This window comes from Membranihabitans marinus (genome assembly GCF_019802045.1).
GTDB classification, from domain to species: Bacteria; Bacteroidota; Bacteroidia; order Chitinophagales; family Saprospiraceae; genus Membranihabitans; species Membranihabitans marinus_A.
This window is the reverse complement of the sequence record NZ_JAHVHU010000012.1, coordinates 57,672-115,342: the sequence shown is the minus strand read 5'-3', so window position 1 is coordinate 115,342 and position 57,671 is coordinate 57,672. Positions and strand designations below refer to the sequence as shown.

The window sequence follows — 57,671 nt, the reverse complement described above, 5'->3', positions numbered from 1 at the left end:
TGAAGCACGCCCAAATCTTTTTGTCTTTGGGTGCAATTATCTCTGGTATCATTTCTTTTTCCATGTATACATTGTTTTTATATAATTATTTCATAACTCTTTTAACTAAGAATCAAATTCATCGCTTAAAATAATCAGTATGTAGGAACCAATAAGCTTTTTAATCCTTCAACCAGAAAGGATTACTGAGACCCGAAAGTACCATACTACATATAATGTATCTATGTTATCGTTAACCTAATGTCCTGATGAGAATATTCTAATTGGCAGTAGCGTCCATTAATAACCTGGATTCTGGTCAGAAGGACTAATTGCTTTATTGAAATTAATTTCATTATCTGGAATGGGCCATAATAGACTTTTATCTGATACTTCCTTGTTGAGAGTTTCCTTGATATATTCCTTCGCTTTTCCCAACCTTTTCAAATCTAACCATCTCTTACCTTCCCCTTGAGTTTCATATCCTCTTTCTTTAATGATTATATTTATTAGTTCTTCCAAATTAAAATCTTCGACTACAAAATCAACTGGGCTACCATTCTCAGAATTGTACCCATATGCACGTCTATGAACCTGATTCAAAGCATTCACTGCCTCTTCTGAAGGACTTTCTTTACTTCTAGATATAGCCTCTGAATAAAGCAATAGAATTTCTGAATATTTATATAATGGGTAATCATTCCTAGCCACAAGTTGACCAGGATCACTGAATTTTTTATTCATCAAAAGCTCTCCTAAAGGAGTATCCCAGGAATACCAGTTGTATTGTTTTCTTAGATCATTATCATCCCAGTTGACATAATTGGGTTGCTGTGCATCACTATAAAATACATAATATCCGCTTACGCCTAAATAAGGTACATTTACTCCGTGTGCATATCTGACATGACTCCATCCCGAGGTTTCATTAAAGTTAAAGGAAAATATCACTTCTGGCGAACCAACAACAGATGATCCATAAAGTAATTCAAAATCTTCTGGCTTCTCGACTGGAACTAAAGAGAAATTTCCTGACTTGATAATATCATTTGCTTTTTCTGCTGCAAGTGAATATTTTTCTAGATTAAGATATACATCCGCCAATAATGCTTTAGCAGCCCAGATATTAGCTCTGCCAGATATTGAGCTTGTTGGTAGACTTTTTTCAGCAGATACCAAATCTTCCTGAATCAAATCATAAACCTCATCTACACTATTCCTCGATAAGTCAGCTTCATCAGAATTTTCTTCAGTCCTTAGAGGCACTCCACCCCAATTTCTTACAAGATGAAAATATGCTAAGGCTCTTAAAAATTTTGCTTCAGCAATGTACTGTGCCTTCTCAGATTCCGTAAGTTCCTTACCATTTGAGACATTCCCTATAACTAAATTAGCATTCCGAATACTCCTATATAATTGCACCCATGTACCACTTATCCGTGAAATATTTGTATTGTTTAATCCTTCAAACTCACTTACGGGAACCCAGCTTCCTCTACATTCTCTTATTTGATCCGATTTGCATTCTTGTTGAGAAAGATATATTGCTCCAAATACACTCCCGCTTCTAAAGGGGTCATAAATTGCAGCTATAGCTGTCTCAACTTCTGCTTTTGTATTATAAAACGATTCAACGACAAGTGACTTTGGAGACTCAATTAGATCATCTGTACAACTCAAAGTAATGCATAATGCCGATATGTAAATTAAATATTTCATGATTGATTATTTATTTTAATTAAAATGTGATTCGCAACCCAACATTATAGGATTTTGAAGTTGGGTAAGTATTGTGGTCAATCCCTTGTGCAATAGAACTTGACCCACCATAAGAATTGACTTCTGGGTCCCACCAGGAATAATCTGTGATAGTTAGAAGGTTTTGTGCACTTATATACACTTTAGCCTTTTCCAAAGAAATAGCAGGAACAGAAAAGTTATATGCTAATTCAACGTTTTTTAATCGAAGATAAGATCCGTCTTCAACCAGCCTATCTGATATCCGCAAAGGCTGATTCCGTGTAATTGTTGGAAATTTAGGACTATCACTATTATTCCAGTTCTCATACAGAACTTCTTTTAATTGATTTACACCATAACCATAATTCAATGTATGGTCAATCTTACTTACATTGAAAATATCATTGCCATATGTTCCCTGAAGAAATATTGATAAATCAAAATTTTTTATAGATAAAAATGAATTTAGACCGTAAATAAAATCAGGATTAGGATCTCCAATTACAACCTTATCATCCTCGTTTATTTCCCCATCATTACTTATGTCTTTGTATTTAATTCCACCATTTTCATTATAACCATCTTCATCATATCCATAAAAAATAGACATTGGTAACCCTTCTCTGAGTAATGTAGCATTATCGGTTATAACCAACATGTCGAAATATCCTCCCGGGATATCTTGCCCTTCATACAGTTTTATTACTTCTGATTTGTTAAATGCGATATTACCATTTAAATCCCAAACAATATTTTCAGTATTTATCGCATTCGTATTTACCCCCAATTCTATCCCTCTATTGGATACTTCACCTACATTTTGAATTGTATTTGTATAACCTGTCGAAGATGGTAATTGAACAGAATTCAATAAATCACTAGTTTGCTTATTGTAGTAATCAATTGCCAATTCAACTCGGTTACTAACCAATCCTATATCTACTCCAATATCAATCTGCTTAGTTGTTTCCCATCTTAATGAACCTGGAAGTCGTGAACCTGGCGCCATCGTTGTGTAAAGAGAATTTTCAAAAACTGTCGTGCCGGGATTTAAAATACTTAAGGTGGAATAAGGTCCAATAGCCTGACTACCTGTTTCCCCCCAGCTTCCCCGTAGTTTAAAATCAGAAATAAACATATCTTTAGGGAAAAAACTTTCACTGCTTAATCTCCAGGCTAACGCGAAAGATGGGAAATAACCCCATTTTTGTCCTTTACTATATTTAGAAGATCCATCGGCTCTCATACTTAAAGTCGCATAATACAGATTGTTATAATTATAATTTATCCGGCCTAAGTACGATAATAATACGGATTTAGAATACCCGGTAGTTGGTATTCCTTTAACACCAGCTGATTGCAAACTACTTGTTTCTGTTACATCACTTAAAAATTCACTCCCAGAACCAGATAAAGAAGTACTATTAAAACTTTGATATGTAAATCCACCGACTGCATTCAGGTTATGGATATTTAGAAAAGAATTGGAATAACTCAATGTATTTTCATTAAGTAAGCTGTAGAACTGACTGGAAGACACACTTGCACTACCCCTGGAATTTACAAAATTTAAAGACCTGTAATTATCACTCCTACTATCAGTATTTTCTATTCCACCTGAAATCTTTAGAACTAATTTTGGTAATAGTTCGTAAGATAAAGACCCGTTCAAGAGAAGTCTATTCGCAAGATTCCTATTGATCGTCTCTTTAGTATAATTTATCGGATTAGTAAGTCCCTCAGAAACAAATGGATATGCTATAGATAGATTTTTATAAGTTCCATCCTCATTATATGGCTGTAGAGTAGGTGGGGATGATAATATAGAACTTATAAGAGACGCGCCAAATCGAGCACCACTTGAGTTTTGATTTAATTGATTTGTACGTGATAAAATACCTGAGAAATTAACTGTGAATTTTTCTGTTACGCTAAAGTCTAGTTTTGAAGCCACAGAATATCTCTTATATCCACTTCCTTCAATAATTCCATTTTGATCAAAGACACTACCAGATATCAAATATCGGGCATTTTCATTTCCTCCATCAATTGTTAAACTATTATCTACTATGGGAGCATTTTTAAATACGAAATTTTGCCAATCAAAACCTTTTCCGAATTCATTTATGTCATCTTGGCTAAAGTAATTCTTTTCTCCGTCATTTTCTTGTTGCAAAGTATAAAATGAGGCATACTCATTTGCATTCAACATATTTAACGTCTTCCTGATTTTTTGAGAACCATAACTTGATTCAAAGGAAATATTACTTTTTCCAGAACTTCCGCCTTTTGTTGTTATAAGTACTACTCCATTTGCCCCCCTCGATCCATATATTGCAACCGCAGATGCATCTTTTAAAACTTCAATACTCTCAATATCAGAATTACTAAGCAACACAGGGTTACTGCCAGAATATGGAAATCCGTCAATTACATATAAAGGTTCATTACTACCTTGAATAGAATTCGTTCCTCGAATCCTTACGCTTATAGGCGCACCTGGTGCACCTGAATTTTGTTTAACTTGTACTCCGGCAGCACGTCCAGATATCGCCTGCAAAACATTTGATGTCGGGAACGCATTAACTTTTTCTTGCCCAATAGAAGCTACACTTCCAGTGAGATCACTTTTCTTCACTTCCCCATACCCCACTACAACCACCTCATCCAAGGTCTGTGCATCCTCCTGCATCACGATAGTCAAACTCGTCTGTCCATCCACAGCTACCTCTTGGGTTTTATACCCAATATATGATACCACCAATACCGCTTTATCATCAATATCACTAAAAGAAAACCGGCCATCCAAATCCGTAGCCGTACCTTTATTGGTTCCCTTGACCTGAACATTCACACCGATCAAAGGCTCTCCACTGGCATCCATCACCCGACCCGTCACATTCAAGACCAGCCGCTTGCGGTTTACGTCAGTCCACTTGTCTGAATTGAGCCGGGCAATGGGCGGGACACGACGGTTGGCGAATGCCTCTTTCCGGTCTTTGACGATGGCCTCCATATGACTGATCATTTGCTCGAGCGATCTCAATCCGGCCTCGTCTTTACTATAGAGAATCACAAACCGTTCTTCAAAGATTTGAAAATCCATATTCACCTCGGCCAATACACGGGTCAGAATCGAGCGTACACTTTCGCCTTCGCGCTTCTCGTAGTTCACGGTCACCCCTTTGATCAGATCACTGTCATAGGTAAAATAAAGCTGGTGCTCCCGGCTGATCTCATCGAGAATTTCGATTAATAATTTTTCATCCTGATCCGGGTTTTTATCTGTTTCGTGAGCGTGGAGTATGCCGACTCCCGAACTCAGCGCCACCAGCAAAAGGATGCTGGATTTGAGGTGTAAAATAAATTTCATACTTTTGTGTTTTTAGTGTGATACCTATTAATGTATTATTTATGAGGTTGAAAGAAGGTCCAAGTTCTTTCAACCTTTTTTTGTTTGAGCTTCTATGTTCGGGCTATCTTACGCTCGAAGCTTATCCCAGCTTGCAAATCCCTTTATTTATTTTTGTTCTTTTATGCGTATCGTATCCTGATCTTCTTCCACCTCCAGTTTCATCGCCAGCTGTATCGCCGTCAGACTCACTTCCCAGTTGGTCAGTGGGATAGTCGTCGTTATATTCCGGTGCAGCAGTACCGAATCCTTCGTCACGAATTCCTTGCCATAGATGTCCGACACCGATTCCAACACCTGCATCAGCGGTTCATCGCGAAAAATCAACAGCCCTTCTTTCCAACCGGACACCTCTACTGCTTCCTCTACCCTTTTTTGCTCCACTTCTTGGGTGGTGGCTTGATAGACCAGCTCTTCTCCCGGAACCAGTTCATATCTTTTATCCGGCCGTTCTCTGACTTCCACATCCACCTTCCCTTCTTCCAGAAACACCATTGTTTTCTGACGTCGGTTGTTGACATTAAACTGCGTGCCCGTCACATTAACCGTTATATCCTCCGTACGTACCCGAAAAGGTATATCATTCTGATTCTTAACGTTGAAAAAGGCTTCGCCCTCAAGGATTACCACTCTTTCGTGATCCTTTTCCCATTGGCGGTTCCAGGTCAGCGTTGAATTGCTGTTCAACTGGATCACTGAGGAGTCCGGAAGTTCTATGGTTAATTGCTCGCCATACCCGGTCTGATAAATATCCAGAGGCCGGTTCATCCATTTCACCAGAAAAAAGAAGCCGGCTAAAAGAAATACCGCTGCCGCTGCCCGCCATACATAAACCGCTTTTCGGCTGCGATTGCTGGAATCTCTTTTCTTTGTCCTGTACTTTTCGATTTCCTGATCCAGCCGCTGTGCAATCTCTTCCTGCGACAACTGATTCTGCTCAAAATGAGCCTGGAGCGACTGCATGACGTACCGGGCTCGGCGGGCAGCCTCATTCGTCTCGACTTCATTCTCCCAAAATTGGCTTTTTTCAATGGCCTGACCATCCGGATCAAGGATCCAGCTCCGGAATTCAAAATCTTCCAGATAGTCGATCATCTGCCGATGGGTATCATTTGTGTGTTGGTTTTTGGTCATTGGTACGCTTCGCTCTTGGTATGATTTGTATTGGTGTTTTTTGATTGCTTTAATGAATAGAGTGAGAAGTTGGGGTTTTGTTAACGTGTTTTAGGAATTATTTTAAATAAAATTTCTCTTTCCAATCTCCTGATGATTGTAACACACTGAATGTGTGCACCTTACCAGACATCATAATTTCCTAAAAATATTTGGTAATTCTCTTTTCAACTTTGGCATGGCCCAAAGTTGAGCCTGCCCCCAATTTATTGGTGGGCAAAAATCTACCTGTCCCCAATTTATTGGCGGAGAAAAAATGAATGCTTACGCACTAGGCTGGCATCCGCCACGCCCACCAAGCTACCCGTCCAAAACGAGGACGTTTTGGTTCTTTCGTCAAATATCCACTGGACATTTGGCCTCGGCCTAGCCGAGACTTTACTCAGTCACCCACGCATTTTTTCGTTTGCTCGCCCGCCCAAAGCAATAAGACTCAGAGAAACCTATATTTTTTTTAGAAAACTTTATAAATCCTGACAGACCATGAAATCTCATCAATCTTATTCAGAACAATACACGAGTGGATGATATACTTTATATAATATTCTTTCAATCTTCGCCTTCACGAAAAGTAGAGCCTGCCCCCAACTTATTGGCAGTCAAAAATCAAGCTTGTCCCCAATTTATTGGTGGAGAAAAACGAACGTTTGCCCGCAATGCTTCACCCGCTCCAACGCGTTTTCCCATGCCAGCCCGCCACAAGCGACAGGGCTAGGGAAACCTATATTAATATTTCTAGAAAACAGTATAAATCCTGACAGATCATGAAATCTTATAAATCTTGTTCAGAAAAATACACGAGTGGATTATATACTTTAAATGATTTTCTTTTCCACTTTGTCATGAAACCCTTCTTCCACTTTGTCATTACACAAAGTGGAGTAAAAGTCTAGTCGAACATAACGCTTACCCGCTATGCTGCACCCGCACCCTCCATGTTCGACAATGCAGCCCGCTACAAAAGACACGTACCAAACACGCTTGAATAGCAATTGGATCATTATTGCATATCCATGCTTTTATTCTTTCCACAAAATAATAATCTTGACTTATCTTATGTCGTAGGCATCACAATGTGAAAATCTTATAATCCATATTCTAAAAATAAACCAGCTGTTAAAATGAAACAAAGATCGTTTATATACCTGAATTCGTGGCCCCTCTTGTAAGAGGGGTTTGGGGAGTTCATTCTTTCTCATACTTTGCCATAAAAGCCTTCTTCCACTTTGTCATGACACAAAGTGGAGTAAAAGTCTAGTCGAACATAACGCTTACCCGCTATGCTGCACCCGCACCCTCCATGTTCGACAATGCAGCCCGCTACAAAAGACACGTACCAAACACGCTTGAATAGCAATTGGATCATTATTGCATATCCATGCTTTTATTCTTTCCACAAAATAATAATCTTGACTTATCTTATGTCGTAGGCATCACAATGTGAAAATCTTATAATCCATATTCTAAAAATAAACCAGCTGTTAAAATGAAACAAAGATCGTTTATATACCTGAATTCGTGGCCCCTCTTGTAAGAGGGGTTTGGGGAGTTCATTCTTCTCATACTTTGCCTTGACGCAAAGCCCCCAATTTATTGGCGGGCAAAAGTTCCCCAACTTGTTGGTGAGAAATAATTTTCTTTGTGATCCTCTGTGAAAATCCTCCGTGACTCTCCGTGAAATAACCCTTTGCGTACGTCCGAGAAATCTTGCTATTATTTAGCGTAATAATCAGCTAGAAATCATCTGATGACGTAATATGTTTTATATCCATAAATGTTTTGTTAACTTTAACACCTCATCTGATTGATCGATCCGTCTTATGGCCTCAAAAAAGGAAAAATCCAATGAGCTCATTGTTGTGCTCAAACATATTGCAGAAGGGAAAGAAGAAGCTATCCGATCGTTCTACCTGGATCATTACAACCAGTTTATCAATTACGGACGAACCATCACCCAGGATCGCCATGCCGTAGAAGATGCCATTCAACAGCTGTTAATCTGGATCGTAGAAAATCCGCGCAAAGCTCGACGACTGGATCGACCCGATGTGTACTTTTTTCGCTCGCTCCGCAATAACCTCATCAAAGAACAAATGGCCTCCCGCAAAGATCTCCAGGATAAACTGCGCGAAACACTTTCCGAAATGATGATCACGAAAAGCGCGGAGAAAAAATGGATGGAAAATGAAGAGGAACAGGAAATCATCGATCGTTTGCAAAAAGAAATTCGCACCCTGCCCGATTACCTGCAGCAGACCCTGTACCTGCGTTTCTTTTCAAACCTCGAATACAAAGACATCAGCTCCATTATGGAAATCAAACCCAATGTGGCCCGGATTTATATCCATCGTGCGATTGAACGACTGCGGTCCACCTTGAAGTTGTAATACGTGTCGTCCCTAATGGGACTCCATATCCACTTCTACATTTTCCAGGGCCTCACGACCCTGGCTATGATCTTACGTCCGCAAACCGGACTATTGTGCAATCAACATAAACGCACTTCCTGGTTAGGAACAGAATCCGATTCGTGCCGAGTCCGATTGGAAGCACGGACTACAGCGAAAGTGAATTGGAACATAGCGATCTCCATGGGAGAAGGTTCATATTACATTAATGAAACACTGTAGCAAAAAATTTTATTCAATTTTGCCAAGAATAAATACACTCATTATATTTTAGACGATTGTGATATCCAATGGTTAAGTGGTATATTTAGACTGGCCTAGATCAATAAAACTATTTCGAGCTCAGCGGTGGTTTTAACCATAAAAAAGCACTTCTGAATTCGGACCAACAAACACTTCTAATCTATGAATATTGCTCCTTTTATTCTATTTCTGATTTGTCTGACCTTACCCTCTCTGCTCGGTCAACCGAAAAACGATCCGAAACACCCCGATCGTCCCAACATCGTCTGGATCACTTCCGAAGATAACTCCAAACACTATTTATCCCTGTTTGATAAAAATGGCGTGGCCACACCAAATATCACAGCCCTTGCCAAAGAAGGACTTCGGTATATCCACGCGTTCTCCAATGCCCCGGTGTGCAGTGTCGCCCGATCTACGATCATCACCGGTTGTTATGCACCTCGGATAGGTGCCCAGTTTCACCGTAAGATCCGGAAAGTACCGATGCATGAGGGCCTCAAAATGTTTCCCGAATACCTTCGAGAGGCCGGCTACTATACCTCTAACAACAGCAAAGAAGACTACAACCTCGAAAAATCATCGGACGTATGGGATGATTCCTCGAAAAGAGCCTCCTGGAAAAACCGCCGATCAGACCAACCCTTCTTCCATATGGTCAACATCGGAGTGACCCATGAAAGCAGTCTCCATTTCGACGCAGATGAAATGACTACCCAAGGAACTCACAAAGCACCCCGAGAGGTGTATGTCCAGCCCAACCACCCCAACACCGGGTTGTTTCGGTACACAAACGCAACCTACCGCGACCGCATACAGCAAATGGACCAGCGATTTGGGGACATCATAAAAGCGTTGGAGAAGGACGGACAGATGGACAATACCATTATCTTCTATTTTGGCGATCACGGTGGCGTGCTTCCCGGAAGCAAAGGCTATCTATATGAAACCGGACTGCACGTACCTCTGGTGATGTATGTACCGCCAAAGTACCGAGAAATACTAGGCGTGGAAGCAGGGACCGACGTCACTGGTTTTGTAAGTTTTATTGATCTGGCACCGACCGTGCTTGCATTGGCTGGAATCGAGGTACCCGAAGAGATGGACGGCAAACCTTTTCTGAGTTCCAAGGTGGATAGACTCGAAGTAAATCAACGGGATGAAACCTACAGTTATGCCGACCGGTTTGATGAAAAGTACGATATGGTGCGGGCAGTACGGAAAGGAAAGTACAAATACATTCGGAGCTTTCAGCCGTTCTATGTAGATGGGCTGATGAACAATTACCGGTATAAACAACTCGCCTACCAGGAATGGGACAGCCTTTACAGAGCAGGAACTCTAAATGATACCCAGTCCCGCTTTTTCGAAATGCGCCCGCCCGAAATGCTCTTCGATGTGGAGGCTGATCCGTATGAGACAAATAATCTGGCCGACAATCCAGAGTACCTTGATAAACTGGTTGAATTACGAAACATGCTCAATGACTGGCTGACCGGCATGCCCGACCTATCCTTTTACCCGGAATATGTCTTGATCAACGAGGCGTTTGACAATCCGGCCGCATATGGTCAGACCCAAAAAAAAGAAATTAATTCCTATTTACGCACGGGGAACCTCTGCTTACCGGGTCGTGCAAATGCTCAAAAAGAACTGACGCTTGCACTGCGCTCAGCAGATCCCTGGCAACGGTATTGGGGATTGGTCGCTGCGACCTCTATGGATAAAAAAGCCGACTTATCAGAATCGCTTATTGCCCAAATAATGCATTCAGATCCGGTTCCGATTATACAGGTTCAGGCAGCGTTGTATTTGGCACTGGAAAAAGGAGAAGATCCATCCTCCGTGATGACTCAGGCCTTATATGATGCTAAATATCCGGCCGAAGGGCTTCACATTTTAAATACTATTGTGCTGATGCGCGATTGGGCTGCCTACATCATGCCCGCAGGCGCTCCACCGGTGAAATTTGATATCCGGCTTGATAAAATCAACGCTGTAATCCGGGAGGAATCAGAAGTCCAACGGCGGTTGGATTATCTTGGCGTTTAGGCGTTTAGGCGTTTAGGCGAAATACCAATTGACATAGCTTCGAAACTATTTCATAGAATTATCTTCAACTTCAAATTCTGATCTCGGGCACAAGAATACCGGGAAAGAACAGTCTTTATCGCACATTTAAACCTAGGTACAACCAATAGGCACCAGAACGGAAATTAGCGATTAAAGAATGGGGCAGGTGAGAGGTTTCATTCGAACGAAACCTGTCTAAGTATCGTCCCCAGGGGACTCCATGTTGTAATAGATCCCTAACCAGGGTCTCGCGACCCTGGCTATGACCTCTCATCCGCAAACGGACTGTATTTTCCCCTTGCCAGGTCTCCTTCCATTACTCCATATTCAAACCAATAAAACAGTTCGTTGGATACTCCCCGAAACAATCCAAAGTGAGGACATTTTGGCCCCCTCACTTGTCGGACTTTATTCATTCATACCCCAACTCGTTGGCGAGGAAGAAGATTTCAGAGCAGAGTATGAGAAAATTTTACACCACAAAGTAAAAAATAATTCACGCCTCACAACTCTCACAACTCACCAGATTGGTCACCATTTCTTTGGATACACTCTGACTCCGCTGATAATAAAGACTTTTCACACCCAGTTTCCACGCTTCGATCATCAACTTATTGACCTCTTTGACCGGCAGATTGGAAGGGATATTCAGATTGAGGCTCTGGCCCTGATCGACATATTTTTGACGGATGGAAGCTTGCTGGATAATCTCCAGCTGGCTGATCTCCTTAAAAGTCTTAAAGACATTTTTTTCATGCTCGGACAGTCCAGGCAGATGCTGCACACTCCCATGATGAAGCATAATACTTCGCCAGGTTTCTTCGGTATCCAGTCCTTTTTCCGCCAACAGTTCTTTTAAGTATTTATTCTTTCGGATAAAGTTCCCTTTGGACAGACCTGCTTTGTAGTAATTACTACTAAATGGCTCAATACCGGGGGAAGTTTGACCGAGAATGGCCGAGGAAGATGTGGTTGGTGCAATCGCCATCAGCGTCGTGTTTCGACGACCATATCCTTTCAGGATAGAGGGTTCGCCATAGATCCAGGCCAGCTCTTTGGTCGCCTTTTCCGCTTTTTCGCTGATGTTTTTGAAAATCCGCGTCGTGTGCTGCTTCGCTTCCATGCTTTCAAACGGGATGTTATTTCGCTGCAAATACGAATGCCACCCCAACGCACCCAAACCGAGAGCCCGGTGGTTCTTGGCGAACTCGTTCGCACTTTTCAGATAATGATTGTCTTCTGTCTTTACGATAAATTCCTGCAGAACCGCATCGAGGAAAAAAGTCGCCAACTTCACGGCTTCGGTATCTTTCCATTCGTCGAACAACTCCACGTTCATGGAGGACAGGCAACAGATAAAAGATTCATCCTTGTTGGAGGGGAGCATAATTTCCGAACAGAGGTTGCTGCCGTAAATCCGACGTTGCTGATCTTTGTACACCTGCGGTTTGTTCCGATTGACATTGTCTGAAAAGAACACGTAAGGCAGTCCTTTTTGCTGCCGGCTTTGAAGCACTTTGGCCCATATTTCCCGCTTGGCCATGTCGCCATCGATCATATCCTGCATCCAGTAATCGGGTACGCAGACACCAAAGAACAGGTTTTGAATGGGATGGCCTATATCTTTGATGGATAAAAACTCTTCGATGTCCGCATGATCGATATCGAGATACGCCGCAAATGCCCCGCGACGAACGCCGCCTTGGGAAATGGTATCCATGGCTGTGTCAAACAACTTCATAAAACTAACGGCGCCACTGCTCTTTCCATTGTCCGTAACCGCACTTCCTCGTTCCCGCAAGGAGCCAAAATACGCCGAAGTCCCACCGCCGATCTTAGTCTGCATAATGACTTCGCCCAGTTTGTGCGTAATTCCTTCGATGTTATCCGGTACAAATACATTGAAACACGAAATCGGCAATCCTCTTTCTGTTCCCATATTCGCCCAGATGGGTGAACTCAAGCTCATCCATCCCCGTTCGATTAATTCCTGAAAAGCTGGTTTCAGCTCCGGCTTGTAGAGCCGTTGGGCTGCAGCCGTGGTGATCCGGTCTATGGCACCCTGAACCGTCTCCCCCTTTAAGAGATATCCTCTGTTCAGGATTTGTTCGCTTTCGGCATTGAGCCACCAAAGTTTTTCTTGGGTTTTAAATTCAGGTGTATCAAAAAGTTGTTCTTGAACAGGAGTATTGGTCATTGGTTGCTGATCGTTGGTCATTAAGTTAAGTTGTTGAGTCGTTAAGTTGTTGAGTTGCTGAGGTTGGACGCCATCAATCGCGTCCGTCCGGTGTTTTAAAAAAGGTCCAATGCGGAGATGCTTTTATCGTGCTTGGTGTATTCCACGGGTCGTTTGGCAAAAAAGTCATCCAGGCTGTTTGCAAAGACTTCTTCTTCAAACCAAACCATCGGTCGAATATCGTCCGGAGTCACATTAAACTGAGCGGGAATTCCAATTTTCTTCAGGCTGTCATCCGCCCGGAATTTCATAAAATTCACCAGATTGTCTTTATTGACCGTTTCTATTTCTCCCATTCCAAAAATCCAATCCAGGATACGTCCTTCCACCTCGATGGATTGGCGGACCATTTCTGTCACGCGCCATTCGGTCTCCTTGTCAAACATCTCCGGATACTCCTCCCGGATAATGTTGATCAGGTAAATCCCGGCATTGGCGTGAATCTGCTCATCCACGGAGGTCCATGCAATTATATTACTCACATTTTTCATTAAACCCTTGAATCGGGTAAAAGACAGGATAATGGCAAACTGACTGAACAAGCTCACATTTTCTATGAGGATGGAAAACATAATCAATGATAACGTATACGCCTTTTTATCCTGAGACTTCGCAGAGGATAACGCGGCCGATAAATAATCGATCCGTTCCCGGATGACGGGCACCTCGACCAATTTGATAAATTCATTGTTGTACCCCATTACTTCAACCAAGCGAGAATAAGCTTCCGAATGCCGAAATTCACATTCCGCAAAGGTAGCGCCCAGGCCATTCATTTCCGGCTTGGGAAAATGGTGGTAAATATCGCCCCAAAACGATTTTACCGCCACTTCGACTTGTGCAATGGCAAGCAAACTATTTTTGATGGCGTTTTGCTCGGCCACAGAAAGATGCGAGTGGAAGTCCTGTACATCGGCCGTAAAATCCACCTCCGAATGCACCCAAAACGATTTATTAATCGCCTCGGTAAACTGATAAATTTCGGGGTATTCAAAAGGTTTGTACTGGATACGTTTGTCAAAAATCCCCATATTTTATATTTTTATTTGATTAATCATTTAATTTTCAGACAAGTTTCGTCGAAGCGTGCACTATTCACTCAAAAATTTGCGCAATTGTCACGACGGACTGATAGTGAACCGACTACCGCTTTGTCAGCGCTGAGTCATCCGGTGTTGAGGAGGGAATATCTCCAGATAGCCGATTGCAAAGATCAAAAGATATAATAATTATTTATAATAAACTATTCCACACATTGTGGAAAAATAATTCTCGACCGTGACAAGAAATAACATATCTATAAATAAAAATATTTTTGAGTGTTCCGGCGCCACATCGGTCTGATTTATTTGGTCAGGAATCTCTTTTTAGCCATAAAATTCCCGGTCGACTTTTTGTGTATACTGACCATTATCCCGCCTTATTCACGGCCGTTGCGCCGACAAAAAGAAACGATGTGAAATTATGCGACATGGTTTGAATCTGATTTGAGATTCTGATGGCAAAATATATTTGGTCTGCGACCCGCAACCGGGTCGGTAAATCTGTGTATGCAAATGCTAATAAAATGGGACCGCTCTGAGGTCCTTCGCTCAACCTGACTACCGACATGTTGTGGTAAAAATATCATGATTTAACACCTTAGGCTGTTAGTTAAAACACCGAACGGGATTGACCCGTTTGCGGGTCACAGTTTATTAGTAAATGGGGTAAGAAAAGATTCGACCTCAGAGAGGTCGCAATGTTGGTTATTTTCGAGTGGTAAATAATATCGGTTTGGATTCAATCCAAAAAAAGTATCCATTCATCGCCGTTGCGCCGACAAAAAGAAACGATGTGAAATTATGCGACATGGTTTGAATCTGATTTGAGATTCTGATGGCAAAATATATTCGGTCTGCGACCCGTAACCGGGTCGGTAAATCTGTGTATGCAAATGCTAATAAAATGGGACCGCTCTGAGGTCCTTCGCTCAACCTGACTACCGACGTGTTATGATAAAATATCATGATTTAACACCTTAGCCCGCTTTATTCACCACGTCAATCTAGTATGATGCATAAAATGCAATGAATCAATTGCTTAATTCCCAAAATTGGGCATATTACATAGTCCAAATTTGGGCGACGTTTGACTTTTGCGGGTTATATCATTCAGTAATGAAATTCACATCGCTTCATCTCGACCCTTTCCACATGTAAAACTAAAAAGTGCAGATGCTATCTTCAGAAGTAAAAAATGCAATTCTTTATAAAAACCAATGGACACAAAGGGCTGAACCCACTGTTAATCATTCATCTTAGAACTACGGTTTGATTTCTTTCCAGTTGTGATAGGGGAACAAATGCTTCCCACCCAGTAATTTTTGCTCCACCCAACCCAATAGTTTGTACTTCATTTTTTCGTGCTTCATCAGTGGTCGCTGCGGCTGGTACCCTTTTTCGAAAGTAAGATCATCTCTCCAATGAAAGTCCTCCATCCATTCTTTCATCACGGCCGGGTGGGTTCCCTGGAAACGGGACATTTGGGTCATGTCTCCATAATCGTACTGCAGGGCTCGATCCGCATACATCTGATTCGCCGTAGCTTCCCCCCGGTGGATCGTTTCCAGCGATTTGGACTTTCGCTGCATCACCGCAGGGGGGCGTACCCAGCCATAGTGGTATACCATAGCATCGATGGATTCAACGGTTAGCTTTTCAGTACCTTCTTTCTTTTGATAGCTTTTTCCGTCAAAATCGGGGATTTTACGAAAAGACTGCGCCGTCCAGAAAGAATGAATTTCCGGAAGATTTCGGATAATGCGTATTTCCTTCTGATACCAGCCGTGTTGATGCGCATAGTGATTATAATCCCCGTAAAAATGCAGGTAATTCAATAAAAATCCTTCGATCCGATGGTCATCGAGCCGTTGTTCACATTTCTTCACGATGGTGTCCAGATCGTCTTCATGCAACACCTCATCGGCCTGCAGGTGAATTAACCAGTCTCCGGTGCAGGCTTCTTTCGCGATATCGGTCTGGTGGGGATTCTCGGTCCCGTTGGGAAATTCTTCCAAATCCCACACCGTGTCAATGATTTTAAGCTTATCCGAATTCAACGACAATAGTTCTTCACGCGTTCGGTCATCCGCATCGCCTTTTCCCAGAGCAAATACATATTCATCCACGATGGGTAAAATCGAAGCAATCGACTGCTTGACGGGATAGTACAATTTTGAGGCATTGCGCGCCATTCCAAAACCGGAGATCTTCATAAATTTCTGTTCAAATGATTTATGTGCAAAGATAAAGAAATCTATAGTCTCTGAATCTGGGCCCATATTCTTCGTCTGTTGGTTTGTCCACCTGGATATCAAAAATCGATCTTTGGATAGCTGCATTGAAAAACAGAGATGTTCAAAACTTCAAATCCAAACACCTGCCATTTTCCAGTCACCCTATAGCCATCTGGAATCTTAAATCGCAATAGAAGAGCTCCAGAGGCTAACGCTTATACGCCAACAACCGCAACGCATTGAACACCACCACTAAGGTAGATCCTTCATGCATCACGACTGCCGGTCCAATGGATGCCACTCCCGAAACAGTTAGTGGAATTAATAGTGCCACCATTCCCAGACTGATAAAAAGATTTTGTTTGATGATATTGTTCGCCTTCCTGCTCAGCCCTATTGCAAACGGCAGAACATCCAGCCGGTCAGCCATCAGGGCGATATCCGCCGTCTCAAGTGCCACATCACTACCTGCAGCCCCCATCGATATACCGACTGTACTGGTCGCCATAGCCGGGGCGTCATTCACGCCATCACCGATCATGGCAATCTTGTCTTCTTTCTCCCTCAGCTTTTTAATAGCGGCCACTTTTTCTTCCGGCAACAGACTTCCCCACGCTTCTGACATCCCTATTTCTTTGGCCACCGCATCGGCTACGTTTTGGTTGTCTCCGGTCAACATCACCATGCGTCGTATACCGATCTTTTTCAACGCCTCCAGTGTGCTTTTGGCGTCTTTCCTTGGGGTATCCATGAGCGCAATAATACCAATATACGCTTCATTTTTTCGGATCAACATCGTGGTATGACCACCCGATTCCAGATCTTTCACCTTTTCAGCTGCCTCAGCTGGGGGCGGAGGGCCTCCGACTTCATTATAAAGATCCAGGTTCCCCATGTACACCTGATCGTTGGCTAAGAAGGCTTTCACACCCCGTCCCTGGACTGCTTCCATATCCTGTGCCGCAGGGATGTCCATACCCCCCAGACGTTCTTCTCCATCCCGCACCACCGCTTTTGCCAGTGGATGTTCACTCAGACGCTCTACGGACACCGCCAATTTCAAAACTTCTTCTTCACTATGGCTGCCTAAGGCAATTAACTTAGTGAGTTTTGGCCTTCCCTCGGTCAGGGTTCCGGTTTTATCAAAAGCCATGGCCGTCAAATCACCCAAGTCTTCCAAAGGCCGACCGCCTTTAATCAAAACACCGCCCTGCGCGGCCCGGGCCACACCACTCAAAACGGCACTGGGTGTCGAAATCGCTAACGCACACGGACTGGCCGCCACCAATACTGCCATCGCCCGGTAAAAACTGTCACTGAATTCCTCATCGATGACCAGGAAAGCGCCGAGCAGGAGCACGACCAAGGCCAATACAGCGGGCACAAAATATTTTTCAAATTTATCTGTAAATCGCTGCGTCGGTGATTTTTGAGTTTGTGCTTCATGAACCAGTTTGACAAGCCGGGAAAGCGTAGAATCGCTCGCCTCATTAATCACTTTTACTTCCAGCAAATGATTGCCATTGATGGTACCCGAAAACACCCTGTGTTCTTCTTTGATGTCCTTTTCTGCCGACCAGTCTTTATCAGGATCTTTTACCGGCTCCTTATCCACCGGCACACTTTCTCCGGTGATCGGTGCCTGATTCACAGAACTGCTTCCTTTGATGATCACGCCATCGGCTGCAATTTTACTATTCGGCCGGACTACGATGACATCCCCCACCTTCAGGGCTTCAATATCGACTTCCGTCGTGCTTCCATTCTTTTTAAGCAGAGCCGTTTTTGGTGCTAAATCTGCCAGCGCGCTGATGGATTTCCGTGCTTTATTCATGGCATAATGCTCCAAGGCATGACCGAGACTAAATAGAAACAACAACAAGGCACCTTCTGCCCAGGCACCCAGAATTGCCGCACCTATTGCAGCGACCAACATGAGAAAATCAATATCAAATCCACCTTTTAAAATGGTGCCTAAACCCTCTTTAGCGGTGTAAAATCCACCAAAAAAGTAAGCTCCAATATACAGAGTCAAACTTACCCAGAAAGGTACCGCTTCGATAAAAGACAGGCCAAATCCAACACCAAGCAAAATCCCACTGAGAATAGAAAAGATCAGCTCTGTGTTTTTACCAAATATTCCGCCGTGGGAATGATCGTGACCTGCACCTTCATCATGATCCTGCTCTGAAACATCCTGATCTGTCTGACCGTCTCCGTTCGCCTGCTGTAGAAAACGCTCTGCGCTGACCTGAGAATCTGAAATATCCAATCCCTCCTCACGGATCGCCTGAAGTATTTCCGGCACAGTGATCTTCGTCTGATCAAATTCCAGACGAATCATTCCGGAGGCCGATACCGAAGCTTCCAACACCCCATGCTTATCTCGTAAGCTTTCCTCTATGTGACGGGCATGCCGGACATGACGGATCCCTTCCACCTCTATGAGTTTGTGACCAAATTTTTTGGTGATTTCAGCACCGGTTTGTTCAGCCAGCTTTTGAATCCGATCAATGGATATAACCTCGGGATCGTAATGAAAGCAAAGCTGGGGCACATTTTGATCGGTATTCGCATCCACATGGACCCGCTCCAGACCATTAATGCCTTCCAACTGTTGCATTAACTTGTCCACGCATTGATCCTTCTCATCAGGAACTTCAGGAAGAATAAGTGGTATCTGTATTTTCAACTTCTTCATTCGTTAACTTTTTCTATTTTTTGCGTTACAATGGCGTCGAATCTATTTACACGCTGATACGTATAGTGCTGAAGTTTATAACACAACTATTTCTGTGCCTTTGTTCAATCTCGACAATTTACAGACCGCAATCAGCTCCCCCTTGTTACCGCTCCGCCCGCCGAAAGTTCATCGGCCATTTTTGCAAATCACAAGATAACCATTTCTGATCTTCCCGAGCATCAACCTGCGCTTTTGAAGCGTACCTGACGGAACACTTCGCCTAATCCAATTGGTTTTTTCTACCTATGCTATGTCCCTAAAGGACAACTTACACAAAGATTCAGTGTCCAGCAAAGCAGCAATCAGCGTTTTTGCAGCATACGTGACGGCACGCATCACCTTAACCATATGTATTTTTTTACCTATGATATGTCTCTAAAGAACCATTTAGACGCAGAGTCGGTACCTAGCCAACCGAAATCCACGACCTTCTATCTACTACAAACTAAAGACTCCCCACTTCCTAATGACTGTGTGATGTCTCACTTTTCTTCATTTCTGAGATGAGGTAGTATGCATTGTTCCAGGCTACCTGCGCACCCTGTGGTATGGGCTCAAGTGGTTTGATTTCCACCCAACCTCCATCCGCAATTCCAGTTCGTACTTCGGTCATTTTAAAATACCATTCTGTTTCATCGTTCTTATTTCGTTCCTCTGCAATAAATATATACGAAGCCCCTTCCTCTTCGATGATGGCTTCTTCAGGCAAAGCGGTGACCCGCTCTGAGGTGGTTTGAATTTTCCCATTGATATACATTCCCGGAATCAGATTATCTTTTTTCTGTTTGATATCCGCATGAATATGGATCGCTTTGGGATTCTCCTCAAACTGACGCCCTACTGAATAGATTTCAGCCGTCAATTCCGATCCTGGTGCGGATTCCACGGTGAATGTAACGGTCTGCCCCGTATGAACTTTGGATACATCTTTTTCGAACACCATGAGATCGGCATGAATATGATCGGTATTCATGACCAAAAACATGGTCGTCTGTGGTTGGACATACTGTCCCATTTGTATCCGAACCTTTTCTACAAACCCGTTGATCGGACTCCGAACCGGAATCCGGTCATAGATCTCACCTTCTGCGATCTTCTCCGGATTCAAATGTAGCTGTCTGAGTTTTGTTTCGTACCCTTTGAGGTCGACCCGAAGCGTTTTCAGTTCGGATGCTGTTTGCTGGAAAGCTTGTCCAGCTCCCACATTGGCTTCATGGAGTCTCTTTTGTCGCTCATATTCCTGCTCCATAAATTCGAGTCGGCTGTGTGCGCGTTGGTAGTCCGTTTGAAGCGTTGTAAAATCCGGATGAGCGATGTAAGCCAGCGGCTGATTTTTTCGTACCCGATCGCCCTCGATCACCAGAATGTCCTTCACATTCCCACCCAGGATGGGCGTGATGGTAGCTTCATGTTGCGGCGGCACCTCAAGCTGACCATTGGCATAGACGATATCCGTCAGATTGCGCATGGGAAAGGTATCCACTTTGAATCCCAGAGTTTCAAATTTGTACTGCGAGAAGTGGACCTCCTGAAAACCGGAATGGTCTTCCGCCATAACCTCAGACGGATCAGCCGGTTTCACCTCTTTTTCGTCCATCAAATGGCAGGACATCGGCGAGCCGATAAAAAGCGCATAGATCAATATATAAATTGAGTTTTTCATATTTTATATTTTTTAATTGGTCGTTTGTAAATAATATTCCAGAAGATATTTACTCTCCAGCAGCTGTCCGAATGCATCCCAGGCATCGATTTCAATGCGAATGGCATCCCTGGTATTTTGTAAAAAAGTCACATAGTCGATAGCCCCTTCCTGGAATGCGATGGCTGCTCCTTCGCGTTGTTCCCGGGCCAACGGCAATGCTTCCGAAGTGTAGTAGTTCCAGGAATCCAGCCATTTCAAATACCTTTCCCGGGCGGATCGATACCGGGCATGGAGCTTCATCTGAACTTCCCGATAGTTTTCAACCGCCATTTGTTGTTCTACTTCCGCTTCCTTTATCCGTCCACGTTCCGGCTTGCTGAACAACGGGATGTCCACCCCGATTTCATAAGAATTATACCCCGATTTTCCATCGATGGATTGGCGGCTGTATTCCAGTTGAAATCTTGGAAGCAAAGCAGCTTTACGCGTTTCAACCCGAGCACTCACTACCTCGATGTCCTGCCGGGCTAGCGTGAGTGAGGGATGAGAAGCGAGGGTATCCCGGACTGGTAAACCAGTCTCTGTCAAATGGTTCCATAGCGGTGTTTTCACCGAAAAAAGAGTATCGGAATCAAACCATCCATTCAGTTGGTGCAGGCCGCTCAAATAATCCTGGTAGGCCTGTTCTTTCCGGATACGAATCTCATTGGCCTGGTTCGTCGTGGCCAGGTATGAAAGCCTGGACGACTCTTCCACTTCCAGCCGAATCCTGGCCGCCCTTTTAACGTCTTTAAAAAGCGAATCCATCCGGTGATAGACTTCGTATTTCTTCAGAGCAGTATAGACGGCTGCCCAATCCATCTTCACATTTCTTCGCAACTGCGATTTTGACAGATCAAGTTGGTCGCGTGCCTGTGTAATCCGTGCTTCGGCCAATTGTTTTTTCGGTTTAATTCCGAATAGGTCAATTTGCTTTTGTTTGATCCCAATCTGATTAAACGTACCCGGTGAACCTCGACCAGCACCATCCTGCCCGGTAAATATTTCGGTTCGTCCCAGATCCCACGCGGTGGATTTCAGTGCTTCTTCCTGATTGATACGAAGATGCCTGATCTTTATTTGTGGGTAGCTGACTACGGCTCGTTCTTGTGCCTCTTCCAGCGATAAGACCGGAAGAGTATCGGACATACTGGTTTGGGTGTGCGCCGTCCGGGGAAAGCTCCACAGTGTCGTAAGTATCCCCAAAATCACCAGGGTATTTAAGGATGGTTTCATACTTGACTTGCTTTTGTTTTTTTCACGTTGTCGCTCAATAAGAGCATACAATACCGGTAGAACCACCAGTGTTAAAAAGGTTGCGGTCAACATTCCACCGATGACTACGGTAGCCAGAGGGCGTTGCACTTCTGCGCCTGAGGTAGTGGAAAAAGCCATGGGCAAAAAGCCAAATATATCGGTCATAGCGGTTAGCATGATGGGCCGGATCCGTTCTTTTGTTCCAGTCAAAATTCGTACCCGGATGCTCGTCATACCTTCTGCTTTCAAACTGTTGAATCGATTCACCAGCACCAATCCGTTGAGGACGGCCACCCCAAAAAGAACGATAAACCCAACCCCCGCAGAAATACTAAATGGCATACCGCGAACCCAAAGCGCAAAGACCCCGCCTATAGCGGCCAGCGGAATTGCCATATAGATCATGACGCTTTGTGAAAAGGAGTGCAAGGCAAAATAGAGTAAGATAAATATAAGAGCCAATGCAATTGGCACGACGACAGAAAGTCGACTTTTTGCCCGCTGCAGATTTTCAAATTCTCCACCGTAAGTCATGTAATATCCGGGTGGAAGCTCCAGTTCTTCGTTCAGTCTCGACTGTATATCTTTGACGACAGATTCCACATCCCGGCCCCGGGTATTCACCCCGACATTGGTTCTCCGAAAGGTGTTGTCTCTGGAAATCTGCATGGGACCAGGCACATAACTGATCTCCGCTACTTCCTTAATGGGTATTTGTGTTCCGTTCTCCAGATCGATATACATATTTCGCAAATCATCAATATTCTTGCGATGGTTGGTATCAAAGCGAACGACCAGATCGAATCGTTTTTCTCCCTCAAAGATCACACCAGCCTGCCCTCCGGCGAATGCCGTGTTGATGTAGTCGTTGACTTTTGCAATATCCAGTCCGTATTGCGCCATTTTTTTGCGGTCATACTGTACCGTCATCTGCGGCAATCCGGACGTACGCTCGGCGCTGACATCCCCAACACCGGGAACAGTTCGAATGATTCCCGCCATTTCTTCTGCTTTTCGAGCAAGTATTTCCAAGTCATCACCGTACAACTTCACGGCAACATCTTCCCGGACCCCGGTCAATAATTCATTGAATCGAAGCTCGACGGGTTGACTAAATACCAGGTTCACACCCACCAATTCTTCATTTAGTTTGGACTTAATTTTTTCGATCAATTCGGCCTTGCTCGCCGCAGATGTCCATTTTGACTGGTCTTTCTCCAGGATAATAAACATATCGGAAATGTCCATAGGCATGGGGTCTGTGGGTATATCGGCCACCCCAATACGAGCTACAGCCGTTTTTACTTCCGGAAAATGCTGCAGTAACAACGACTCTATTTTTTTTGAAACTTCAATCGATTCTGTCAAACCGGAGCCGGGCCGAATCAAAGCCTGCATGGCTATATCACCTTCATCGAGCTGGGGAATAAACTCACCACCCAATCTGGAGAAAGTAAACAAAGCCGTACCCAGCAGAAGAATGGCTGCCAAGATGACCACTGCTTTAAACCGAAGCGCCCCCTTGATAAGAGGCTGATAAAACCATTGAACTCCATGAATAATTCGGTGACTGATCTTTTCCAATCCACGCTCCAGACTGCTGTACCACCGCTTTCCGGTTCGTAGAAAACGTGAGCTTGGAAGCGTAGGGCCAACGGGCTTCATAAACAATGCCGCCATCATAGGGACGTAAGTAAGACACAGCAATATGGCACCGATCATTGCAAACCCAAAAGTATAAGCCATGGGTTGAAACATCTTACCCTCGATCCCTGTGAGGAACAAAATCGGTGCAAAAACAATCAGGATAATAATTTGACCAAAAAAAGCAGACCCCATCATTGTACTTCCCGCCTCATAGGCCACCTGATCCATTTTGCCTTGATTAAAATTCTTCTGACCGTCCTTGATCCGTTTTTGGATTTCAAATACGGTGCCTTCGATGACAATCACCGCACCATCAATAATAATCCCAAAGTCAATAGCACCCAGGCTCATCAGATTAGCCCATACATTGAACTGCTTCATCATAATAAAGGCAAAGAGAAGCGAAAGCGGTATCGTGGTTGCTGTAATAATTCCGCCACGCAGACTACCCAATAAAAATACCAGCGCAAAAATGACGATCAGGGCTCCTTCCATCAGATTTTTCTTCACCGTACCGGTCGTCCGATCAATGAGGTCACTCCGATCCAGAAAAGGCTTGATCTCCAATCCTTCCGGCAAAGAAGTCTGGATAACCTTCATCCGTTGCTGCACATTTTGAATGACCTTGTTCGGGTTTGCATCTTTGAGCATAAGAACCATACCTCCGACAGCTTCCCGACCATCCTGTGTAAACGCCCCATATCGAACCTGGTTACCGTAGTGTACTTTTTCGGCAACATCACCGATCATGATGGGGAGTCCATTCGTCGTTTTTATCACAATCTGCCGGATGTCCTCCAGGGACCGAATCAGTCCTTCTCCACGGATGAAGTTGGCCATTTTATTGCGCTCTATGTAGGCACCGCCAGTATTCACATTATTGCGCTCCAATGCGGTGAATACCTCGGAAATGGTCACATTACTGGCATTCAACTTCTCGGGATTAACTGCAATTTCATATTGTTTTATGGCCCCGCCAAATGCATTCACCCCGACCACTCCGTCCACCAAGGTCAATTGACGGCGAACCACCCAATCCTGAATAGTTCGAAGTTCTGTGGTGGTGTAAGCGGTATCATATCCCGGCATGGGGGTTATCGTGTATTGATAGATTTCACCCAACCCTGTCGTGATCGGACCCATGGATGGATTTCCAAATTGCTCGGGAATTTTGTCCTGGACTTCACTGAGTTTTTCCTGGACCAGCTGTCGCGGCTTATAAATCCCCATGTCATCATCAAAGACGACGGTTACCACAGAGAGTCCAAATCGGGAAATGGAGCGGATCTCATTCACTCCGGGCAGATTGCCCATCGCCATTTCGACCGGGTAAGTGACGAATTGCTCGATGTCCTCCGTCGCCAGATTGGGTGAAACGGTCATAACTTGTACCTGGTTGTTCGTAATATCAGGAACGGACCCCAGGTTGATGGTCCGCATCGAGTAAATACCCACGCCAATTAGTGCGAGGGTGAATAGACCTATGATAAACTTGTTTCGTATAGAAAACGAAATAATGGTATTGATCATCGTAATTCTTATTGTTTTAAATGAGCGAAAAAGCTTCCGAAATCAATTTTGTGGTTTACCGGATGCTATAGACTTATTCTGGAAGTCAGCATGGGTAGTAATCCGGAAGATTATTGTAAGAATTGGCTTATACGATGTTGAATCAAAAGGGGTAGTTACATTGGTTCGACAAGAACGGAGTACCTGTATCTAAAATCCAAACTATAGTCTATAAGCCTGATGATCAGACTTGGGGAGGAACAAAGAAATCGAAGTATTCGAAGTCTTTAAATTGGTTTAAATGTGAAAGGTCAAGGGAAAGGTCATCCAACAATGCATTGTTCTGAATGATGTCGGTCAGGGTTACATGAATGTGGCAACAATGACAGGTACACAGCGGGCTACACTCATCCATTGTACCGGAAGTGGTGGTGTGATCGTGGTCCGCGTCATGATCCATAGCCATGATCACTTCAATGTTTTCAACAGAACAGGACACAGGTTGTGCGTCTGTGCATGTAATCAATGCAAGGCTCATGATGTAAACGGCCAGAATGAATGGAAACCATTTCATAGGTGACAAAGGTAGGCAATAGGATGGAAACAGAAAAATACGAGCTTATCCTTCTGCAAGGAATCAAACCATTTCCACCGATTAATCCCGTCTACAGCCTGTAAATTTTCGTCTTACCAGGGACTCCCGGTCCCTTGAAGCAGCCACATCCTGGAGTAATTGTGATCCTTACTTTGTCCGACAGGTACGTATTCCGTCGATTCCAGTTTATCAACGGCCGTTTTGTAATTGACCAGGTAGTTTGGATCCAAATTAGGCGACGGATAGATGTAACGAATGGGCAAAGCCTCCCCAAATTGCGTAATCTCTCCAGGCACCAATGCCGGCAATCCAGTTCGTCTCCAATCAAACCAGGACTCCGGACGCAACCAGGAACCGGTCCATTTCTGAGTCAAAATCTTTTCAAGCTGATTATCCCCTGCGTTAAAATCTACAGCAGCGTTACTGTAATACTGATCGAAGTCAAAACCCACGGCATCTCTAAATACAGCCCATTCTTCCATAGAAGATTTTATACCTTCTATATAATAGGACTCAGCATCGCCGGTCACGCCCATATCACCTCTCAGAATCGCTTCAGCCAGAAGGAAATTCACCTCACTGAACGTCATAAGTTTCATCTTAACCAGCTCTTCCGAATTTTGCCGATAGCGGCTGTGCAAAAAGGAGATGTGCGGATTGTGCTCCGGATTGTACGGATCAGCATCATCACCAATATTGTAACTAATGGCATCAATCGTAGCCAATCCGATGGGCAACCCAACGTACAACTCTGTATTAAGCTCTTCGGAGGATGCGGGCATATAAGTTACTTCATAGTTTTCTCCATACATATTGGTAACGGTTTTCACTGTCGGTGCATCTACGGAGGCATCCCATTTTCGTTCTACAGGCAACACCCACCGGTCCAGCCGGGGATCGTTCGTTTCCAGCAGCCACTGCACAAATGGGGCTCCGGGCTTGATCGCAAAATTGGGATTGGAAGAGTTAATGGGACCACCCGGGGCCGCATTACTGGCCGTCGCTCCGACATAGTCCAGCACTGCATTGTCTCCGTTATCCACCATGGTATACGCACTGGCCGCTTTAAATTCATTGGCGATATCCATTTCACTCATTGATTCTTTCTTATTGTACACCCGCATGGCATAGCGCATACGAAGCGCATTGGCAAATTTTCGCCACCGGTCCGGATTTCCGTTAAAATACAAGTCGGATTGAGGGCTGATGGCATGTTTGGTGACATCAATGTCCGCCAATAACGCATCGGCCGCTTTAAGATCTTTTAGAACACCCAAATACACCGATTTTTGATCATCGTATTGTGGGAAAAACACTTCGTCACTGGCACTCAGGCTTTGTGAATAAGGGATATCTCCATACAGGTCGGTCAGGGTACCATATATAAAAGACTTCATCACCAAAGACACGCCCTGAAAGAAGGGATGATCCACCTTCAGCGCATTATCATATATGATTTTATTGTTCCTCAAAATATTATAATACCCTCCCCACGAATTGGCACTCCAACCATAAAAATTGGGACCGGTATTATTAAACTGTGTTCCGCGTTGTGTATACTGCATAGCTCCAGAAATCTCGTTGCCATACTGCCCCAGCCCTTCATACAGTTTGGCAGATTCAGAAAGGACATAGGTCAATACGAAATTCGAGGAAACTTTTTCAGGATTGTTTGGACTGGTGTTCACCTCTTCGAAGTCTTCGCAGGCCCAAAAAATCAATGGTAGCAATAAAAGATATAAATATTTCATGTTCTGTTTCTTTAAAATTCAATATTTAGTTTAAATCCGAGTGACCGTGTCCAGGGTGCGATATTATAATATTCATAGCCCTGTACCCATTGGCTTCCACTCAATTTAAAAGCACGCTCGGGATCAATATCAATACCTGCAGCTACCCACTGAAAGACATTATTCCCCACCACGGACAGCGACAACCCCTGCAGCTTAAGCCGACTTATCATGTTTTTTTCGAAAGAATAGGTCAATGACAACTCTCGCAGTTTGACATAGGTCGCGTCATAGATGTTTCTTGAAGGAAATTCTCTAACGTCGTACCGATGGGCAGTATAAGGATTCACCCATTTTGTGTCCGGACCACCAAGATTTTCGATGTAGACTACATTCCCTTCTGCATCGGTTCCCTGTCTTACTCCAGCATTGAAACTGGCATCATGACCACTTGGTTTGTTGCCCGGCCATTCGAATCCACCATATTCCGCATTCCTCCCACCAATCCATTGTCCGAAGTAGAAATCAGGATTTTCTAATATTTGCTCTTCGATACCACGATTTTTATCATACGGTGCACCAGAAAGAGAAGCCTCTGTTTGTCCGTTGTTCGCCATAAACATCAAAGACTCCGAGTAAAATTCTCCGCCCTGACGCCATTCGATATTGGCATACAGCGAGAAGTTCTTAAATGACAGAGTCGGCTGAATCCCCAGTACAAAATCATGGTTGTAATTACCAATTTTCACAAGATTATTCGGATCGCTATCACTTTGGTATCGCCCCGATCCGGTCAGTAATGGAAAGCCATAATATTCAGAACTCTGATCCTTGACAGTAAGCAGAGGCTCCTCAAAAATATCTCCTAAAGTTCCGCCTATATAGGTACGGAATTTAGCTCCCTGCACTTCTCCAAAATTAAAATATTCAATACCCTCGGCTAATTCGACGATTTTGGTCCGGTTTCGTGTGAGCGAGAAACCCATATCCCAGGTAAAAGACTCTGTCTGGATCGGAGTCAGATTTAACCCCACTTCAAATCCAGTACTTTCGATCAAACCAGCATTGATTAATTTGCTGGTCGCTCCGGATTCAACTGGCAGGCCAATATGCAAAATCTGGTTTTCATTTTGTACCCGGTAGGCGGTGGCTTCCAGTCCGACCCGACTGTTGAACAGCCGCAAATCAAACCCGACTTCTGTGGAGGTTGCTATTTCCGGCTTGAGGTTGGCATTTCGCAAGGTCCCTCCCATGTACAATCTTTTGTTCTCTCCCCAATCCGCGGCCACAGAGAAATATTGTGCCAACTGGTAAGGACCTACATCATTTCCAACTTGGGCGTACCCACCTCGGAGTTTTAGTAAAGTCACCCAATTGGGCATGGGAAGCATTTCTGATACCAGGGCACTCAATGAGGCCGACGGGTAGAAAAATGAATTATTATCCGATGGGAGCGTGCTGGACCAATCGTTTCGCGCAGTTAATTCCAGATAGATCATGTCCCGGTACCCCAGCGAAGCCATACCGTAGGCTCCATAGAGGTACTTTTCATAAATCTGGCTCTGATATGTCACCGTGCCCGGCACTCCGTTGGAGATGGTGTAAAGCTGAGGAATAACCATTTCTTCAGCATTGTTCTGAATTCGACGTGTGAATTGATCCAACCGATTAAAACCGGCCAATGCATTGAAATTGAAATCATCGTTGAGTTGCTTCTCAAAGGAAAGGATGACGTCCATGTTGTTTTCCTTTCGATTCGTTGACAACAGATTGTACCCCCCATTGAACAATCCATAGGTGCTGAACGCTTTTTTAGATTCGTTCTCCTGCGTATAACCGTCCCGGGTATACCGGGCCATAATACTTAAATCAGGCGTCAAATCGTAATCCAGCTGAAACTTGGATACCACGCGATCACGGGTAAATCCAATGGTATTTTCATACGCCAGGAACCAGGCGTTATTTTGTTTGTACTTGTATTTTCGTTGTTGAATTCCTTCGAGTCCAGGCTCCCAGTAATCTCTCAAATCCATGATGTTAATGTTGGCCCCCATCTCATACAAACTTCGTACGGGGGAATCCCGCCCGCCATCGATATTGGGTCGGCTACCAGAACCAGAACCTGTTATTCCCATATTGGCTGTCACCCGAAATCGATCATTGACCCGATATTGTGAGTTCAGATTGAAGCTCGTCCGATTGTAGTCCGTGTTTGGTACTATGCCTCCACTATTGACGTTACCAAAGGACAATCTAAAGTTTCCTTTGTCATAGTTTCCATCGATCGCCACGTTGTTTGTGAAATTGGTCCCCGTTTGAAAGAAATCTTTAAAACGGTTCGGATAGGACACAAGGGGTACAGCAACGCCATCGCTGTTCCACTGTACATATTTATCCCCCACATCCATCATAGGGCCCCAATTCTCGTTTTGACCTTCTTCCAGAACATGGGTTCCAGTCTTTCCGGAAGCAAATTTGGTCTGTACATCTACATAGTTATAGGGTTGATCCCATACGTAAGAAGTATTGTAAGATACGCCGAGCCCCTTGTCTCTTCCGGCCCCGGACTTGGTCGTGATCAACACGACTCCGTTGCCGGCGCGTGAACCGTAAAGTGCAGCAGCACTTGCTCCTTTTAGTATGGAAATATTAGCAATGTCACTTTGATTAATGTCTGAAATCGGGTTTCCCATGTCCGCCCCCTTGTAGATATTATTCAGGTAATTGTTGACCGGAACTCCATCAATGACAAAAAGGGGTTGATTATCATTGTTTAGCGAAGTGGTACCTCGGATCACAATGTTCATCGAAGCCCCGGGCAAGCCATCCATTTGTGAAATCTGGACACCCGATACTTTTCCCGACAGGACACTCAGGAAGTTCCCCTGAGTTGTTTCATTCATATCTTTTCCATCCACCTTCCCGACCGAATACCCCAAAGATCGCTCAGCCCGTTTAATTCCCAATGCAGTCACCACGACTTCGTCCAGGGTCTGCGCATCCGCAAACAAAACGACGGTCCCCAGATTACCTGCACCCGCCGCGACTTCCTGGGTCTGATACCCAATGTATGAAAAGACCAAGATGGCATCTTCCGCCAGACCAGTCAGTTCAAACTTTCCATCAAAATCGGTGGACGTCCCTTTCGCAGCACCTTTCACTTGCACATTAACTCCAATCAATGGCTCTCCTTCCTCATCGGTCACCATACCTGTGGCAGTAACAAGAACTTCGGGTTTCTCCGATAATAATACCTCCGTTACTAAAGCAGGAATCTTTACTTCACGGATTTCTCCTTGTTCCAATACATAGTTCGTCCCTCCGATCTTACGAAATTGCAATCCAGTCTTATCCAACAAGGCACCAAGGGCCTCATCAGCAGTCTGATCATGGTCAATGCGATGCGATATAATTTTATCAGACACCAGTGAAGATTGGGTCAAAATATGAATATCGTACCGATCCTCCAGTTCACGAAGAACTACAGTCAAAGGTTTGGCATCACTGATGGTACTCACTCTGTTGGCAGTATTACTGACATAAGCCAATTCCTCCTGCGAATGCAAGCCCGAACCAAACAACAAGCCGATCATCAAGGTAAAAAGGTAATTAATTCTCATCATTCATTCGTTTTTGTCTTTTTAAAATCCCATTTCTTTTCACTGATTTTGACCGATTCCAATCCAAGGGCTAACGCCACAACCTGGATCGCCACTTGCGGGTCCTCCAGACTCACCGAGCCAGTCAAAGATGAATCCAGATACTGCTCTGGAAGTTGAATTTGATAATTGTAGTTTCGCTTCATCCACCGGACCACTTCTCCTGCTGATCGATTTTCCAGAGAAAGTTCATTTTGAGTCCATGAATTGTATTCGATCGCGTCGATTTCTTCGACGGTATGGGTTTTATGTATATTATGAAATTTCGTCTTTTCACCCGGTCTCATCAGCAGCCCGTCCTTATGTGCACTGGCGTTACTGCCTGCCAGCCATTTAATCTTTCCCTCTTCCAATACAATTGTAGTCCATATACTGTCGGACCCCACGCTAAAAACGGTTCCCAACACGGCAACCGTGAGATCCGGTGTATTCACCACAAAGGGCAACCGTCCTTTGTCCCCTTCTCTGGTTTTGACATTAAAATGCGCCTCCCCATCCAACGTTACCACTCTTTCACCAGATAAATCCTTCTGAAAGTAATGCAACAGGGAATTTCCGTTTAGTACAACGACCGATGAATCCGGCAAGACAACTTCTTTCTTTTTTCCAGGCGCTGTTGATACAGTCATTTCAATCTCAGGTCCACCTGAGCCCATTGGGTTCCATATATATACCGACACCAGCACAGCAACCAGCGCTGCCGCATAAGGCAGCCAGCGCTGTACTTGCCATCCTGACTTTTGGGGTATATCGGTCTGTTTTTGTGCTTTGTTCTCAAGATTTAGAAATGATCGCTCGATCTCATCGCTGGTCACTTCGATTTTTTGGACCGGCAAACCCCGGACAATGGCCACAGCATCTTGAAAAACCTCCTGATCCAGGGGATGTTCTTCCTGCCATTTTGTCCAATAATTCTGATGTTGACCGTCATGGATCCATTCCCGAAAACGAGGATCCATTAAAAGCTGATCAAGTATTTTTTCTTGCTGATTCATTGGTATACTACTAAAACTGATTACATAAGGAATACACAAGCCTGTTTATACTCACTTATGAAAAAAAATTTTGAAATTATTGGCGAGATTACCATCGGGGCAACCCCTCCGGGAAGGCTTTTCTAATTTTTTGAAAACTCCGTTGCAGGTTGTTCAGAACAGACTGATAGTTTACATCCAGCAAATCTGCAATCTCCTGATAACTTTTTGACTCAAAATAATGGAGGAGTATGATCTCCTTTTGACGCGAGGTAAGCGTGTTTAATAGTTCTACGATTTGTGCTTTTTGAATCCCGGATTCTTCATCTTGAATCATAAAGTCTTCGGGGGAGAATTCGATCTCTCCCATCGATGTACCGATTTTCTTTAACCGGTTTTGATTTGAACGGAGTAATTCCCGACGAAAGCTCTTTAATACATAAGCATCCGGAGCAGGGTGCTCCTGAATGTCGAGCCCTTTTTCAATAAACTGAAGAAACAAGGATTGAATGGTATCTTCTACGTGTGCTCTATCACCCACCAATTTTAATCCATACCGCAACATGATCGGATACGTTTTTCCATAGAGCTTCCTGAGATAGCGGGTGTTCTCGTCTCTTTTCATTTTGCGGCAACTCGCATGTCTTAAACAGTCAAAAACACGCAATTAATAAAGTATAAATTTACCTGTATAAAAAGGTACAGAGTAATATATTTAATCTAAATACCTGTATTATACTTACTTTATTAAGTGAACCATTCACCTATTATTTTTAGGTTATAATTGGTTTACTTCCTAAGCAGCAGTTTTATCCATGTGATCGGATAAAGTTCTTTCTGGTCAAAAGTTATAGATTCTTTTCAATGATAATTCGAGGGCACTTGGGGCCTAGAACCATTTTGCGCCACCGAAAAACGGCAACCCGCATTACTCATCACAACACTATCAGTATGGTCGCAAACAATACAATATCAATTATTTATAAAATCGCAGTACAGATTGCATTTATTTCCAAGAAGCAGAGCTTGTGCCCCTGAAAAGCGGTAAGCTCCTTCCTCCCGGGACTAGCTAGCTCCCAAAGAGATTATACTGTGACAAGTGCCGAGAACCTGCTTTCAAACCCAGGTGACGGGCACTAGCTTCCCGCTATTCCTCCCCCAAGTGCCAACCACCTTCAAGCTACTGCACCACCGTCGAATCCGCAAAAACAACGTACGCATTGAAATTCCCCAACGCCTGTTCTCCAAAGTTGGATATGGGATTGGCGGGTGCCAGACCACCCAGGCCTGCAGCCTCCAATAGCGTCCGGTAATAATCGTAGGTGCCTTGATTGATGTGGTATAATTCCACTTTTACCTTGTCGCCGATCTTTAGGGGTGGAGACAAATCAAAATCGACATAACGTCCATCGGTGAATTGATCCGTCGCCAAATACATGTTGTTATCTTCATATTCGTCAGCGTCGGCGTCATCTTGATTGAAAATGAATACTTTGTCATTCACAAAAATTTTCAGCCGGTAATAGTTGTCCACGCCTTCCGGATCCTGCGTGGTTACCTTGGCATAATAACCGGCATCTCTAAATATTGATTCTTCTTCATAAGCCACGATCAGTGAATCGATGGGATTAAATTGATCCGGCATTTTACTGGAGGCTGTGTACGTTTTTCCTTCATGATGGATCTCGAGGGTGTAATTCAATCCCACCATGCCCCGGATCGAAGTGGTCTGATAGTGGCCCGGGGTGACTTCCCACAAGGTATCGCGATTCCCCAATTCATCGTAGAGGATGACCTCCGCCCCCACTCTGGGATTGAAGTTGTTCTCGTCATAAAAGTCGGTGGTTTCAGATAGCCGGACCGTGTAAGGACCCGGTTGATTGGAAATATTGGCTTCCACCACCATCCGGGGATCCACCCGGTCCAGATCCAGTTCGATCACTTCCTCGCAAGAAAAAAGCAACCCCGTTGCTACGAGTAACAAGATTATTTTTTGAAATATTTTTGGCTTCCTTATTTCCATGGATGTAAAAGCTATTTGAATTTAAAATTGTAGGTGAGCGAAGGGATCACACTAAACAAGGCTATTTTGACCGCCTCCGTTCGACTGGGGTCGCCTTCCGCCTCCCGAAATGTGATGGAAAATGGATTTTTCCGGCCATATACATTATACACAGATAGGTTTAGACTGGACTCAAACTTGTCGGTGCTTCTGAACTTCTTGGTGATGCCCAGATCCAATCGATGATAATCCGGGTACCTGTCATTGTTCCTGCCACTGTATAAATTGACAATCTGTCCTTCTGCCTCGTATTTTCCGACCGGATAAGTCACGGCATTCCCCGTCCGGAAAACAAAGGTTCCCGAGAAGGTCCATTTTTTATTGAGCTCGTAGATGCCCACCAAGGTCATATCATGGGTCCGGTCCCAGTTCGCGGGATAGGGATCCCCGTGGTCGATGTCATCAAATTCCCGTTCTGTTTTGGACCAGGTGTAGCTTATCCAGCCATTTAACTGTCCCACATTCTTCTTGAGGTAAAATTCCGCCCCATAAGAGTAGCCTCTTCCAAAAAGCAACTGTGATTCCACATTCTCATTGAACACCAAATTTGCGCCCGTCTTGTAGTCAATCTGGTTTAGCATATTTTTATAATAGATCTCCAGGGAGCTTTCATACCCGTCATCTTTGAAGTTGCGATAGTAGCCGGTCGCATACTGGTCCGCTATCTGAGGCCGGACATTGTTACTGCTCGGAATCCACAAATCGATCGGAGTTCCTGTACTTGAATTTGAGATCAAATGCAAATACTGTCGATTTCGCCCATACGATGCTTTCACCGAGCTCTGTTCGTCCAGGGTGTAAGTCAATCCGATTCTGGGTTCCAACCCGCCATAGCTCTTGACCAGCTCAAAATCACTGTACGTCTGGACATCCACAATTTCACCGGAGGTATCATATGAAAAAATATCTCCCGGCCCCACTTGTGCAAAATACGAATAGCGCAACCCCAGGTTCATATTAAACGATTCGGAAAGTTTCATATCATTGGCGAGGTAAACGGCACCATCCAGGGCATATTTATCCTGCAGTTCGGCCCTGTTAATACCGGAATTCGCCTCCGGTGCGATTTCACCAGGCAAAAAGGTATGGTAAGCGGCAGAAAGTCCAAACTTTATGGTATTGCTCGTATTCAAAAAGTAGGTAAAGTCCTCTTTCAAACTGATGTCCTGAATCGATGAGGTGATCTTAAAACCATCGTTTTTTTCATCGCTGCCTCCGATCTCTACCACGTAATTGTAATCGCTGAAAAGGGCTGTCGTGTTCAAAAATAATTTATCGTTGAACAAATGATTCCACCGCAATGTCGTCGTGGTGTTGCCCCAGTCAAAACCAAATACATCGCTAAACCCGAACTTGTCCCGCCCAAAGTACCCGGATACATACAATCTGTCTTTGTCGCTCAGCTTGTAATTCGCCTTCAGGTTCAGATCATAAAAATACAAGATGGAGTTTTTCAAGTCCTCGTTTTTGGAAAGATTGAGAAACAAATCCAGATAGGTTCGCCGGCCACTGACGATAAACGATCCCTTATCCTTTACGATCGGTGCCTCCAGAGTGAGTCGCGATGAAATCAGGCCCACACCCCCACTCGCGTTGAATTTTTTACTGTTCCCGTCCTTCATTTTAATATCGAGAACCGAGGAAGCCCGTCCGCCGTATTGAGCCGGTATGTGTCCTTTGTAAACGCTCAGATCTTTGATCGCATCCGAATTGAATACAGAGAAAAAGCCCAGTAAATGCGAGGCATTGTAGACAGGAGCTTCATCCAGTAAAATCAAGTTCTGATCTGCACTGCCACCCCGGATAAAAAAGCCGCCCCCGCCTTCTGATGATTTGATTCCGGGTAAAAGGGTGATGGTCTTGATCACATCCTGTTCCCCGAAAATTACAGGAATAGCCTGGGCTTCTTTCACATCAATTTTATTCACGCTCATTTGGGTAGAGCGGACGTTTTGATCGGTTTGTTCAGCTGAAATAACCACTTCGCTCAGCTGGGTGGAGGTGACGTTGAGTTCTAAATCAAATTTCAGATCCTGATCCAGAACCACCTCCTTTTTTATGGTCTCATAACCGATGTAGCTAAAACTCAAGGTATAACTTCCTTCCGGAATGGTCAGCGAGTAAAACCCATACACGTTGGTCGTGGTTCCCGTCTTCAATTCTTCTACGGAGATGGAGGCACCGATGAGGTCTTCACCGTTTCCTGCATCCTTCAAAGTACCACTGATCGTAAACTTTTCCTGACCGAACGAAAAAACTGTTGTCAGGCAAAAGAACAACAACCCTATATTTTTAGATTTTCGTCGTATCATTTGCTGCATACTTGCTTCCAAAATTTATTTGACTTCATGGTTTTTACAAAGAACCTGAGTGTCACTACTATTTATTCTTGTAAGAGACTTCAACTGAATTTACGGATCGAATATTTTAAAAAACGCTGATTGATTCATCAAAGCGACCGCTACTCGTGGGAATTCTCTTTTATCGCTTCAATGACTTTCATGTTTTGTACCGCATCATTCAAAGGAACGGGAACTGGTCCATCTTCTATAATCGCTCTTGAAAATGCATCGGTCTGCAAGCTGTATTGATCACCTGGACCAAATGAAAGTTCCTTGACTCCATCTTTCGTGGTCATCTTCACCGTTACCGCACGATCACGAGGCGGGTTAAACGGGATCTCAAATTCAATCTTTCCTCGTGTACCGAAAAGTTTGACCTCCTGATGCTCCATCAGCCCGATGGAGGAAAAGAATATAGACCGCCCTGCCTCAAATTCTAAGATTCCCGATGTCGTCACATCCACTTCAAAATCAGAATGAAAACCCTGCGTAGAAAGCACCCGGATGGGCTCCGCATCAAACAGGTATCGGGAGATCGAAACCGGGTAACAGCCGACATCCATCAAGCTCCCTCCACCATACTCTTTCACATTCACGATGCTTGCCGGATCATCATCAAAAAATGAAAAAGAAGATTGAATCATTTCCAGGTTTCCTATAGCTCCTTCCCGGATCTTTTGCTTGACATCGATCCACTGGGGATGAAACTTGTACATAAAAGCTTCCATTATTTTCAGTTCCGGGTGTTGCGGTGCTTCTTCCAGCAGTGCTTGCGCTTCTTTGACATTCATGGCCACCGGCTTTTCCACCAGAACATGCTTTCCTGCCCTCAAAGCCTTTGTGGCCCACTTGACATGAAGGTGATTGGGTAGCGGAATGTAAACTGCCTCCACCTCCGGATCGTTCAGTAACTCTTCATAATTCTTATGATAATAGGGAATATCAAATTGATGAGCCGTGATTTTGGCCTTCTCCTCACGCCGTGAAGCAATGGCCCATACCTGTCCCAGTTGACTTTGTTGAATCGCTGGTATCACTTGCTCCACGGCTATGGTGGCCGTGCTCAGTATACCCCATTTTATTTTTCTCATCATTAATTTTTTAGTCTATCTGGCTGTCTTCATTATAAAAATCCATCCTGGTCCAGGTAAAAACGTGGGATTAGCATATCGCTTAGCTTCGTCAATTGCTGCCCTTCCAAAAGAAGTGTTCAAGGCTATTTACATCATTCGATTTCACGTGTAAATATAAAAGATATATGCGTAATTTTTTTTACTACCAAAGTGAGCTTCGTGCAATGACCAAGGACGGTTTCATCCCCATTAATTTCATTAACACCCGTTAATCTTTCCTGAATTCACCCGCCGGACTGACGAAATCGTTTTGCGTCGTGTCTTATGGGTCTAATGGGTTTTATTCCATTAGCGAAAAGATTAATTATTTAACCAAAACAATTTTTTTATGAAATTCAGTTTTTTGAAATCGATGTTGATTGCTGCGGCCCTGATGATGGGTTTTGCTTCGTGTGAAAAAGATGATCCGGAACCGGCATTACCTTACGAAGATGTATTTGGAAACTGGGAATGGATTTCCACTACCCCGGGTGAATCCGATGAAGCGATCCTGGCAGATTCCGTGGACTACAGCCAAAGTCTGAAGATCACTTCTGATGGCCTGTACACTTGGAAGAAATCAGATTCGACGTCAGATACTACGCTGATCGAAAGTGATTTTCAGATCATCGAGGATTCCACGGCAACCGAACAGGATGTGTTTATCTTCCAGTTTGACGACAGCAGCCTGGATGACCAATCATTTTACGTGAAGAGCGACACCTTGTACCTCGACGAAAATTGCGAGCAGTGTGATTCGCATGTATTTACGCGGAAGTAAGTATATCCCATATGTGTCTATAGGACACTAAAATGATGCCTGGCAACAGATATAGAGGACATGGAGTTTCTCATTTGGAATTGATGTAAATTTAACTGCCCTAATCAATCCGATAGTGAGCTTCTCTATGTCCTTTGCCGGCATTAATATTTACCAGCAAGAATAGTACGTATCTCTTTTTTCACATCAATGTCGTCCGGAAGATCTATGATACCTGTTATTTGATCCAACTCATCATCAACTTCAGGATCGTCCTCCCTGGTGATTTTATCCAGATCCGTTTCCACAATATTCGACAAACTTCTATTTGATTTTTTGGCAAAATCTTTTGCCCGCTTAATTACCCGGTTATCAATGGATAAGGTTAATTTTGACATGGTACGTATGTTTTATGTAAATAGACGTAAACGCTGAATAAACAAGAAGCCAGAAGTAGCCACATTCAATTCTCCGGCACGATCGAAAATCGGAAAGAATAATTCTTTGCCGGAATGGCGTATTGGGGATACGGGCGGGCACCCCATGAATTATCACCGGCAACGCCCATCATCTTGAGATCAGCCGTCACAAACACACCGTCTATATTTACAGGGTCATGGGTATGACGGTACTACAGTAGGTCTGTCTTATGATCAAAAACCCAAATGGGATGGGATATAGCGGAGAACACACCGTCCAAAATAAATTCTGGCCTAAATGTAATTAATTGATAATCTACATATTGCAATTTTGAAATCCCCAAATTTGAAATCAAGGTTCAATTTTTGCTTGTCACGATTTTTGGTCAAAAATCGCGCCAAGCCTACCTCAAAACCACCTATACTATATCCCGGGTTGAAACCCGGGGCTATGATATTTTGCCCCCGCTGGGGTCTTTTGAATTAATTATTTTGGACGCTTCTGAGCGGAGAGCACTACTTGCGATTCTTCTTTCTGCGAATTAATGATATTTTTACATGTAGAAATATTTCATCCATCTTAATCACTTCACCTACAATGATGAACTCATCGCTCGAACCAGGAACACCTATTCGCCTCTACCTGATCGTTGGAATTTTACTACTTAATATAAGTACCGTATGTGGCCAGCAGGTCAGAGGAATCGTATATGAGGACGCCAATCAGAATCAAGTACTGGACCCAAATGAAAAAGGGATTCCGAATGTGGCTGTCTCCAATGGCGTGGAAGTCACACAAACGGACCGCGATGGAAAGTACGTACTTCCGGGGTCAGATGATCAGATCATATTCGTGATAAAGCCTGCCGGATACCAATTTGCAATAAATGAATATCAGCAGCCCCAGTTTTATTATAATCACAAACCCAATGGCTCCCCCAGGTTAAAATACAGCGGTGTGGCGCCGACCGGTCCACTCCCAGAGTCCATTAATTTCGGCCTGACACCCACTGATGAGGCCGATGAATATTCGCTGGTCGTGTTTGGTGACCCCCAACCTTATACGCTGGAACAGGTCCACTACTTCAATCAGGGCATTGTTTCTGAATTAGTAGGAAATAAAAAGCATTCTTTTGGCATCAGTTTGGGTGATTTGGTCGGCGATGACCTCACCTTATTTTATCCGTATCTTCATGCGACTTCGAGGATTGGTTTGCCGTGGTATCACGTCTATGGGAATCACGACATGAATTTTGATGCCAAAGAAGATCGCTATGCAGACGAAACCTTTGAAGCGGTTTTCGGACCTGCCAATTATTCTTTCAATTATGGAAAAGTGCATTACATCATACTTGATGATGTTCTTTATCCCGATCCCCGGGATGGACGCGGTTATTGGGGTGGATTCCGCAAGGATCAGCTTGAGTTTGTAAAAAACGACTTAAAGTACGTTCCCAAAGATCACCTCGTCATCGTGAGTTTCCACATTCCCATCACCGAATACAACGGGGGTGATCAATTTAGAGACAGCGATCGTGAAAAGCTGTTTGATTTATTAAAAGATCATCTGAATACGCTATCCCTGTCCGCACATACACATTTCCAAATGCATGACTTTTTTGGTAAAGACCGGGGATGGAAGGGAAATAAAGTTCACCACCACTACAACGTCGGCACTACATCAGGAGATTGGTATTCCGGGTCCATGGACCGTTACAACACACCCAATGCCCGAATGCGGGACGGGACACCAAAAGGGTATGCCATATTGAATATTGATGGGAATAAATATGAGTTTGACTATAAAGTCGCCGGCGAAGATGAAGCTCACAAAATGCACATCCATACGCCCAAAGTCGTACCCGGTGGCGGTCGATCCCGAGGCGAGGTGGTTGTTAACTTCTACCAGGGAAGCCGACGTGATAGTTTATTCTTTCGGGTCAACGAAGAGGAATGGCAACCGATGCGCTATGCCCCTTCATTTGATCCCGTGATTACGAAGGTTCAGCATGACTGGGATTATTATTATTCATTACCGGAAGGCAGACGCCCTTCCCACCCCATAATTTCGACACACATCTGGCGGTCCCGCATCCCAAATCATTTGGAACCCGGGGAACACATCCTGGAAGTGAAAGCGGTCGACTTTATGGGTAGGACGTATACCAATAAAACAACCTATGTGATCCGGTAAATCGACCGACTCATTATTTTGATCATTCTCAACTGGGTCCCTATTCAAGTAGTTTGACTCAATTTTTATAAATACTTTATACGGTGTAAGCTTGTGGTGGAGATTTGGTCACACTACCGATCATCCGTTTTCCTAATAGATTATGTTTTTTTAGACAGGGCATAAAACTTTATGGCTTAAATTTCCACTTCGTTCAAGTCGCTCACCAGGCCGGGCTATTCAAATTCCAGATCATCCCAACTTCTGAAAAGATGCAAAGACCTCATTGTAACTTACCCGTTCTCAAGTCCAGTTCAAAACAAGAAAGGCCATTGCTGCATCACAATGGCCTTCGCTTTACTATTTTATACTACTAATATTATTCGATGACTTCGATTGGTGGTTTATTATTCTCCGCTCCGTCATACCCTTTATTTTGATTGATGGTCCCTAGCGTATTTGCTGTAATCAATTTATCATCGATGGGCCACAGAATATTATGAGGCTCAAACTTGGCACTTTGACCAATGGCTACAAACTTATCTCCCACCGGGACTTCCAGCCCCAGGTATGTTGTTGTTTTTGAACCGGTGTACTGAGGATAAAAATAATTATACTTCATGAGGCGATCATAATACCAACTACTCTGTGATATATTTTCTTCAGAATACCCATTTAAGCCCAAACGTGCCATAGTAAATGACACACGCACCATTTCATTTTGACGCGGAGTTTCTGCAAACAATTCCCGGGCTCGTTCATCAAAAATATAGTCAATGGTCACATCATCTGCAGAAATCGGCGTGGCATTGGCTCGAACACGAACCTCGTTTATATCTTCAGCTGCTGCCGCCAATTCTCCCTTCCAATAATATGCTTCTGCTCGTATGAGATATGTTTCTGCTAATCGAAAAACATACCAGTCACCGTTTCCTCCGTTGGGACGGGCCGCTTTGTCTTGTTGAAAGACCATCGTTTTGTAGATAGGCAGCGCATACATGCCCGTTAAAGCTGTATAGCGATCTCCAGTCATCCATTCCATTCGCCATGGTTCCCCGTAATTGACCGACTCTGGATTGTTGTACCTAAACTCATGGATATCATACCAGTTGATGTCAGATCTTCGAAGGTCTGTCGTCATACTCCAGTTCGCATCTCCGTCACTCCAGATATCATAGGTGTACCATTCAGTGAGGTTTGCATCAGGATTCCCGCGTCCCAGACTATCATACAAGGGCCCTTCGTCAATCATTCCCCGGTTGCCCTCGCTATCGCGGTGCCGCGAATGCCACCACGAACTATGATAGGTCCGCATGGTATACAATCCCGGGCTTTTCGCATCATCGGGCGCTTCAAATCGATCCACAATGGAAAGGATGTTTTCCGAATTCGTAGATAAATTTTTATTTTCTGGACGATGTAAATCCCAGATTACGTTTTTACTAGCATCCGAGGCATCAACACCAAATCGTTCTGTCATTAAAGCATATGGACCATTTATTACACGAGATGCCGCATCAATAGCCTTGTCAAATTCCAGATTTGCAAGATAAATTTTGGCCAGCAAATGATTGCCAGCTCCTTTGGTGACAGCACCAGGTATGGCTGATTCCGGCAAATTATCAACAGAAGATTCCAGGTCTGCTTGAATTTTCTTCAAAATAGCCCAACGGCTGTATGTATTAAAGTCCAGTTTTGGCTTTGTTATTTCTTCGCCTACCCAGGGGACATCACCATAGTTGTGTACCAACCGATAATACCAGTAGGCTCGGTGCCACAATGCTTCGGCCAATATACTGTTGCGCTCTTCTAGATTCTCCCATTCAATATCATCAATTCTCGAAATAACAATATTGGCATTTTTAATAAATTCATACATTGAGTTGATCTGGCTAACATACTTCGAATACCGGTCCGAATTGGGTGTTAACTGCGTAAAGTCCATTTGGACATAAGCAACTGCAGCCTCAGTCGTATTCCATTGGTGGTGCATAAAATCCCGGTTTCCCGTGTTTTCATAGATGAGAGATTTTCGCATATTCACCAGTAAGGATTCAAATCCTGCTTTGTCCACGTAAATATTTTCAGGTGCAAAAAAGGACAATGGCTCTGGTTTTAAAAAATCTTCAGAGCATGAAGTAAACATGGATATAAGAATCCAGATAAAGCTATATTTTATGATGCTTTTCATATCATGTACTTTTATATATTCGCAAATTATAGTGATAGGTTCAGCCCCATCGTATAGGTTCGTGGCATTGGACTGAACCCAGTCTCAGGATCCCATCCCGGCCAATCTGAAAATGTCCACAGATTTCGTACGGATGCAAAAATTTGAAGGGATTGAAAATTAATGCTCGTAAGCCGATCCATTGGGAATCTATAGTTCAAGGTGAAGTCCTGAATACGGACGAAGCTCTTGGGCTTAAATAGATCTATACCACCTCCATACGGTGCATCATTTTGTCCCAACCTTGGCCAGTCATTGGAGCGATTCTCTTTGGTCCAGTAGGGAACCGGCGGCGTATTGTACCGATCATATGTGGAATGTCGATGCCGTGCCGGACGAAATCGTCCCATATGGCCCAAGTCGGCTCGCACAAAAACGGAAGCAGTCAGATTTTTTAAGATGGTAAAATCATTTCGCAAACCCACCCGAAACCTAGGCTGATCATACCCTATAAATGTTTTATCCTTTACAGCTTCGTATGTTCCGTTATCATCCAAATCACGAGCTTTAAAATCACCCGGCTCTAAATTATATTTGGCCGCTTCATCTCGTTCTTCTTCCTGCCAAATCCCCACTATATCGTAATTCCAAATGGCATCGATGCCATGGCCGGGGAACCATTCGTTTGAAAAATCTGGTATCTCACCATGATACTCTTTTCCTTCAAAAACAAAATCTCCTTCTATTCCAAAAAGACGATTAATTTTGTTGCGGTTGAGCGAGAAGTTCAAGGTACTGTTCCAATCAAATTTGGAGGTGGAAACATTAGCACTACGAAAAGTAAGTTCGACCCCTTTGTTAGCCAGTTCTCCAATATTAGTTGTTACACTGGAAAAACCGGTCGTCCGTGGCAAAATTCGATTGACCAGCAGGTTGTTCGTCACCATATCATAATAATCGAGGGTCATTTGGAACCTGCTTTCCATAAAACCTACGTCGACCCCAAAATTCAAAGACTTCGTCTCTTCCCATACCAATTGACGGTTCTCCAAAGTAGAAGTACCAATCCCGATATGTACATTCTTGCCATCGTAATATTGAACAGACTTCAATTGAGCCAGTGCCGCATACGGCCCGATATCCCGGTTCCCATTAACACCCCAGGAGGCACGAACTTTGAGTTGGTCTATAGAATTTATATTAAAGAATTGTTCTTCTGAAAGTTTCCAGGCAAACGCCAGAGCGGGAAAAGTGGCTCGGGGATGTTCTTGACCAAAAGCAGAAAAACCATCTCTTCGTATCGAAGCAGTCAGAAGGTACTTATTAAGCAGAGCATAATTCAAACGAGCCATGAGCGCATCTCCGGTCACCTTAACATCATTCGAACTCAAAGCGGGATTAATACCATATTGGGTTCCTGAATACCCCAGTGCCGGGCTGGGTAAAAAAGTATTATTCTCTTGTTCACTCTGCCACGATCTGGTGTGCTCTACATTTTGAAGCAAAGTCACATCAAAGTCATGTATTCCAAAGCTTTTTTTCCAAGTAAGTAAATTATCCACCATATATTCTACCTGAGTATAGTCCAGTCTTCTGGCTCTTCCACCAGATATATCCTGACCTCCCGTGATCGTTTGAGGAGACCAATAATTATAATCCCGCAGAGACTGAACCCGTGGTTGGAAGGAGACTTTATATTCAATGCCATAGGGCAATTTGAATTTGGCAAACAAGGAAGAGAATAAACTATTGATTTTTCGGTCCCGGTCTTGCCCCAGGGTATTGATTAGAGGGTTGCGTGCACCCACATAATCACCAGGATACCACTTTAAACTACCATCATCATTTCGCATTTTTGCAAAAGGACTCACGCTTTGCATCCAACTAAGATTTGCTGCCACAGAACTTTCATCACGGACTGTAAATTGCGTATTGGTTCCGACATTTAACCATGGTGTAATATCAAAATCAACGTTGAGCCTGGATCTGATCGCATTGAAATTATCTCCGCGAATAATACCTTCGTTATCAACGTACCCCAAAGACCAATAATACCTGGAATTCTCTGTTCCACCGGAAACACTAAGATCATAATCCTGACGTACCCCGTTTTGAAAAGTTTCATCCAACCAGTCTATTGTCTCACCCTGAAGATATGTTTCTATTTCAGTGGGGAAAAAGTTTAACCGAGAGAGATACTCTCTTTGGTCATCGGGAAGAGGATTCGGGTTGAGCGAGCGCCACTCTTCCAATGTAATCCCACTACTCAAATTGGATGGATCATCCCAGTAGGTATCCGGGAAGGGCTGAGCCAGACCTCTGTAGTATTCTTTTCTAAAATCGATGTATTCTTCAGGCCCACGTACACCATATTGATCAGAACTTAATTGGGACATTCCGATCCGGGTCGTTAAGTTAACCACAGGCTTGCCGGTACTCCCTTTTGAGGTAGTAATGAGGATAACACCCGAAGCTGCTTTAGCACCAAAAATAGCCGTTGAGCTGGCATCCTTAAGTATATCAATACTTGCAATATCGTTCGGGTTTATGTCCCGTAAGCTTCCGTTGAATATCACCCCATCCAGTACAATCAGTGGATTTGTTGAAGCCGTCAAAGAAGTGGGGCCCCGTACTTCCAATGAACTACCCCCGGCGGCAGAGGTACTTTGATTGGCATTAAAACCAGCCACTGTTCCTGTCAGCATATCTGTCAGCTGAGTCATAGCTTGGCTTTTAAATTTTTCAGCGTCTATCCGTTCGACGGAACCGGTTAAATCACTTTTTTTCACGGTGCCATAACCAACCACAACCAGTTCATCCAATACTTCAGCATCTGAAATCATGGTCACATCGATTGTCGATCGACCATTTACATCGACCTCCTGACTTTGATAACCAACATAAGAAAACAATAACGTGGCATCTTCTTCCACATTCTCTAATTCATACCTCCCATTGAAATCAGTGGATGTCCCGATGGATGTACCCACCACGAGCACATTCACACCAATGAGCGGTTCTCCTTCCTGATCGGTTACGTTACCGACTATAGAAATAGGAAAATTTTCAGCTGCTTTACCTTGCGTAGAACCAAGGATTATTCCCACAAGCAGGACATAGCAACACATTAGAATTGTTCTTTTCATCATAACATACTTTAATCAATAATTATTTATTTGGCCAGATCAGGCCAAGCTCCGGTTCAATGTATACTGTATAGTAAAACATGGTTTTAATCAAAAAATCCCCATCCTGTAAAATCCTTCACGAGTTTCCGTTAACGTTCCCTAAGATATAATAAAACCCTGACTTTAAAAACAATTTATGAGATTTTATTTGATTTGCTTATGTTTCAGCTTTTCTTCGCTCTCAACCACGCCTTATTCAATGGTTTCCAATGGTGGCACATTCTTTTCTGCGCCATCATAGCCTTTATTTTGGTTAATGGTCGCCAAGGTATTCGCTGTAATGATACGATCCGGAATGGGCCACAATACATGGAATGGGGCCATGGCCGCTGTATTCCCTAATAATTCAATTTTTTGTTCGTAGGTTTTATTATACCGCATTACCCGATCAAAATAGTAATTGTTTTCTGAGAACGATGACAAGCTATAACCAGCTTTACCTTCTGCTGCCATAAGATACGAAACGCGTACCAGCTCTGAATGTCGGGGTTCTTCAGCGAATAATTCTCTGGCGCGTTCATCCATAATAAAATCAATATCCACCTCATCAGCGCTTACGGGTAGTGCATTGGCCCGGGACCGGACTACATTTAGGTCGGTTGCTGCCTCTGCTAACTGGCCCTTCCAGAAATAAGCTTCAGCTCTCAGCAAATGCGTACCAGCCAATCGGAATAAATACCAGTCTCCATTACCGCCTACCGGACGAGCATTTGCATCATCCATCGGTACATACATAATATAGTGAGGTATGGCATAAAGGTGCTTGAATGTATCCAGCTGCTGCGCAAAGTAGTCGCTGTTCACAACCTTCCCATAATCCACTGACTCCGGATTGTTATAACGCAGTTCATCGATATCGACCCAGTTGATGTCTGCTCGCCTTAGATCCGAAGTATTTCTCCAATTTTGATCTTTGTAGTTCCAGATGTGGTATTGATAGCTGGCTGTCAGGCGTACGTTCGCATTGCCCCGACCCAGCGAATCATATTGTGGTCCGTCCGCCACCATCCCAGGTTTTCCTTCGCTGTCCTTCACCTGCGCCTGCATCCATTGAGGGTTGTACAATCGCATAGTAAATAACCCACCAGAACGGGCGCCAGGTGGTGCCTCATACCGATCGATAAAGGTCAGAATGGTTTCTGTATTGTTGGGTAAATTAAAGTTTTTTGGACGGTGGAGATCCCAGATCACATTGCGATTGGGATCATCGACATCCTGTCCGAACCTTTCTTTCATCAGTTCAAAAGGGCCATCGATCACTTCGGTGGAAGCAGATATCGCTTTATCGTACTCCTGGTCAGCCAGGTATACCTTCGTCAACAAATGCAACGCAGCATATTTCGATATCTCTCCGGGTCCTATGCTTTCAGGTAAATTTTGCGCAGCATATTCCAAATCCTTTTGCAACTTATTTAAAATTGCTGTTCGACTGTGGGTTTGAAAATCCAATTTTACCTCCTCAATTTCGGTATCGATAAATGGTACATCGCCATAGGAATGCACGAGTCGATAATACCAGTACGCCCTGTGGAACAAAGCTTCACCCAGAATTCGGTTGCGTTTGGACTGATCTTCCCACTCAATGTTGTCTATTCTTGAAATTATCACATTGGCGTTCTTGATAAACTCATACATCTCCGTAAACATGCTAAGAAAAGGGTAATACCTGGAAGAGCTGGGGGTCAGATTGTAGAAATCCAACTGTGACCAGGGGGAGCCCAGATCAGAAGCTGCAAACTCCTGGGCGATCCAATGCAACCCACCGCTGTGTTCTTCTTTCAGATTTTTCCGCAATGTAATGATTATCGACTCAAATCCTTCCGGTTCAATATAAACGTTCTCCGGGGTAAAGAATGATTTGGGTTTTGGTTTCAACCAATCCTCGCTGCACGAATAAAGGAATAGAAACGCTCCGAATGCGATCAAAAATGGATATGATTTAATATTTTTCATGGTATTGTATTTTGACTTAACGCTTAGTTTAAGGTAACATCCAGGCCTATAGAAAATATACGTGGCATGGGACTATTCAATGATTCCGGATCCCATCCGGGCCATTGATTGAAGCTATACAGGTTTCGGATGGATCCATATACCCGAATGCTTCGGGTCATCAAACGCTGGGCCCATTCATCAGACACATTATAACCCAATGAAATATCCTGAATCCGAAGAAATGAAGCGGATTTGTAAAAGGATATTCCTCCTCCATAAACGGCCACATTATTGGTCAAACTTGGAAAATCATTAATAGGATTGGATGGTGTCCAATACGGTGTCTTGTATGAATTTCTCCGATCGTAAGTATCTACACCGCCCAATCTCAGTCCCTGATTGAAGGACTTCATATGTCCCAAATCTCCACGAAGGAATACGGATGCATCAAAATTTTTGAAAAACGTAAATTGTTGACGCATTCCCACCCGAAATCTTGGCCGGGTGTACCCGATGAATTGTTTGTCTTCCAGCTCTTCGAACTTTCCGTCATTATTCACATCAACGGCTTTAATATCACCGGGATTCAATCGATATTCTGCAGCGGCATCTTTTTCGTTTTCTTGCCAGATGCCTGTAATATTATAATCCCATATGTGATCAATGGCATGACCCGGGAACCATTCATTCGAATAATCGGGTACTTCACCTTGAATTTCTTTCCCTTCCAGAGTATAGGTGCCCTGATCTCCAAATAACTCTACAATTTTATTCCGATTGAGACTGAACACCACATTGGAATTCCATCTGAAATTTTCGTGATCGATGTTCACGGAATTAAAACTAAGATCCAACCCAATATTTTGCAATTCGCCCAAATTTGCTGTTACACTGCGATAACCCGATAATTCCGGTACCAATCGGTTCAGCAATAAATCGGTCGTATTCATTTTGTACAGATCCAGGTTGGTATTGATCCGCCCGTTGACCATCCCGACATCCAAACCAATGTTAAAAGACTGGGTCTTTTCCCAACGGAGATTTTTATTGGCCAGGGTATTATTAAACACCCCTACGCGGACATTGGAACCATCGTAGTACAATGTAGAAGACAATCGAGCAAGGGCAGAGTATGCACCGATCTCCCGGTTCCCATTGACCCCCCATGACAACCTGAGTTTTAAAGAGTTGATTAAATCAGATTCGAAAAAACTTTCATCAGACATTTTCCAGGCAAACGCGGCCGCCGGGAAGGTCGCCCGGGGATATTTATTCCCAAAAGCTGAATACCCATCTCTTCGCACTGAAACTGTAAACAGATAGCGATTCAGCAAGGTATAGTTTAATCGCGCCATGGCCGCATCACCAGTTGTTTCATAATCGCTGCTGTTCAACGAAGGATTGGTCCCGAAAGCCAATCCGCCAAAACCCAGATTTTGATTGGGCACGAAAGATTGATTTTCCAGGTAAGAACTCCAGCCCTGGTTTTTTTCTGAACTATATAATAAGGTCACATCAAAATTGTGAATACCTACTTCCTTTTGCCAGCTCAATATATTATCCAATATCCAGCTGTAATCGGACCCATCTCGTCGGGTAGCGTAGCCTCCACTCCTGGACCGCCCCCCCTGAAAGGTTTTATCAGACCAGAAATTGTAATCTTTCAAAAATTCAAAGCGGGGCTGAAACGAGAGCTTGTAATTAATATCAAAAGGCAAACCGACATTCGCATAAATATTAGAGAAAATCGAATTAATATTGCGCAGCTTTTCCTGCCCATAATAATCAATTAATGGATTGGCCACGATAAATGTATTCGGGAACCATTTTACATCCCCATTCTCCTCAAAAATATCACCATAGGGGCTCATATTGTACATAGCTCCTACGCTGGCCAATACTGATGATTCATCCCGATGCGAATACTGTGTGTTCAACCCCACATTGAGCCATTCCGAAATCGTATAATCTAAATTTAAACGGGAACGGATGGTTCCAAACTCATCGCCTTTGATCACCCCTTCATTATTTTGATATCCCAGCGACCAGTAATACTTCAGACTTTCTGTACCACCGGACACACTCAAATCATAATTTTGCCGAAACCCGGTTTGCATCACTTCATCAAACCAATCTACCACCTTGCCGTCTTTATAATTCTTACTTTCGATCTGATAAAAATTCAATCGGGACAAGTATTCATCCACATCATCTGACAAGGGATTGTCACTCGCACTTCGCCATTGATCAATTGTTACACCCGAAGGGAGGTTGGATGGATCATTAAAATAATACGCTGGGAACCCCGGATTGATGACCCGCAAAACATCTCTACGATAATTCAAGTATTCTTCACCCTGAAATGGTTCAAAACGCCCTGTCACATCAGCCGAGCCTAGCTGGGTACTAAATTGCACAACCGGTTTGCCATCCCCACCCATCTTTGTACTGATGATCACCACACCGGAAGCTGCTCGAGCACCATAAACAGCGGCAGAACTAGCATCTTTGAGAATATCTATGGACTCTATATCATTGGGATTGATATCTTTCAGACTTCCGTTGTATATCACCCCATCGAGAACAATCATGGGGGTACTGGATGCATTAAGTGAATTGGGGCCACGCACTTCAAGTGAACTGCCACCGGATGCACTCGTTCCTTGCGTGGCATAAAATCCAGCTACTGTTCCAGTCAACATCTCACTGACCTGTGTGACCGGTTGATCCTTGAATGTTTCACCACTTATGGTAGATACTGATCCTGTCAAATCACTCTTTTTTACCGTGCCATAGCCCACCACGATAAGTTCGTCAAGCATTTGAGCGTCCGATGACATTTCGACCAGCAAGGAACTTCTTCCTTCAAGCTCCACTTCCAGGGTCTGATAACCGATGTAGGAAAAAACGAGGGTGGCATTTTCTTCCACATCCGACAGGGTAAAATTTCCATCAAAATCGGTGGAGGTTCCTTTGGTTGTTCCTTTGACCAACACATTGACACCGATCAGTGGCTGCCCTTGCTGGTCCGTAACGATGCCCTTTACATCAATGGCCGGAAATGAAACAAGATCTTTGAAGTGATGCTCATGACCCTTCCCGTGCGCCGTTAACGTTAACAAAACACACAAAATCAAAAAACTCTTCCAACTGAAAGTGGTTGAATATTCCATAATTATTAAAATTTATTATACGTCAGAGCATACAGAATCATACATCTTCACACGTTTTCATCCGTCTGTAATCTTATAATAAGACTCCCCAAAAAACCTAATTAATACAAAATTTGAATTTCGGTTACGTACACAATTTATGATTTCCTTATTAATTTTCCAACTTATTCTATACTAAAGCTAAATTTTAACATCTAGCGCGGCGTCCAAAATTCCACATCCGGCTCATAGCCACCATATCTGAATGCGATCAATTAAATCTTTTTTACTATTTTACAGGTTCAATAAATCATTGTCTCGATCATGTTTAAAATTTTAGGTTGGATTATTATCGGAGGCATCGCGGGCTGGATAGCCAGCCTCATGTGGAAAGGCTCTGGTTCCGGATTACTGATCAATATCGTTCTGGGTATAGCTGGCGGTATTGTAGGAGGCTTTGTCTTTCGGTTACTCGGCATGCAATCCACCGGCACCTGGGGTTCACTGGTCACGGCTGTCGTCGGTGCTTTCCTCCTTCTTTGGCTGCGTGCTTTCTTCCGACATACTAAAAAACGATAAGGTTCTCCAGTGACTGACTCAGTACAAGACACCGAACTGGTCCGAAAGTGGCGACTCATCCTGGGACCCGAAGCGGAGACCACCGATGAGGTAGAGCTGGATGAAAATGCAAAAAAAACAGATCGCACCCTCTCCCTCCTTTTCGATCAAACGGAGAATGATCTGCTGAAAAGATCCCGTCCACAGCTCAATGAATGGCTCCGGGACATTCGGGAACTTTTCCCAAAAAATCAAACGCTATTCTTACAAAAAGAGGCGATCGAAAAAATGCAAATAGGATCCCTTTTATTTGAAAAGGAAGTATTTGATTCACTGACGCCGGACATTGATTTGATCCGCACCATTTTGGAGCTGAAAGACCAGATTCCGCCGGATCGCATGGATGATATCCACTCCCTCGTCCGGCAATACGCCGCAGAAATCGAAGATAAAATCCACTGGGCTCTGCAAAACACATTGAATCATCTCAGCAACAAAGGGAACCCTACTACTTTTCCAAGAAAACAGGATATTGATTGGCCGAAAACCATAAAGCGCAATTTGCGCCACTATCAGTCGGATCTTCAGTCTATTATTATAAAAAACAAATATGGGTACGAACGAAAACGACAGGGATTTCCAAATTTGATTTTAGCCGTTGACTCCAGCGGCAGCATGATGGAATCCATGATCTATTCAGCCATCATCGCATCCATTATGGCGCACATCAGGACGATAGAAACCCGTCTCATCGTATTTGACCATGAGGTAGCCGATCTATCCGACCACCTGGACGACATCGTGAATTTACTTTTCCATATCCATCTGGGCGGTGGAACAAATATCCGCAAAACACTCAGATACATCCATGAGAATATAAAAAACCCGGATGATACCTACCTGTTTTTGATTAGTGATCTCTATGATAACCGGACGGACGAAGGCGTTTACGATAAAATGCGGGAGCTTCAGAAAGAAGGAGTAAAAATACACTGTATATTATCCATGCAAAACGAAGGAAAAATCCGGTACAACAAACCACTGGCTGCTCAACTTACCCACGCCGGAATCCCCTGCTATTCATCTTCACCCGACCAGTTTCCGGAGGCTTTGAAAAAGGCACTGGAGCGATAGAACCGACGAATGAGTTTGCTTCGTAAAAACGGTTTTATACAAAACAATCCCGATGTTCGGAGATTGCGTGAAGACCACATCACATTAAAGCAATCGAAACAAAATTTATCTGGGTAAAAGTATCGTCCCTAATGGGACTTGCAAGCTAATACCTCACTATTTACCGTCCGACAAGCGGACTTTTAGAGTGAATTTCTGTACTCTGCTTATAAATATAAAACTGGTAATACAAATTTTAGTGGCTTAGTGTTCGACGCTAACCACATACACCTTCCCTGAGATCGAAAAAACACATCATTCAAGAACAAAAATTCGCGGTTTACAAATCTCTATTGAAATAGGCTTTCTGGAGTGATTTGATTTCTTCCAAAAGATCACCGGTTGCCGGTCCTCTAACCTCTATATCGGACACCACAGATTGGACCGGAAAGAAATTGATCGGAGCTTCCGGTGCTCCAGAATCCTTTCGCCATTCTTCCAACTGGCGGGCTGAACTCAGGTAAACAATGGGGCCCAATCCGGCCCAGCCATGCGCTGCCGAGCACATGGGACAATGCTCCCCACTGGTGTACATGGTCACCGTCCTTCGCTGTTCTTCCGATAAATTTTCGCAAGCCCACCGGGCAAGATCAATTTCAGGGTGGGCTAGCGCATTGATTTCGTTGCTTCGATTACGAGCTTGGGCAATGACCGCTCCTTCTGCCGACACCAGGACAGAACCAAAAGGGGCATCGCCTGCTTCGAAAGCTTCCCGCGCCAGATTCAAGCAAAGGCGTAAGAATTTTTGATCCATATCCGTTAAATCCGTTTCAGTCTTTTTCATTTTATATTAAAATTGAAGATTGGAAAATGAAGTTATAGATCCTAAAATAAAAGCCGGCAATTCAATCCAATGGTGAGCGTGGATTTATCATTTCGAAAATCAGAATTTTTAAGATTAAGACTATAACCATTTTGCACCTGAAGCTTCACCTTTTCATACCCGTTTTAGAGCGCAATCAAGGAAATAAAGCTAACCCAAATAGCCAGGACTGTATCGTAAAACTTTCAAAACCACTCACATCTTAATGATTCAATGAATATACAAACTATTAAGTCAACGATCGACCTAAGAATATATTCTAAACTAATAAAGTCAAAAACAAACCATAGCTCAGCAAAATATTCATTGACCCGTTTGGAGTTTATCGATTTGACATAAAGAGAAATAATGTTTATCCGAAAAGTCAAACACAGACATTGCCCTATCCAAAGGGGCTTATTTATGAACACCGGGGGCAATTGATTCATAGAAGTTGCAACAAAGTACGTGTTTCAAATCTAGGACCTTTATCTTCACGGTTTTGAATGGAAGCGACTTCTACACCTAATACAATTAAACAATACAACTTATGAATCTCTTTAAGAAAGATTTCGATATCCGTTGGAGTGACCTTGATGCCAATCGGCATGTAGCCAATTCCGCTTACCAAAATTTTATGAGCCACACCCGCATGGCTTATCTTATGAGCCATGGTTTTGATCACCAGGATATGGTCAGACTCAACATAGGCCCTGTAATCTTTCATGAACACATTCATTACTTCAGAGAGGTTGGCGCCGGTCAAACCATCACAGTTACGCTCCAGCTCAAAGGCCTTTCCAAAGATGGGATGTTTTTTGAATTTGAGCACAACATCTACGGAAAAGATGGCACGCACCATAATTATACTGAGCTCATGGGCGGGTTTATTGATTTGGAAACACGCAAATTAACCACTTTACCAGCCGAATTAATCAGCCGGGTATTTGATGATCTGATGCGTACCGATGATTTCAAATGGTTAGCCCGGGAAGACACCCGGAAGCATCAGATTCACCCCCAAAACAAACCAGAGTGGTTGTCTAAAAACAAGACCAGATAACTTTTATAAAATCTTTTGCAAATGGAATAATTTTGTAACTTCAGCCTTTTAACACATCATTAATCTTTCCATGCAAAAGCTAATACCTCTATTATTTGTATTTCTCAGTTTGTGCTGTTTTCAATGTACTACAGAATCAAAAGTAGAATCCACGCCGGAAATAGATCGTGAATACCATCTGATGGCTTATATGACCGGCTACATCGGCAAAGGCGGTGAGATCGACGGCATACGCAATCCGGTACTCCGGGCCCTAAAAGGGGAACACATCCGCATCACCATGATCAATGGTGAAACCATGTCCCACGATGTGACCATGGAAAAAGCCGGGGTCCAAAGCGCTGCTATCCTCGATGAAGGCGACTCGGTCAGCATCCAATTCGAAGCTACAGAAGATGACATGTATTACTGCAGTATTCCGGGCCATCGACCAACTATGGAAGGACAGATGAAAATTATAGATCCTATGTTGTCCGCCGGTGAAGTGGCCGGGGTGATACCCGTAGCAGAGGGCAACGATCTGAATTTTGATTTTGAATACAACACACTGGAAGACTGGACCGCTACCGGAACAGCCTTTAAGGATCAGCCTTCATCGGATCGGGCTACCGACATTTATGACGAAAAAACCATGAGAGATCTGAACGTCAGTGGTCAGTATTTTGTCACCAGCGGAGGCACGATGAACTATGCGGACACCGGAACCCTAACCTCCCGGTCGTTTGAAATCACAGCACCATTTGCTGCTTTTCGGGTAGCCGGCGGTGCATTGAAAGAAACCCGGGTGGAATTGGTAGACGCAGACTCGGACGAAGTGTTTTTTGAGATCACGGGCAACAACAGTGCGCGGTTCCGTCCCGTAGTGGTTGATTTGAGCGATCGAACCGGACAACATATGTTCATCCGGTTAATTGATCGGGAAGACGGTAAAACAAAGATTTCGTACGTACGGGAAAACAAGTGGTCCCACATCAATTTTGATGATTTTCGATTCCATCAGACCCGTCCGTTTTACATTGATGAACTGCATCCTGAAGATATTGTCATCCTCCCGTCCAGAGATGTGGTAGCACACGCCGGATTATCTGCTGAGGAAGCCATTGAGGCGATGGAAATGCTGGATGGATTTTCGATCCAACTGGCCGCATCAGAGCCCGACGTCGTACGTCCCATCGCTTTTACGATGGACTACCGCGGAAGGTTGTGGGTGGTTGAAGCCCACACCTACCCCCAAAGAGCTCCGGAAGGACAAGGAAGAGACCGGATTTTAATTTTCGAAGATACCAATGGAGATGGAACCCTGGACAAACGAAGCATTTTCTATGAAGGACTGAACCTGGTCAGCGGAATCGAGGTAGGACATGGGGGTGTCTGGATTGGTGCAGCCCCTGAACTTCTGTTTATTCCCATTGATGAGAGCGGATCCCTCCCGGCCGGAGAACCCGAAGTTCTACTGGACGGCTGGGGCTATCAGGACACGCACGAGACTTTGAACAGCTTCATCTGGGGCCCGGATGGCTGGCTGTATGGGAACCATGGGGTGTTTACCCATTCCAAGGTCGGAAAACCAGGAACGCCAGATGCCGATCGTGTTCCACTCAACGCCGGATTGTGGCGCTATCATCCGACACGGCACGAGTTTGAAGTATTCGCCTGGGGAACAAGCAATCCGTGGGGGGTGGACTTCAATGAGTATGGTCATGCTTTTATGACGGTGTGTGTGATTCCGCATCTGTTTCATGCCATTCAGGGCGCCCGATACCACCGTCAGGCTGGAAAACACTTCAATCCGTACACCTATGACGATATCAAAACCATCGCAGATCATGTGCACTGGGTCGGTAACAATGGTCCCCATGCGGGGAACTTCCGGTCTGCATCCGCTGGGGGCGGTCACGCCCATTCCGGAGCGACCTTTCTGCAGGGAGCTGACCACTGGCCAGAAGAATTGCGCAACAACCTGGTGATGAATAACATTCACGGGTACCGAACCAATGCGGATGTCCTGAACAGGGACGGATCGGGTTATACGGCCACGCATGGCAAAGATTTTATCATCACCAATGACGCCTGGTCTCAATGGCTGGACTACCGGTTTGCACCCGGTGGGTCCATGTACGCAATTGACTGGTATGACAAAAACCAGTGCCACAGCCCCAACCCCGATGTCCACGATAAAACCCTCGGCCGGATTTTCAAAATCAGCCACGAAGAGGACCAATTTGTGACCATTGATTTGTCGGAGAAGACAGATGCCGAACTGGTGGAGTACCAGCTGGAATCGAACGAATGGTATGTCCGTCAATCCCGGCTCCTTCTTCAGGATCGGGGAGGCAGTCCGGAGGTATACGCGGCTTTGAAAAGTATTCTCAATGACAATCCGGACATTACCCGCAAGCTAAGAGCACTGTGGACGCTACATG

At 44.0% G+C, this 57,671-nt stretch carries 33 protein-coding genes and 1 pseudogene (2 of these 34 cut by a window edge); 9 read left to right on the top strand and 25 right to left on the bottom strand.

Going from position 1 to position 57,671, the window contains the following annotated elements; translation table 11 throughout:
- The 4 genes from KUV50_RS13555 to KUV50_RS13540 form a co-directional block, all read right to left on the bottom strand.
- Positions 1-64: the start of a hypothetical protein gene (locus KUV50_RS13555; RefSeq protein ID WP_222580711.1), read on the bottom strand. It extends 908 nt beyond the left edge of the window; 64 of the gene's 972 nt are visible here — the first part of the coding sequence; it begins with the start codon at positions 62-64; its stop codon lies off the left edge, out of view.
- 215 nt (positions 65-279) lie between these two features.
- A complete protein-coding gene (locus tag KUV50_RS13550; protein ID WP_222580710.1) occupies positions 280-1,698 on the bottom strand; it encodes a RagB/SusD family nutrient uptake outer membrane protein in 1,419 nt (472 codons plus the stop codon).
- Between the two features lie 19 nt (positions 1,699-1,717).
- The gene (locus KUV50_RS13545) at positions 1,718-5,092 is read right to left on the bottom strand and encodes a SusC/RagA family TonB-linked outer membrane protein (protein WP_222580709.1); all 3,375 of its coding nucleotides are present in this window, start codon (positions 5,090-5,092) and stop codon (positions 1,718-1,720) included.
- Positions 5,093-5,239: 147 nt separating this feature from the next.
- The gene (locus tag KUV50_RS13540) at positions 5,240-6,265 is read right to left on the bottom strand and encodes a FecR family protein (protein WP_222580708.1); all 1,026 of its coding nucleotides are present in this window, start codon (positions 6,263-6,265) and stop codon (positions 5,240-5,242) included.
- A gap of 1,859 nt (positions 6,266-8,124) precedes the next feature.
- Here KUV50_RS13540 and KUV50_RS13535 point away from each other — a divergent pair.
- From KUV50_RS13535 to KUV50_RS13525, 3 genes are all read left to right on the top strand, one after another.
- The gene (locus KUV50_RS13535; protein ID WP_222580707.1) at positions 8,125-8,691 is read left to right on the top strand and encodes an RNA polymerase sigma factor; all 567 of its coding nucleotides are present in this window, start codon (positions 8,125-8,127) and stop codon (positions 8,689-8,691) included.
- 15 nt (positions 8,692-8,706) lie between these two features.
- Entirely contained in the window at positions 8,707-8,934 is a 228-nt protein-coding gene (locus KUV50_RS13530) for a hypothetical protein (RefSeq protein WP_222580706.1), read from the top strand.
- A gap of 183 nt (positions 8,935-9,117) precedes the next feature.
- Entirely contained in the window at positions 9,118-11,007 is a 1,890-nt protein-coding gene (locus KUV50_RS13525) for a sulfatase (protein WP_222580705.1), read from the top strand.
- Positions 11,008-11,524: 517 nt separating this feature from the next.
- Here KUV50_RS13525 and KUV50_RS13520 read toward each other — a convergent pair.
- From KUV50_RS13520 to KUV50_RS13455, 14 genes are all read right to left on the bottom strand, one after another.
- The gene (locus KUV50_RS13520) at positions 11,525-13,225 is read right to left on the bottom strand and encodes a ribonucleoside-diphosphate reductase subunit alpha (RefSeq protein ID WP_410000059.1); all 1,701 of its coding nucleotides are present in this window, start codon (positions 13,223-13,225) and stop codon (positions 11,525-11,527) included.
- A gap of 95 nt (positions 13,226-13,320) precedes the next feature.
- Complete coding sequence (locus tag KUV50_RS13515; RefSeq protein ID WP_222580703.1) at positions 13,321-14,295, bottom strand: ribonucleotide-diphosphate reductase subunit beta; 975 nt, start codon at positions 14,293-14,295, stop codon at positions 13,321-13,323.
- A gap of 1,274 nt (positions 14,296-15,569) precedes the next feature.
- Entirely contained in the window at positions 15,570-16,520 is a 951-nt protein-coding gene (locus tag KUV50_RS13510; protein ID WP_222580702.1) for a hypothetical protein, read from the bottom strand.
- 229 nt (positions 16,521-16,749) lie between these two features.
- Entirely contained in the window at positions 16,750-19,242 is a 2,493-nt protein-coding gene (locus tag KUV50_RS13505) for a heavy metal translocating P-type ATPase (protein ID WP_222580701.1), read from the bottom strand.
- Between the two features lie 505 nt (positions 19,243-19,747).
- Positions 19,748-20,947, bottom strand: coding sequence for an efflux RND transporter periplasmic adaptor subunit (locus KUV50_RS13500; protein WP_222580700.1), 1,200 nt, complete (start codon positions 20,945-20,947; stop codon positions 19,748-19,750).
- Positions 20,948-20,959: 12 nt separating this feature from the next.
- Positions 20,960-25,402, bottom strand: coding sequence for a CusA/CzcA family heavy metal efflux RND transporter (locus tag KUV50_RS13495; RefSeq protein WP_222580699.1), 4,443 nt, complete (start codon positions 25,400-25,402; stop codon positions 20,960-20,962).
- A gap of 223 nt (positions 25,403-25,625) precedes the next feature.
- The gene (locus tag KUV50_RS13490) at positions 25,626-25,955 is read right to left on the bottom strand and encodes a DUF6660 family protein (RefSeq protein ID WP_222580698.1); all 330 of its coding nucleotides are present in this window, start codon (positions 25,953-25,955) and stop codon (positions 25,626-25,628) included.
- A 113-nt stretch (positions 25,956-26,068) separates the two neighbouring features.
- Entirely contained in the window at positions 26,069-27,727 is a 1,659-nt protein-coding gene (locus KUV50_RS13485; RefSeq protein ID WP_222580697.1) for a SusD/RagB family nutrient-binding outer membrane lipoprotein, read from the bottom strand.
- Positions 27,728-27,738: 11 nt separating this feature from the next.
- Positions 27,739-31,329 (bottom strand): SusC/RagA family TonB-linked outer membrane protein, encoded by a 3,591-nt coding sequence (locus KUV50_RS13480; protein WP_222580696.1) that lies wholly within the window; start codon positions 31,327-31,329, stop codon positions 27,739-27,741.
- Positions 31,326-32,360, bottom strand: coding sequence for a FecR family protein (locus tag KUV50_RS13475; RefSeq protein WP_222580695.1), 1,035 nt, complete (start codon positions 32,358-32,360; stop codon positions 31,326-31,328). Before KUV50_RS13475 ends, KUV50_RS13480 begins: the two co-directional genes overlap by 4 nt.
- Before the next feature lie 88 nt (positions 32,361-32,448).
- Positions 32,449-32,964 carry an RNA polymerase sigma factor gene (locus KUV50_RS13470; RefSeq protein ID WP_222580694.1) on the bottom strand — a complete coding sequence of 172 codons (516 nt, stop codon included), beginning with the start codon at positions 32,962-32,964 and terminating at the stop codon, positions 32,449-32,451.
- Between the two features lie 555 nt (positions 32,965-33,519).
- Entirely contained in the window at positions 33,520-34,362 is an 843-nt protein-coding gene (locus KUV50_RS13465) for a DUF4249 domain-containing protein (protein ID WP_222580693.1), read from the bottom strand.
- Positions 34,363-34,373: 11 nt separating this feature from the next.
- The gene (locus tag KUV50_RS13460) at positions 34,374-36,713 is read right to left on the bottom strand and encodes a TonB-dependent receptor (RefSeq protein WP_222580692.1); all 2,340 of its coding nucleotides are present in this window, start codon (positions 36,711-36,713) and stop codon (positions 34,374-34,376) included.
- A 149-nt stretch (positions 36,714-36,862) separates the two neighbouring features.
- Entirely contained in the window at positions 36,863-37,834 is a 972-nt protein-coding gene (locus KUV50_RS13455; RefSeq protein WP_222580691.1) for a Gfo/Idh/MocA family protein, read from the bottom strand.
- 370 nt (positions 37,835-38,204) lie between these two features.
- Between KUV50_RS13455 and KUV50_RS13450 the strand changes: the two genes are divergently transcribed.
- Positions 38,205-38,636: a hypothetical protein gene (locus KUV50_RS13450; protein ID WP_222580690.1), complete on the top strand. Its 432-nt coding sequence runs from the start codon at positions 38,205-38,207 to the stop codon at positions 38,634-38,636.
- A gap of 143 nt (positions 38,637-38,779) precedes the next feature.
- Here the strand turns inward: KUV50_RS13450 and KUV50_RS13445 are convergent, their stop codons facing one another.
- Complete coding sequence (locus tag KUV50_RS13445; RefSeq protein ID WP_222580689.1) at positions 38,780-39,013, bottom strand: DUF6364 family protein; 234 nt, start codon at positions 39,011-39,013, stop codon at positions 38,780-38,782.
- Between the two features lie 65 nt (positions 39,014-39,078).
- Positions 39,079-39,228, bottom strand: a pseudogene (locus KUV50_RS13440) (hypothetical protein); the annotation flags it as partial.
- Positions 39,229-39,632: 404 nt separating this feature from the next.
- Here KUV50_RS13440 and KUV50_RS13435 point away from each other — a divergent pair.
- A complete protein-coding gene (locus KUV50_RS13435; RefSeq protein WP_222580687.1) occupies positions 39,633-41,228 on the top strand; it encodes a calcineurin-like phosphoesterase C-terminal domain-containing protein in 1,596 nt (531 codons plus the stop codon).
- Between the two features lie 358 nt (positions 41,229-41,586).
- Here the strand turns inward: KUV50_RS13435 and KUV50_RS13430 are convergent, their stop codons facing one another.
- From KUV50_RS13430 to KUV50_RS13415, 4 genes are all read right to left on the bottom strand, one after another.
- Complete coding sequence (locus tag KUV50_RS13430; RefSeq protein WP_222580686.1) at positions 41,587-43,398, bottom strand: RagB/SusD family nutrient uptake outer membrane protein; 1,812 nt, start codon at positions 43,396-43,398, stop codon at positions 41,587-41,589.
- Positions 43,399-43,424: 26 nt separating this feature from the next.
- Entirely contained in the window at positions 43,425-46,526 is a 3,102-nt protein-coding gene (locus KUV50_RS13425) for a SusC/RagA family TonB-linked outer membrane protein (protein WP_222580685.1), read from the bottom strand.
- A 231-nt stretch (positions 46,527-46,757) separates the two neighbouring features.
- Positions 46,758-48,518, bottom strand: coding sequence for a RagB/SusD family nutrient uptake outer membrane protein (locus KUV50_RS13420; RefSeq protein ID WP_222580684.1), 1,761 nt, complete (start codon positions 48,516-48,518; stop codon positions 46,758-46,760).
- A gap of 23 nt (positions 48,519-48,541) precedes the next feature.
- A complete protein-coding gene (locus tag KUV50_RS13415) occupies positions 48,542-51,673 on the bottom strand; it encodes a SusC/RagA family TonB-linked outer membrane protein (protein WP_222580683.1) in 3,132 nt (1,043 codons plus the stop codon).
- A gap of 303 nt (positions 51,674-51,976) precedes the next feature.
- Here KUV50_RS13415 and KUV50_RS13410 point away from each other — a divergent pair, with 303 nt between their 5' ends.
- Both KUV50_RS13410 and KUV50_RS13405 read left to right on the top strand, forming a co-directional pair.
- Complete coding sequence (locus tag KUV50_RS13410; protein ID WP_222580682.1) at positions 51,977-52,231, top strand: GlsB/YeaQ/YmgE family stress response membrane protein; 255 nt, start codon at positions 51,977-51,979, stop codon at positions 52,229-52,231.
- Positions 52,232-52,240: 9 nt separating this feature from the next.
- Positions 52,241-53,344, top strand: coding sequence for a VWA domain-containing protein (locus KUV50_RS13405; RefSeq protein WP_222580681.1), 1,104 nt, complete (start codon positions 52,241-52,243; stop codon positions 53,342-53,344).
- A gap of 319 nt (positions 53,345-53,663) precedes the next feature.
- Here the strand turns inward: KUV50_RS13405 and KUV50_RS13400 are convergent, their stop codons facing one another.
- Complete coding sequence (locus KUV50_RS13400) at positions 53,664-54,167, bottom strand: nucleoside deaminase (protein WP_222580680.1); 504 nt, start codon at positions 54,165-54,167, stop codon at positions 53,664-53,666.
- A 568-nt stretch (positions 54,168-54,735) separates the two neighbouring features.
- On the opposite strand from KUV50_RS13400, the gene KUV50_RS13395 reads away from it, so the two are divergent.
- Positions 54,736-55,248, top strand: coding sequence for an acyl-CoA thioesterase (locus tag KUV50_RS13395; protein WP_222580679.1), 513 nt, complete (start codon positions 54,736-54,738; stop codon positions 55,246-55,248).
- A 70-nt stretch (positions 55,249-55,318) separates the two neighbouring features.
- Positions 55,319-57,671, top strand: partial view of a PVC-type heme-binding CxxCH protein gene (locus tag KUV50_RS13390; protein WP_222580678.1) — the 5' portion only. It continues 518 nt past the right edge of the window; 2,353 of the gene's 2,871 nt are visible here — the first part of the coding sequence; it begins with the start codon at positions 55,319-55,321; the stop codon falls past the right edge of the window.

Bases quoted from the DNA above. Each gene is read 5' to 3' on its own strand.
- KUV50_RS13420 (WP_222580684.1), bottom strand. From the start codon at position 48,518: ATGAAAAATATTAAATCATATCCATTTTTGATCGCATTCGGAGCGTTT.
- KUV50_RS13490 (WP_222580698.1), bottom strand. From the start codon at position 25,955: ATGAAATGGTTTCCATTCATTCTGGCCGTTTACATCATGAGCCTTGCA.
- KUV50_RS13465 (WP_222580693.1), bottom strand. From the start codon at position 34,362: ATGGAAATAAGGAAGCCAAAAATATTTCAAAAAATAATCTTGTTACTC.
- KUV50_RS13395 (WP_222580679.1), top strand. From the start codon at position 54,736: ATGAATCTCTTTAAGAAAGATTTCGATATCCGTTGGAGTGACCTTGAT.
- KUV50_RS13515 (WP_222580703.1), bottom strand. From the start codon at position 14,295: ATGGGGATTTTTGACAAACGTATCCAGTACAAACCTTTTGAATACCCC.
- KUV50_RS13510 (WP_222580702.1), bottom strand. From the start codon at position 16,520: ATGAAGATCTCCGGTTTTGGAATGGCGCGCAATGCCTCAAAATTGTAC.
- KUV50_RS13550 (WP_222580710.1), bottom strand. From the start codon at position 1,698: ATGAAATATTTAATTTACATATCGGCATTATGCATTACTTTGAGTTGT.
- KUV50_RS13460 (WP_222580692.1), bottom strand. From the start codon at position 36,713: ATGATACGACGAAAATCTAAAAATATAGGGTTGTTGTTCTTTTGCCTG.
- KUV50_RS13535 (WP_222580707.1), top strand. From the start codon at position 8,125: ATGGCCTCAAAAAAGGAAAAATCCAATGAGCTCATTGTTGTGCTCAAA.
- KUV50_RS13475 (WP_222580695.1), bottom strand. From the start codon at position 32,360: ATGAATCAGCAAGAAAAAATACTTGATCAGCTTTTAATGGATCCTCGT.
- KUV50_RS13495 (WP_222580699.1), bottom strand. From the start codon at position 25,402: ATGATCAATACCATTATTTCGTTTTCTATACGAAACAAGTTTATCATA.
- KUV50_RS13545 (WP_222580709.1), bottom strand. From the start codon at position 5,092: ATGAAATTTATTTTACACCTCAAATCCAGCATCCTTTTGCTGGTGGCG.
- KUV50_RS13470 (WP_222580694.1), bottom strand. From the start codon at position 32,964: ATGAAAAGAGACGAGAACACCCGCTATCTCAGGAAGCTCTATGGAAAA.
- KUV50_RS13435 (WP_222580687.1), top strand. From the start codon at position 39,633: ATGATGAACTCATCGCTCGAACCAGGAACACCTATTCGCCTCTACCTG.
- KUV50_RS13445 (WP_222580689.1), bottom strand. From the start codon at position 39,013: ATGTCAAAATTAACCTTATCCATTGATAACCGGGTAATTAAGCGGGCA.
- KUV50_RS13540 (WP_222580708.1), bottom strand. From the start codon at position 6,265: ATGACCAAAAACCAACACACAAATGATACCCATCGGCAGATGATCGAC.
- KUV50_RS13505 (WP_222580701.1), bottom strand. From the start codon at position 19,242: ATGAAGAAGTTGAAAATACAGATACCACTTATTCTTCCTGAAGTTCCT.
- KUV50_RS13400 (WP_222580680.1), bottom strand. From the start codon at position 54,167: ATGAAAAAGACTGAAACGGATTTAACGGATATGGATCAAAAATTCTTA.
- KUV50_RS13415 (WP_222580683.1), bottom strand. From the start codon at position 51,673: ATGGAATATTCAACCACTTTCAGTTGGAAGAGTTTTTTGATTTTGTGT.
- KUV50_RS13485 (WP_222580697.1), bottom strand. From the start codon at position 27,727: ATGAAATATTTATATCTTTTATTGCTACCATTGATTTTTTGGGCCTGC.
- KUV50_RS13410 (WP_222580682.1), top strand. From the start codon at position 51,977: ATGTTTAAAATTTTAGGTTGGATTATTATCGGAGGCATCGCGGGCTGG.
- KUV50_RS13430 (WP_222580686.1), bottom strand. From the start codon at position 43,398: ATGAAAAGCATCATAAAATATAGCTTTATCTGGATTCTTATATCCATG.
- KUV50_RS13520 (WP_410000059.1), bottom strand. From the start codon at position 13,225: ATGACCAATACTCCTGTTCAAGAACAACTTTTTGATACACCTGAATTT.
- KUV50_RS13450 (WP_222580690.1), top strand. From the start codon at position 38,205: ATGAAATTCAGTTTTTTGAAATCGATGTTGATTGCTGCGGCCCTGATG.
- KUV50_RS13480 (WP_222580696.1), bottom strand. From the start codon at position 31,329: ATGATGAGAATTAATTACCTTTTTACCTTGATGATCGGCTTGTTGTTT.
- KUV50_RS13455 (WP_222580691.1), bottom strand. From the start codon at position 37,834: ATGAGAAAAATAAAATGGGGTATACTGAGCACGGCCACCATAGCCGTG.
- KUV50_RS13425 (WP_222580685.1), bottom strand. From the start codon at position 46,526: ATGATGAAAAGAACAATTCTAATGTGTTGCTATGTCCTGCTTGTGGGA.
- KUV50_RS13500 (WP_222580700.1), bottom strand. From the start codon at position 20,947: ATGAAAAACTCAATTTATATATTGATCTATGCGCTTTTTATCGGCTCG.
- KUV50_RS13525 (WP_222580705.1), top strand. From the start codon at position 9,118: ATGAATATTGCTCCTTTTATTCTATTTCTGATTTGTCTGACCTTACCC.
- KUV50_RS13530 (WP_222580706.1), top strand. From the start codon at position 8,707: ATGGGACTCCATATCCACTTCTACATTTTCCAGGGCCTCACGACCCTG.